Here is a 41,133-nt window from a genome sequence, read left to right on the forward strand (position 1 = left end):
CCTGTCACAATATCGGCGGTTTCTTGACAGCTTTGGCCCCTTCTCCCTCAAACCTGTCTGAATTAGACACCTTTTCCCGATGGTTGGCTCTTTCCGCCGCTATGCCTTTGATTTTCTGTCCCTAACTAAAAAAACAGCTCTCCTCTACCCCCAAGGAAAGCTGCCTCCGTTCGATCACCCTGTATAATAAAGCTTCATCGTTCTATTGGATAATTCCTTATAGGTTGGAATCTTAACGGGGTCGACATTTCCGCCGCTGATGATGCAGCCTACTTTCTTACCGTCAACTGCTACCTTTTTGTATAAAATAGCGGCCAGCCCCGCGGCGCCTGCTCCTTCAACCAGCATTTTCTCTCGTTCAAGCATGAACATGATAGCGTGGGCGATTTCTTCATCGGTGACGGTTACGATTTCATCTACGTACTTTTCGATGATTGGATAGGTTATGACACCTGGCTCCTTTACGAGAATCCCATCCGCTATGGTAAAAGCAGCATGCGGTGACTTGAATTTTTGCCCCGTAAATCTCCGATAAGTGGCAGAAGCCCCGGCAGCCTGAACACCAACTACCCTGACCGACGGGTTGATCGCTTTAATAGCAAGTGCCACTCCTGAAATCAATCCACCCCCGCCAATAGGCACAAAAATAACTTCCAACTCATCATTTTGCTGCAACATTTCCAACCCAACCGTTCCTTGTCCTGCGATCACCATCTCATCATCAAACGCATGAACAAAGGTGCTGCCATTCTGGTTCATTTCTTCAACCGCTTTTTGATACGATTCATTGTACGTTTCGCCGGTCAATACGATGTCGGCACCATATCCCTTTGTAGCAGAAGCCTTGGAAAAAGGAGTATACTTCGGCATGTAAATTTTCGACTTGATACCCCTTAACGAAGCTGCCAGTGCCACCCCCTGGGCATGATTGCCGGCCGAAGCAGCCAGAATGCAATTTTTCACTTCCAGGTCTGATAACGATAAAATTTTGTTCATCGCTCCCCTTAACTTGAACGATCCCGTTTTTTGCAGGTTTTCCAGTTTTAAATAGACGTCAGCATTCGTTAAGGAGTTTAATGTCGTACTTTGCTTCAACGGAGTTTGGTGCACTTTATCCTTCAGCTTCTCCATCGCTTCCTCGATCTGAACGTTCTTTAACAAATTCCCAATATGCTCACCTCAAAATAATTATTTAACTAACTGACAAATGGCATCATTCTTCACAGTTCTTTCCCAACCTCTTCAATCCACACCTTTTGCATAAGCCAATGCCAGCTCCTTCGCCTGGCCAGTCACATCCTGGTGAACCCCAATCAATGCCGGGACCCTGCTCCTTCTTCATACGTTCTTCGGACCAAGTGCCCCGGTCCTTTTGGCGCAACCAAAAACACATCCACATCTCCAGGCGGCACAACTTGTTGAAAATGAACATTGAACCCGTGGGCAAACGCAAGTGCTTTTCCAGCAGTTAAAGCGGGTTTGATTTCTGATTCATAAACTGCTGGCTGCTTCTCATCAGGCAATAGCACCATGACCACATCCGCCGCTTCGCACGCTTCCCTGACAGACAATACCCGGAATCCATCCCCCTCAGCCTGGGCCCATGATTTCCCCGGGCGCAATCCGACGACAACCTGATGCCCGCTGTCCCGTGAATTTTGCGCATGTGCATGGCCCTGTGAGCCATACCCAATGACAGCAACCGACTTCCCTTTTAAAACTTCCTCATTCACATCTGCTTGATAATAAACCTTTACCATTCCAACCCTCACCCTTTTAAAAAAATAGTTCAGACCAGCAACTTCTTCATCACGGCGATTTCTCTCTCAATGACAAGTTCGTCTGTTACATTGTCATCCCAACGATATCTGCTTCTTGAAAGGCATCCGTCCCGATAACCTTTGATGCAACCTGTCCTGTAAAAATAACGAGCGGCAATGAATCCATCATCGCATCGGCGATCCCTGTCACGACATTGGTTGCGCCAGGCCCCGAGGTTGCGATTACGACCCCAGGCTTTCCCGAAACCCGCGCATAGCCTTCCGCCGCGTGAATGGCTCCTTGTTCATGCCTCGCCAGAACGTGATTGATCGGTGACCTGTGCAGTGCATCGTAAATTCCCAAAACCGCCCCGCCTGGATAGCCGAACAATAGCTCAACCCCATCCTGTTTCAGGGCCTGGATGAAGAGATCGGCCCCATTCATGTTCATCTCTTCTGTTTCAACCGTTACCATTGGCTCTTTTGCTTCCATCCAAATCTCCTCCTATTCTTCTAATTGATCAACGCTCTTCATCCAGCAGGGCAAACAAAAAAGCCATTCACCCGCACAAAAATCAAATTTGTGCAGGGGTGAAAGGCTTATAGCATTCCACGGTACCACCCTCGTTTGCTGCATCTCTTGCAAGACACAGCCTTTTAAGGCAGGTCAGGTCACTTTTTTTTTAAAAAAGGATCTGAACTGTCTATTTTTGCTAACGAGTATACCCGTGTATACCCGGCGGTCCCTACTGCGATTTCAGGACAGCACTCAGAGGGGATGAAGAAATTGGCGTATTGCTGGCTTCCAGCGCGACCAGCTCTCTGTGAATACGGAATCCAATCCCTTAACCTCGTCATCGAGTTATTTATTATGTTTTCAAATTTTCCTTAAACCCCGTCATCGAGTTATCTATTAAATTTCAAAATTTCTTATACCTCGCCATCGAGTTATCTATTAAATTTTCAGGATGCCCCCCGTGCTCGCGGAGGTAACCAGCTTCGAATATCGAGCCAAATATCCTTTTTTGATTTTCGGCTCCGGCTGTTTCCATTGAGCTTTCCGATCATTTAATTCTGCTTCAGGAACCTCGAGGCTAATAGTTCTTTCTTCTAAATCAATGAAAATAGTATCTCCATTTTCAACAAACGCGATTGGTCCTCCTTCAGCAGCTTCCGGGGAAATATGGCCGATGGAAATTCCCCTTGAGGCACCTGAGAATCTGCCATCCGTAATCAAGGCAACCTTCTTTTCCAGTCCTCTTCCGGCAATGGCGGCTGTTGGCGCAAGCATTTCCGGCATTCCCGGACCGCCTTTTGGCCCTTCATAGCGGATGACAACCACATGCCCCTCACGTACATCGCCACTTTCGATTCCACCAAAGCCTCATCCTGAGATTCATAGACAATCGCTTCACCTTTAAAAGTCTTGATGGAAGGATCCACTGCTCCGACCTTGATGACGCCTCCATCTGGTGCAATATTCCCAAACAGAATCGATAAACCGCCGACCGGGCTATAAGCCGTTTCCTTGCTGCGGATGACGTCATTATTTAATACCTCCGCATCCTTTACATTCTCGTAAAGGGATTTACCAGTAATGGTGATCCGGTCCGGATGTACTGCCCCTTCCATTTCACAAAGCTGTTTGATAATCGCGCTGACACCGCCAGCATTATGGACATCCTGCATCGAATAATGGGAAGCCGGGCTGATTTTAGACAAATAAGGAATTCGTTTTGCCACTTCATTGATCCGGCTCAAATCATAGTCAATTTCCGCTTCGTTCGCGATCGCCAGCGTGTGGAGCACCGTATTCGTTGACCCGCCCATCGCCATATCAAGTGCAAAGGCATCATCAATCGTTTCCTGGGTGATAATGTCTCTTGGCTTGATATCCTTTTTGACCATTTCAACCAAATGACGAGCTGCATCATAGATTAATTTATGGCGTTCCTTCGATGTCGCAACAAGCGTTCCATTGCCAGGCAGCGCGACTCCGAGCATTTCCATAAGTGAATTCATCGAATTGGCAGTGAACATTCCCGAGCAGGAGCCACAGGTTGGACACGCATTCTTTTCGATATCCAGCAATTCCTCTTCAGACATTCTCCCAGATTGATAGGCACCGACGCCTTCAAAAACGGACACGAGCGATAAAGCTGTCCAGTGCTGGAAACACCCGCCTCCATCGGGCCACCCGAAACAAATACAGAAGGAACATTCGTCCTTACTGCCGCCATCAGCATCCCAGGAGTGATCTTGTCACAGTTCGGAATGTAGAAAACTCCATCGAACCAGTGCGCATTAATCACGGTTTCAGCCGAATCGGCTATCAGCTCCCTGCTTGGCAAGGAGTATCTCATGCCGATATGCCCCATCGCAATCCCATCATCAACCCCGATGGTATTGAACTCAAACGGAATCCCGCCCGCCTCTCTGATTGCGTCCTTGACGACATCCGCGAACTGCCTCAGATGGACATGTCCCGGAATAATATCGATATATGAATTGCAAACGCCAATAAAAGGCTTTTCAAGATCCTCTAATTTCACTCCAGTTGCATAAAGCAAGCTTCGGTGCGGAGCACGGTCGACTCCCTTTTTAATCATGTCACTGCGCATACAAAATCCCCCTAGTTTTCATCTTTATACAATTTGCTTTTCATAGACTTTGACTCCGTCTTCAACGACGGTTTTTCTAAACTCTTTTAAAAGTTGGTTGGTGACGGCACCTGGCTTTCCTTCACCGATCGTTCTGCCATCCACCTTCACAACCGCAATGACCTCCGCCGCCGTTCCCGTTAAAAAGACTTCATCGGCCACATAGACATCATGCCTTGTGAAAACTTCTTCTCTCATCAAGAAGCCAAGATTGTGGGCAATTTCCATGATGGCATTTCTTGTGATCCCCTCCAGTGCTCCTACATACCCAGGAGGCGTGAGGATCTCGCCATTTTTCACGATAAAAACATTGTCCGCAGATCCTTCCGCCACATAGCCCTGGTCATTCAGCATCAGCGCTTCATTGACACCAGATAAACCGGCCTCGATCCGGACCAGGATATTGTTCAAATAGTTCAGTGACTTCACTTTCGGTGAAAGCACATCCGAGCGATTCCGCCTCGTAGCCACCGTGACAATCTCGATCCCCGACTCATAAAGTTCCTTTGGGAATAGTGCAAGCTCTTCCGCGATGACGATGACCTGCGGCCTTGCACAAGAGGATGGATCCAGACCCAGGTTCCCCACCCCTCTCGAGACAACCACGCGAATATAGGCATTCAGCAGGCCATTCACTCTCAATGTCTCGACCACAAGATCACTCAATTCCTGCTTGCTGTAAGGAATGGACAACATGATTGACTTTGCCGAATCATATAGCCGATTAACATGGTCCTGGAGCCTGAAGACATTGCCTTCATACACCCGAATACCCTCGAAGACACCATCTCCGTATAGAAAACCATGATCATACACTGACACAACTGCGTCTTTCTTACTGACGAACTGGCCATTTAAAAAGATCAATTGCTCCTTCATCATCCATTCCTCTTTTCTTGTATGTTTTAGTAAATTTTTAAAAATAAAAAACTCGCCCCTGAAATAGGGACGAGTTTAGCTCGCGATACCACCCTAGTTCCGTTCTTGGATAGAAAAATCCACTTACGGCACTCATAAACGTACAATCATACGTGTTCCTTTTAACGGCGGACCACCCGGCAACACTTACTGAAAAAGTTCAGCATTGCATCTCGGAGATGATTTTCGGATCAGTTCTGAACATCGGCTTGCACCATTGACCGACTCTCTGTAGAACAGGGCACTCATCTTACTCTTCTCGTCATCGACTTTATTTTTAAAAAATTATTAATTATAAAATTATCAGGTGGGAATTGATTTGTCAAACTTTTTTTAAAAATTCAATTAATTCGATCAACATTATTTACATTTTTTCAATTGATGAAAATGCAGAACAGTACCCATTTTCCAGCTTTAACCCGTCTCCTGTTCACTCCTTAATTGTGTATAAATCTGCTGATAAGCTGACGCCTCGTTGACCATGCCTTTGTGCTGATACATTTTGCACAGCTGCCTGACTGGAGCCGGGTCAGCCGGATTGAGTTCCATTTCCCAGAAGAAACATTCGATGGCTTGATCGTATTGATTGAAATCTGCGTAAAATTGGCCCAATTCCATCATTCTGTCGGGATTCTCCAATAGAGCGGCCATTTCATTGATTTTGCGAATAGTGATAGAATGTGGAAAGCTTTTCTGAATAGGCTTCAGTTTTTCACAGACTGCTTTCAAATCATGCCCCTCCATTAACTTTGCAGTCAGCTGCAGAATTCTTTGTTCGGATTGCCTTGGGTCATGTTCCTGAGCAACCTGCTGATGGAACAGCAGAAACTCTTCCAGGTGAGAAGACACAAATTCAGCATCAACCTGCTTCCAAATTTCACTAAGGAGCAGATGAAACTCTTCAGGCAGATCCTCTATAAAGGGGAATAAATTTACTGCCGCCTTCTCATATTGTCCGTCTTTCATCAAACCTTCAATGAAAGTTCGAGCCTCCGGTACCCATTTATATGGATTTGTTTTTACATAGGATAAGACTTGAATCCAATTTTCAAGGGGGAGATAATTCAAAGCCAACTCGGTCTGGCTCTTAACGAAATCAGAAGTAAGATTCCTTTTGTCATCCATCCAAAGCAGCAGCCATTCTGCATACCGTTCTTCGTTTTTTAATATCTTTTCGAGCATTTGAGTATGTTCGGTGTTTTTTCGATTCATAAAGCAATGGAACTCTGCAAATAAGGGGTCCTTTTTTGGATTTCCGATATAGATGAAGTAGCGTAGAATCTGGAATATGAGCTGTATTCCCGGGAATGGAGGAGGTCACTGATTTTTTCCAGGGAGGGAGATAATCCGGATAAAAGATGGATCGATTGATAGGCGTTGGAAAAACTGCCGTTTCTTCTATAGTGGAAGAAGATATTTTCGATTGGTTTGGCGAGCTGTTCTGGCGGAAAAAACGAGTCGAGTGATGCGGCAATACATGGTATTTCAAGAAGGGAATAATTGCGCTGGAGATGATTGAAAAGCTTGTTTTTAGCTGGTATGACTAAAGCAGTCACAGGAATGAATACAGGCAGAAGCGGGTGCTTTTGATCTAAGATGATCCCTTCATTCAGCACTTTATCAATAAATGAACCTTTTTCAACCTTGTCGAGTTGATCACCATAGATAAGGGCATTTTTGTAGAAAATCAAATAGTATTTTTCGGTTAATTCAGTTTGGACCTCTGCGACCATAAATCTGGCGAAGATCGCTGCCCGCATAACATCTCCATTTACCATAACCTTATTAGATTTGAACGATAGTTTTGTCGGCATTGTTAGTTCACTGTTCATGAAAAATTGAGCCTCCTATTGAATCGTATATTGTTTTCTATAGTTTAATTATACGTTACCATTAGTAAAAAAGCGACATCGTCCCTTAGTTATGTGAAAAACCGCTCAATCCCAACTTTTAAAAAGATTAAGCTGCGACAGACGGATGCCGCGACCATCTAAATCAAGCTTTCACCAAAAAATTCAACCTGATAATCACCGAGAAATATTTAATATTGAAGATTACACTATTTTCAATATAGGCATTACCCAATCGACATGGCCAAATAAGCAGCAGGTCATTTTGCTTTCAAGGGTGTTCAGCTCCCTGAGCAATTGTACCGTCAGATGCTGACTGACTTCTGTCACATTAACAAGCAAAAGCTAGATTAAAAACTCAAAAGCTCTCCTAATGACATCTCCCCGGCTGATTATGCCCACCAAAATCCCATCACGTTCAACAGGTAATTTCTTAATTTGTTTTTTTCCTAAAATGTATGCAATCTTCTCCATATCTTCGTCCCAATTCACAGTATAAACTGTTTTCTTAGCAACCTTCATCACATTATAATCAAGAATCTTTCTGGCTCTTTCTTCAAATTCGTCATCATCTCCTTGCAAGACAGTTACATAGTAAAAGGCATTCAAAATATTTTCTTTGTGCTTTCCAATAAAGCGCATAATATCTCCATCACTGATATAACCAACAATTTCATTTCCATCGTTAACCACTGGAACTCCGCTAATTCCATTTTCTATAAATTTTTCAATAACGAAACGTACCGATGCATCCTCTTTTACTTTAATTACTTGTTTTTTCATAATTTGTTCTGCTTTCATTGAAAATCCTCCTCTTAAAAAATAATAGAATAATTGAATTGAACACATACATAGTTAGTATCCTATAAAATTCATTGATGGGCGAGAAGATATTAACGATTCTAGTATATACTCAAAATGTGAATATAGTCTTAAAAAAAAATGAAAAAGGGCCGAGAAAGATAGAAGTATTCTCGTTGCCCTTTATTTTTGTCTTTATTTAAATAGATTTCTTTTGAGGAACTGGCATTTCGGTACCTTTGACAGATTTCAGCTGGAACAATGATTTCAGAATGAGCAAAGCTCCAACAATAAGTAATACAACTGCCATCACTGTATAGGAGTAATTGACACTTCCATCTCCAAATGAAGTACTTACTATACGATGAATGTGCGGAGAACTGAATTGACCTAAATATATGAAACTTTGAACAATCGCCATTGCAATCATCGCTTGTGCACCATTAGCAGCTTTTGAAACACCATCAAAAATGATCGGTACGAGGCTTCCATATCCGAAACCAAGGATTAATACCCCAATCCCCATCAATACTAAAGGCTGTGTAAAGACAACCAATCCAAAACCAATACCCAAAAGCATTACCTGGACTGGAACATAGAAACTTTTAATTTTTCTCTTTAACCCTATTAATGTTAGTCCTCCCAAGAATCCACCAAGAGAACATGCAGCGATGATAACACCCGATATACCTGTATTTGTAACACTATTTTCTCTAAGGAATAGCGCCATATTCGAAGGGATTGAATAAAATACAATGAAAACCAGGAATATTAGAATGGAATATTTTGCAATTTGGGCTTTTGGTAAAAAAGTTTTTTCTGAAGCATTTTTTTGAATGGTTGCCGGAGCCTTTCTTGGAAGGAAAGCAACTACAAAAATCATGACGATAGCAGCAATGCCATAGACATAAAATGCTGCTCTCCAGCCTTGCATTGCTAGAATACCAGATACCATAATCGCGATAATGGCTCCAAGATTGGTAGCAGCACTGACAAGTCCCATCATACTCGTACGTTCTTCTCCATCATAGTAATCAGATACAAGAGTGGTAGATAACGGCATCAGCAGACCAACAGAAACCCCTAAAAGAGCGCGGGTGAATAAAAGAAAAGCCATGTTTGTGGCGAATCCGCCACCGAGGCCAGCCACTAAATAGAGAACCAGACCAAGGATTAAGACTGTCTTTTTTGAGAAATAACGGCATAAATAGCCGGATACAAAGGCAAATGGAATCATAAAGGCTGCGTGCAGACTAGTCAATAAGTTTATCTCAAAGCCAGATGCATCTGGGAACGCAACGGCAATTGAGCCAACGGCAGGCGCAATGATGGCCCCAGCCATAACGGTAATAAGTGAAACGGAAAGAATTGCATATTTTAACAAGAACATCACCTCAGCAAATTATTTTCAAATATCAAAAACAATGCTCAAGTAATGATAAAACCATTGCGGAGTTCCCTCAAGAAATGATTGGATCAGTACGGAGAATTATGAAGTCAACTACCGTAGAAATAGTGAAAAAACGCTAAACCCGGGTTGTTAAGTGTTCTTCTATGACGGTAACAAGACTATTTAATCATGAAATAAAAGAATAGTCAATTATAGAGAGGGATTTTTGTTATAAAAAAAGGCGAGACATAGTATATAAGAATAACAACAAAGAAACTAATAGATAGAAGATTTACAGGTATTATCTACTGATTATTGCTAATATCGCACTAATTAAAGTAAAGGGCTTTAATTACATTTAAATTTCTTCAAAAAAACGTTAAAAGACCATTAGACTCCGCCACTAACAATTTAAATTGTTAACGGGGCATGTCTAATGATTCTTGAAGGATCTGCAGATTTTTTTGTTTAATAGGAAATTATAAAATATTTTCAATGTGGATAACTATCCAGGTTTTCTTAATCCAGCTCCAGCGCTTGTCGGGACGGAACGAGGCGCTTGCGCTTTTTGTTCTTAAATTATCTATTCGTTACACTTTTAAAAACAACTAAGCCTCTTAAACAGCTTATTTATATAAGAATGCCCGAGTTTGCTCTAAATCATTATTTACTCCCTTGGTAAACAATATTTGGTGTAAACCCAGTCCACCGTTTCTAAAAAAGGCTGCACTGGATTGTAAGTACAGTCTCCACATTCTGATGAAAGTTTCATCATACATTTCTCTGACTTCATCGAGATGTTCTTCAAATCGAGACGACCAGTTGTCTAAAGTTTTTGCATAATGCAATCTTAAGTTTTCCACATCAATTAAATGGTAATTATACTCTGGAAGCAAGGAAATTATTTCCCGGACTGAAGGGATATATCCCCCAGGGAAAATATACTTTTGGATCCAAGGATCACCTGGCTCTTCTGTTTGATGGGTGATCGTATGCAGCAGCATGACTCCTTTGTCTTTCAGTAAGGAATTGACCGTTTCCATAAATACTGGGTAATTATCACGCCCCACATGCTCGAACATTCCCACGCTCGCAATCTTATCAAAGCATAAATTTTGTTTTGGCAGCTCTCGATAATCACTTAATGTTACCTGCACTTGTTGTTCAAGTCCCAAGGATTTAATTCTTTCATTTGTCTTTGTGTATTGCTCTTCACTAAGAGTGACACCATGTGCTTGAACGCCATATAATTGAGCAGCTCGTATGATCAGCCAGCCCCAGCCGCTGCCAATGTCCAGAAGTGTTTCTCCTGGCTTAAGCTGCAATTTTTTCAGGACATGGTCTATTTTATTGATTTGAGCTTGGTCCAAGGAGTCATTTTCGTCTTTAAAATATGCACAGGAATAGCTCATTGTTTCATCTAGCCAAATTGAATAAAAATCATTTCCAATATCGTAATGATGTTCAATATTAGACTTTGCCTTTTTAAAAGATAGTTTTGGTAAGTTCGGCAAGTTCTTTGTCCATAGCAGTTGTTTATTCGAATGTGCCAGATTGATCAGGTCCTCAATTTTCCCATCTATTTCAATATCCCCGTTCATATAGGCCTCACCAAAGGTTAAGCTTGGCTCATTCATAAGGCGGGTTAATGGAACCTTCTCTCCGATTTTAATTTTCAACTGGACATCCCCTTGCCCATATTGTTCAGTTTTCCCATCCCAATATTCGACCGCAAACGCAAACTCAGGATTCATCCGTTGAAACAAAGTGTGTAAGATATTTTTCTGCATTGTTGACTTCCTTTCTCGCTGTATGGATTATGTACAATTTATAATATAACCAATTTGAATACCTTTTAAAAACATTTCACCTTGCGCGAGAGGCAGAAGCGGGTTACGCCGTATTAAGAATCTGCATTTCATTACAAAAACCAGAATAAATCTGACCTCTTTTGAAAAAGATAATCTATTCAGCAATATCACGCAGCTGGACAAGCGACTCGAGGGGCTAGGCGCTGGAGCTGGATTAAGAAAACCTGAATAGTTATCCACATTGAAAATATTTTATAATTTCCTATTAAACAAAAAAAAGCACCCCGAAGGATACTTATTCATATATTTTAAGCGGTTCAATGTTGATTTTTAATACTACGGTTGCGGGATCATGAACCATATTTATTTTATCCACCACATATTCTTTCTTGTATATCGTGACAGTATTACTAGCCCTCAAAGCCGCAACATACTGCTCCCAATGCTTTACATTGGCACTTAAGAGACACTTATCTTTCAAATAATAATCCACTCTATTTGGAACACGGTTCAACTCTACACCCCCTTTTTGATAGAGTTTATGTATCATATTATCTATTAATGACAAGCTGTGAACCGTTTCATCAGCTAAAAAGAAAAATCCATCTTTTATACAAGATGGATTTTGGTTTGCCTGGCATAAATTGATTCAAAGAACAAGAGACCTCGCAATTGAAGCTACAACCCACCACAGTTTGGCGAATTGTCTTGGTCTCCCTCCATGTAATCCATCCCTTTTTCAACCGCTTCCAGTCCATAACCTGTTTGGCTGATCTCCAGTAACTCTTCATTTTGGACATTGTTGATCATTTGGCTATCCTTATGCTTTTGTTTTTTGTCTCTCATCGCTTTCCCTCCGAAGTTTTTTCTGTATCTTTCTCCTGGGGGGATGTTCTTATTCGCCATGTGGTTATTTATCGGATGAGACCATTGCCTCCGCTTGAGATAATTCCTATTGGCAAAAACGACCTATTTATTGGCGAAAATCGAATTTTATTCGCGAACTGGAAATTTCGGCTGTTTTTTTCCAGTTAGTGATTTTAAAAAGAGAGACAATTCTGCTGTCTCAAAATACGAGATGCAGGTACCGTCCCTCTTTTTGTACCAATGCACTAAGGCAGGTTAACGCCTCGTGAACTCACATATAATGTATACCATTCGTCACGTGTCAGAGTCACATTGACTGCATCTGCGCTAGCCCTGATCCGGGCAGGATTAACTGTGCCAATGACAGGCTGAATTCCCGCTGGGTGCCTCATCAACCAGGCGAGGACGATGGCTTCTGGTGTGGTTTGTTTCTCTCGTGCCAACTTTTGTACCAAGGCCGCAGTGTTCTTGACCCTTTCGCTTTCATTCTCAATGTTTTTACCAGAATAGAGCCCTTTTGCAAGTGAGCCCCATGATTGGATCTGGATATTCTCCATCTGGCAATACTCCAGAGTTCCTTCTGGGAAGGTGTTTTGGCGTGCCGCTTCCTGATTGACATGGACACCCGTATCTAGCCAGCCAATTTTATGTAAGCTCATTTCCAGTTGGTTGACGATGATTTTTTCGTCCGTATGCTGCTGCAGCAAGCGCATCTGTCCTGCACTCATATTGGAAACACCGAACGAACGCACCTTGCCGGAAGCCTTGAGCTGACGGAATGCCTCTCCTACCTCGCTTGGGTCCATTAAAGGATCGGGACGGTGCAATAGCAGGATATCCAGGTGCTCAATTCCTAGCCTAGAAAGGATTCCATCCACACTATCGAGAATATACGATTTTGAAAAATCGTACCTTGTTGGCAGCCCAGATTCCTTATCCCCGAAACGAATGCCGCACTTCGACTGGATGATGATTTCATCGCGTAGCCCCGGCCTTTCTTTTAAAACCTGTCCAAAAACCTTCTCCGCTTTCCCCAATGTATAAATATCAGCATGATCAAACATATTGATTCCTGAAGCCAGAGCAGCTTCTACCGCTTCATGCGCCTGCTTGACATGTTCCGGCTCAATCGGCTGAGAATCCCAGCTTCCCCCCAGCCCCATGCAGCCAAAAACAAGCTCCGAAGCATTCAATCCATTCTGGTTAATAGGCAGCTTTTTCAATCTTGATTCCTCCTGATGTAAAAGTAAAATCCTTTGCAAGCCATTCTACCATATTACAATGAAGGTTAATAACGAAAGGCCGGGGATTGCAGGGGCTTTCTGCCTTTCTATAAAAGAACCATTGATGAGTATTGAGCCAGGCTACTTCTGACAGCTCTTCCCGGGTTGACACCAATATGTCTGAAGTTGCTCTTACTTCTGACAGCTTTTCTTCATTTGGTACTGAACCTGTCTAAAGTAGAGCTTTCTTTTGACAGCTTTTCTTCATTTGACACCAAACCTGTCGCAAGTTGTGCGCAAACAAACATAAAAGCAAAAAAGAAGCACAGGGTACGTCCCCATGCTCCTGCCATGCTCCTTGAATGATTCCAATTATCCTCTTTTTCTCAAAGAAATAACCAATGCTAACAATCCTGCAATTAAAGCTGCGATAGAAAGGTAAAGCGGTACGTTGCTGGTTGCTGTTTTTGCTTCCATGTCATTTGTGAGGTCTCCACCAGCGCTGTGGTCATTGGAAGAATCAGCTGATGTTCCTCCATGCCCATGCCCAGATCCATCTGCAGGGTTCACTGCTGTAAAAGAAGCTGGCTTGTCTGCATCAGGTGCACCCACCCATTCAACTACACTGCCATCGCTGTAGGTTTGATACGCTTTCCAAATAATCTCTGTCGCTTCATCGCCAACTTTTCCCTGGATGTTAAATTGAACGAATTCGCTCTCTGTTAACCCTTTGCCTTCGGTTGTCCACGTAGCACTCGTAATTTTTCCAGTGTCATCTTTTTGAACCTCGTATGTCCAGCCTGACTTAGCTTCAAAGCGGGTGATATTCACTTCTTCAGGGAATTTCACTTCCACTTTCATTGTTTGGACATCTTGACTTTCAGAAGGAACTCGGACAGTGAACACTTCATTTTTCCCTTGCGAGGTTTCCTGTGGCTGAACGGTTACATGCGCGCTTGCCACACCGACAAAAAGAGTGATCGCACCAATCATTGATATCGTTAATGTTAAAAGTTTTTTCATTTTTAAATCTCCTACATATTCATTTTAATAAACAATAAAATCCTTCTGGAATACCTTCTCATTGTCCTCCGAATCTACTATTCGTAGTTGTAAGGTCCAGTTTCCTTCAATTGCAAGATACGAACCATTGATCTTGAATTGAACATTCTTGGACTGTTGTATTTCGGAAAAAGGAACTTGGATCGGCTCGATTTCAAGGTTGTCTTTATAGATCAAAAATAGCTCAACCCGTTTAATCTCTATGTCTTCTTCAAGCGAATTTGCTGTAACTTTGAAATGGTTGTATCCGGGTGTTCTGGGTGAGATCAAGGTTGTAAATTCAAGGTTTTGTTCCTGGCTTTCCCATTCCAATGGCTCGTTTTCCGGAAGAGGTTCATGTAGGTGATGACACCGACAATCCCTAAAATGATCATCATCAAACTGAAGTCGAATTTCACTAACCTGCTGATAGAGCCTTCTTTTTTCTTTTTCAACTTATACCGTAAAATTGCACCAAACACGAATACAAGCAGGACTAGGGCAACTTTGACCAGAAGCAGTTTTCCCCATAGTGCATGGAGCAGATACTCGAGTTCTGGCACAAAGATTAAAGTGTATGCTGAGCCTGTTAAAAACAGCATAACCATGCTGATTAAGGCAGATTGCGAAAAGAAGGGGAGGAATTGTCTAATATGTTCCTTCTGCTTTTTCCAGTAAGTCAGGATGTACAGCAGGCCACCTGCCCAAACGGCGGCTGAAAGTAAATGGATGAAAGCCAGCTCAAGTGACATCGAGCGGATTTCCGATTCAAATGCTGCAGCATGTCCGTTAAAACTCTTTGCCGTCAGGATCAAAAATACCCACACTAAATCAATCCATTTATAACGAAGTAAGATGAAAAAACCTAATAGAGATAAAAGCACGGAAGCGACCAAAGAGATACCTACTGTTGTACCAGTTAGAATAGATGAAACTTCAGTCAATGTCCTGCGATCAAGTAATTCCAAGAGTTGGAGTGATCCCACTCCCACAGTTGTGATGAACAGCGCAATTTGTAATTGAAAGGCCCTCTGTCTGAAGGTTGGCTTCATCTCTTCTTTTAAAGAGTAGATGGTCCCCCACACAATCCAGCCAGTTGTCAGGACTAGCGCCATAAAAAAAGCATCCTCACCAACGACTTGATAGCAGTTGCACCAGCTGAGCTCTTTTGCGTTTCTAAAACTTGCTTGTTAATATCCCTTTGGAAGACCGTTTCTTCCCCCACAGAAATGACATAGGCACTCCTGATCGGGTGGCCATCCGCTGAAATAACATTATAGGATATAACATAATTTCCGTCAGGCAAGTCAGGCAAAGGCTGCTTTATGGTTGTTTGATCCTGACTCATCTCCGGTTTTGCATTGACGATTCTTTCCCCATTTTCATTAAAAACCTTAACCGAATAGAGTGCGTCTTCAAGTCTTTCATCGAATACGAGAACAATCTCTTTCGGGGATTCTGTCAATTCACTATCGGGGGCAGGATCAGCCTTCTCCAGCGTCGCATGAGCAAAGACTTCTTGCGGAACTAGTAAAATAAAAATAAGAGAAAATAGAACGAGAAGATTACTAATAAAATTTCGCTTGCTAAGTATAAATATCACCTGCCTTTTCTATATTCCACATACCCTCGAGTGTATCACTAAATACTATTCACTATCAATACAAGGTTTATGGTAAAAACATGAGGACCGGGACTTAGGGCCAGTTCTGACGCCCCTACAAATTTACAGATTTCAACTTACTTTGAGGCAGGAAACTTCTCATTGGCCCTCCACTTTTTCTCCCGTGCAAAAAAGCACCTGTTCTTTAATTAACAGGCACTCTATACATCATACTCCCACAACCCAAGCCTTCCTTTAGCCGGAATGATGCTCTCCAGCCTATAATGGTTATCCCAAAAACTCAATCAACTCATCCACTGTTTTACTTTTTATGATTTTCTGGACAACGGATTTGTCTTCAATGATGGAAATTAACTTCTGAAACATAAAATCCAAATCAGCCTGGTTGCTTTCTTTAATATTTAACAAGCAAACAAACTGGACCATTTGTTCATGCCACTGGATGGGCCGTTTTAATGTACAAATTGTCCAAGAAGTCTCTTTTGTTACCGGAACCATAGGGTGAGGAACGGCCACCAGATTCCCATAACTAGTTGGTGCAATATTTTCCCTTTCTAAAACAAGATTTACATAATCCTCCGGCACGAGTTTTTGTTTAACTAACACATCACATAAAAACCGAATCGTGCTTTCTTTATCTTGTAAATCTTGCTGAAGGAAAATTCTTGAAGGATGTAAATAAGCCGACGTTCCATTTTGAGCCATAGACAAATAATTTCTTATAGAGTCAATGTCCTTATCTTCCAAAAAAGTATTAACGACTTGGACTGGTATACCTAAATCTTCTTTAATCGGAATGGTACTAATGATCAAATCAATGATAGATAAATCATATGATGATAAATTGTAATAACTGATGGTATCTAAAATTTCAAGTTCTTGCTCGAACAAATTTTGTAATCGATAGTAAAGCAATCTGGCACTTCCTACGCCAGACGCGCAGACAATCAACACTTTTTTGATTTTCTTCTTTTCCAACTTCATTCGTTCGAGGGCGACACCAATATGAAGGGCGATGTATGCAATTTCGTGCTCAACCACTTCTGTCTGTAAATATTCTTCTATACATTTGCTGGCAATAATAGCTCCTTCAAATGCAGCAGGGTATTTTTTCTTTATATCACTTAATAATGGATTGCGGATATTCATTTTATACCGCAAACGATTCATCGCTGGGCGGATATGCAAAGTTAAAGCTTGAATAAACTCCCGATCGTGGGAGAAATCCCAATTCAATTCAGACTTCAGCCTCTCTAGCATACTATTTATGATGGTCCCCGCTTCATCAAACTCACTATATTCCATTAGCCTTTTCTTGTGTAAAAGCTTGGTTCCTAGTAAATGAACGATAATATACTCAATTTCTGCATCAGGAAAAACCAAACCGGTAAATTCCTCAACCTTTTTCACAATTTCTTCGGCAACAATTTTTTCAAATGGATATTCATTGTCTAAAACATCATCCAACTCTTCGAGGACAAAACCTTCTTCAATTCTTTTACAAGCAATGGCAACATGTGTCGCTAAATTTTCTAAAGAAATATCGGATATTTCAATTTTATATTTATTTACTTTTTCAACGATGACTTCTTTAATCTTTATAAATAATTTTTGATCGATGAGGTGCCGTGAGCCTTCGTTTAGAATGACCTCTTGATCTCGGCTTAATAAACAGTTCGATAAACATAATCGTTTCATATACTCGTCCCCCTCAACTCTTGAGCCATAGTGAGGACGGTTTATTAATTTCAAGTTGTATTTACTGAGTATTTCCTTCACATTCTTTAAATCGTTTTGTACAGTTGACATGGAAACGAACATTTCATCTGAATAGCTTTCAAGCTTAATATAATCCTTCTCAAGTAATAACCGCCTTAAAATATAGAGGACCCTGGCAGCTTGATCAGCGAAGTCTCCTGCTAATTGACTCTCATCATCAGAAATCCGTTTAAGCGTATTTGAAAAAAGCTCAGGGTTTTCTACTTTTAGTACATAACCACTCCCTCTAATCGATTCTATAAAAAACCTTTCGATTCAGTATTCTGTTGCATGAGTTTTATTTCATTCCGGATGGTCCGATCGCTGACGCCTAATTCTTTTTCCATCCACCCTGAGGTCACTGGTTCTTTTGATTTCGATAGAAGCACCAAAATATCCATTTGTCGCTTTGATAGCATAGTCAATATAAATCAGCTTCCCTTTTAATCGTATTTTCGATATCCAGATATATATTATACCTCTATAGTAACAGAATCGGATTTTCCATAAAATAAACACCAAGTCATAAATTCAAGTTACATTCCACAAGGTTAGTTTATTTATTCTATATATACTCCTGACCAATTGACCAGTTAACACAAATAGCCCCCACCTTATAGAATAGGGACTTAAAAAAATTATTTTTGTATAGCTAATTCGTTTCCAGACACATTAAGGTCTTTCATCCTGCATTCCGTTCTTTATAGTTCTTCCCCATTTGTTTCAATGACATGTTAAATGTTTTTTTCTTTGTTCTTTCTAATTTTCCACCAGCTCCCTCCAAGCTGGTGAGCTGCAACCGCGCCTTGCTGGAAAAGGTTTACAGGCAATAGACTTTTTGTCATGAAAAATAGACCCCAATTAAGCAAGAAGACGGTTAATCTTATTGATAACCGTCTTCTTTCAAATATTGGATTTTAAATCCATTCAGTTTTGGATTAAATGATCGCTTCTCCGCCGTTTTCCTGCTCAACTAACTTCTTATCATACAATTTAATAAACGGAAGCCAGATCAAGAATGCAACAACACTACTAATCACTGCGGCCACTACGGCCAACAAATCCCCAGCTGTACCGATAAAAGCGCCTAAACCAATTGGTGATGGCCAAGGTACTTGTGCAATGATCGGATTGATGAATTCAAGTTTAATCGCCCAATATGCGATTGTCCCTGAAGCCATAGGTGCCAAGAAAAACGGAATCGCCAAGTATGGATTATAAACGATCGGCAATCCAAATATGATTGGTTCATTAATGTTAAAAATCCCAGGAGCAAGAGATGCCTTGCCTAAAATTTTCAATTGTTGTGATTTAGCTAGGAATGCGATAAAAATAACCATACCTAAAGTCGCACCTGAACCACCGATAATGACAAATGAGTTCTGGAACTCGCCTGCGAATGGAATGTTTGCTCCATCCATATTGGCTTGCATATTAGATAGGACAATCGGTGTCAGGAAAGCTGAAATAATATTCGCTCCATGGATACCTACAATCCAAAGGGCATGGATCAAGAAATAAATAACCATGATGCCCAGCCAGCTATTGGTCAAATTAACAACAAAGCTAAATGGAATGGCTACTACTTTAAACAAATCTGTGCCTAATGCAACTAAAGTTCCATTGATGACCAAAATGACAAGAGCAACCAAAAATGCTGGGATTAAGGCTGTGAAGGAGCGTGATACACCTTCTGGCACTGCTTCTGGCATTTTGATAACCCAATTTCGTTTCACACACAACCTATATACTTGTACTGCGATAACAGCAATGAGAATGCCGGCGAAAATTCCCGTGGTTCCTAAACGGCCTACACCACTATCAACCATTTCCCATCCACTAATCACTTTCCTGCTATCGTCAATCTGCTGGACCAACGACATCCTCCCCTGGTCTAAAACCAATTCGGGAATCGTTATAAAGAAAGCGAACATGGATAGTAAAGCACCATTCAAAGGATTTAGATTTAAATCCTCTTCTTCAGCAAACATCTTTGTATATTCATAACCAATCACAAGGGTAAAATAGAGTGCTAAAATCCCCATTGTTGCTTTGAAGGCTAACATATACAGATCGCTGATTCTAAAGAAGGTTTCATTGAAAATGCCCTCTAAAAATGTAAAAGTCAGCGGCAATACATTTAGTACCAGGAACATTGACCCTACGATGGTAAATGGAATAGAAGCCATCCCTGCAGCCATAACGGCACGTACAAAACGGTAAGAGGCAATCTTCCCCATCGGGCCCATCAAATACTTTTCAAACAAAGCAAATATCTTGTTCTCAGAAGACATAGAAGTCCCTCTTTTCCATTGTTAATTTATCACTTCTTCATATTTCTTTATTCGTTCGTAATGCTTGTCCTCATTATGTCTAATTTGGTTTAAACGATAAAGAACCAAAAGATTTAGTAATACCCCTAAAAGCAAAACAGACAAAACAACGATTTTCGACTGCTCCTGGGCTACTAAAAAAGGATATAATTGAGCGAAGGACGAAGAGAAGAACGTCATCAATATTAAAATTCCACCTGCCACGAGCATGGCAATAAAACTATATCTCGTATACTTCGTATTACTGACATGATGGCTATAAAGCTTCACCTGTTCTGCCGTACCGAACAATAATATGATGAGTAATGCCAGCGGAATAAAATATAGTGAAGAATCACTCATTAACAATGAAATCAACCAGTATACATTGGTAAAAAAGAATAACGCGGTCACATACCTTACAAGCAAATAACGATTAAAGTACATCGATTTAAGACTCATTTCTTTTCGGTGCTTTTCTACTTGCGCCCTTTCATTGTGGACCATAAGAAACCCTCCCCTCATTTATCCCGCTTCATTATCATTTAAAGATAACCCTATTAATTTGAAACTTTCTCCAAGACCAAGTTGGCTAATTTTTCAATGCCCATTGGAATTGGAACGTATGCTTGCGGCGGAATGTTCTCAACTGGTTTTCCTGCACGATCACCAGCTTCTTTGAATTTTTGATAATGCATCTTTGTTTGCGGGCTGATCAAGAATAAATCAAAATCACCCTTTTCAACTGCCTTGCCAGCTTCATGAGCAGAAATGGCATCGATTTCAATTTCGTGGCCTTTTGTTTTCAAAAATTCCGTTGTCTTTTTCGCCATTAAAGAAGATGACATACCAGCTGCACAAATAATTAACGCTTTTTTCATGTTGAATTCCTCCATTTAATTAAGATATTTAGTTTTTTGATTCCTGATCGTTAAAGACTTTTTCCATTGCTTTCAATCACTTCTTTGTACCAGTAAAAGCTTTTCTTTTTCACACGGCGAAGGTCGTGTTCACCCTCTTCATGCTGGTTGATATAGACGAATCCGTAGCGCTTCTGATATCCATTTAACCAACTGAGCAGATCCGTAAATGACCAGACGCAATAGCCGATCATTTCCACACCATCTGTAATCGCTTCCTGGACTGCTTTTAAATGTGTCTGGATATATTCAATACGGTAATCGTCATTAATCGTACCGTCTTCTTCTACACGGTCGTATTCACCAAGGCCGTTTTCACTTATTAAGATTGGCAAGCCATAGCGATTTGTTATTCTTCGCAGACCAATGCGTAAACCGGTCGGGTCAATACTCCAATCCCAATTTGTCCTCTCAAGGTTTTCATTCGCAACCGTTTTAAAGAGCCCTTGGATCCCTGTATCCTGCATCGTTCCCTTTTTACCAGTAGTGTTGAATGTGCCTTCCATGGTAACCCCATCTAATGGGTTTTTCTCATAGGTAGTGGACTGGTAATAATTCACCCCCATGAAATCAGGCTTTCCTTCTTTTAATAAAGCAAAATCGCCTTCTTCTACTTGTGGAGCAATCCCTTTGCGCTCCAAGTAATTCCATGTCGCTTTTGGATATTCTCCCTTGCATATACATCCATCCACCAATGATTGGTGAATTCCTCTGCATTTTCCGCAGCCAGAAGATCCTCAGGCTTTGATGTTGCCGCATACGCTGGGGAATACGCAAAGCTTGGACCAATTTTTCCATCTGGAACGTATTTACGGAACTCTTTGATCGCGATGGCATTTGCCAAATTGGCATGATGGTTCACTTGGTAAAATAACTTATCATCTTTTACGCCAGGCGGATGCATGGCATTTTGATAGCCGAGTCTTGTGAAAATATTTTGTTCATTTAAAGAAACCCAATACTTCACTCGATCTCCAAACGCTTTGTACAATGTAATATTATAGTTTTTGAAATCCTCGACAATCTGTCTTGATTCCCAGCCACCATACTCATCTTGAAGCGCCTGTGGCAAATCCCAATGATAGATGGTTAAAATCGGCTCAATCTTATGTTTGATCAACTCATCAATCAAGTCACTATAAAACTCAAGCCCTTTTTGATTCACTTCACCTTTTCCATTTGGAAAAATACGCGTCCAAGCTACAGAGAAACGGTACGTCTTCATGCCCATTTCAGCCATCAAAGCAATATCTTCCTTGTAGCGATGGTAATGATCCACTGCTACATCACCATTTGTTCCCTTGAATGTTTTACCTGGAATACGTACAAACTTATCCCAATTGGATAATCCTTTTCCGTCGATGTTCCATGCACCTTCAACTTGATAAGCTGCTGAAGCCGCACCCCATAAAAAGTTTTCTGGAAATGGCTTAAGATTTTCATGTATCATTCAGCAAACCTCTCCTTTTGTATAAATCACGTTGATCTATTGATATGGTTGCCACGGCACTCCATTTTCTCTTGATTTGAAGGAAAAATCGAAGTGTGACAAATTGTTCAGTTATTTTATTTTTTTATGGAGTTCAATTATTTCTTTCGCCATGTCAATAACAGTAATCGCATTCATCAGATGGTCCTGTGCGTGAATCAGCAATAAGCGAATTTCTACAGTTTCCCCGCGAGCTTCGCCTTGAATAAGCTGTGTTTGGAAGCGATGGGCTTTTGTCATGTCTGAATTTGCTTCTTCAATTTTTTGTTCAGCCTGCTCAAACTCTCCCGTTTTAGCCATATTAATTGCTTCCATTGCTAAACTTCGGGCATTCCCACCATTTAAAATAATTTGAAAACTGACTTCTTCTACGTTCATCATAATCATCCTTAGTTTAAATTTATATATTTGAGGAAAGCCCGATTAATTAGGTGTGACGATTGAAACACCCATTAACCTTTACCTCTTCTTTATCTCAACTGCTTAACCATATAATAATACGAAAACGTTTTCTTCTTAACACAGAGTCTTTCCTTAGTGCAACGGAAAACATTGCGTCCAAAAAATAGACACTTAAATTAAGAGACAAAAGGACGGTTATGCCGTCCTGAAATTTCACATATCTCTGCTTATTATAAACCGAGGAATCTTCTCCCTAATCTTCCCCTTTTTTGAACATCTCTGATAAAAAAAGAGGAGCACAGGGTACGTCCCCATGCTCCCCATGCTCTTCTGCTTTTAATCCTCATTCCGCTTCAAGAGATCCTGCTTATACTGAATCACGCTAAGCAACTTTAATCCCCTGAGATTCGGAATCATGCTCTCCAATTCAGCGAGCACCATTTCCTTCTTCCCATCATGGACCATTTCCTCTAATTCCAATAGCCTTCGATAAAAAGGATTCCTCACTTTTTCCTTATAATTTCTATACGATTCACGATTTCCTTGCTCAATCGCAATCCCGGCAAGGGAATACCATTTATACATATTGTCCTTTAACCCTCTCGCCATCTCTTCCGCTTCATCATACTGTTTCCTTTTGCCAAGCAGATTCACATGATTCAGCTTTTGATAAAAAGGAGATTTAATTTTATGCAGCTTGTCCTCCGCCTCATCCAACTGATCATTGAAAAAATAATAATAAAATTGAAATTGCGGCTGCTTCGATTTTTTCATAAAGGACATGATCTTATCCGGATCCTTCTCAAAAAGAACAGGATAGAAACTTTTAAACATAGAAACTAAGAAAATAACTAAATTAACCAAAATAACTAGCCATACTTGCGCTTGCATCAAACCTAATAACAAATTCGCAAAAAATATTCCGATAAAGAACCAAAACATGGATTACTCCCTCTTTTACTATTAATAAAAAACGTTTGTGATTGCATTTTATATCGGCAAATAGGAAACATATTTCAAGTCTTCGGGACGAGGGAACTGTTCCTATGTCTCACTAATAAAAGAATCTTCTTCCTGGCCCCCCTCCTTTTCCCCCACGCAAAAAAGAGCACGAGGTACGTCCCCATGCTCCCATTATTTTATCTTAAAGTAGATTATTTCAGGGTCGCCTTCATCCAAGTTTTCGACTATACCACTCTCGACAAATCCATTCGCTTCAAATACTTTCTGCATGGTCTCGTTAGAACGATTTGTAGACGAGAAAATTTTCTCAGTAGGAGAAGTACGAACCAGATAATTCATCATTTGACTGGCATATCCCTTTCGTCTCTTTGCAGGAGAAACAATAATCAAGGATATAAAAGTACATTCAAAAAATTGAGTATCATAGATCAGAAATCCAGCAACATCCTCGTTTTCATTCACTAGAATACAACGACCTTGCTTAATGGCTTTCTCAATAAAATCTCTTCTGCTCGTATTCCCTATAACTTGACGATCTACTTGTACAATCGCGTCTAAATCCGTTATCTGTGCCTCGACTATCTTCACAATGCTTCCCCTCTTATGAGATCCTTCTTTAAATAGAAATGCTTGAAATCTCTTCCCACATTGTCCAAAGTACCGTAAACGGAATAACCGTTACTTTGATAAAAATCCAGCGCCTGAAAGCTCAGAGTATCCACCTTTATAAAATCACATTCGCTCTCTATGGCGACTTGCTCCATTTCTACTAACAATTTAGTTCCATATCCTAAGCCACGGATATCTTCATCGATCATAAGCGTATGTATTTCCAGCCAGTTCCAACATATCTCTCCCAAAATGCCCCCACGAACATTCTCACCCTCATCTAGTAAAAAGAGATTTACTTCTCGATACCTTCCTCTTAAATCTTCAGGAAAATGTCTTAAATTATATTCATAAAGTTTGTGATTAACATGGCTTTTTTTACTTTCGTTTACTTCATTGCCAATGCGGAATTTCATTTTGCAACTCTCCCTAAAAACTTTGCACCATTAATTTATAAATTGATGCTTTATTCTACAAACCTGCTAGTTTCCTGCATATAAATATTAACATAAATTCCCTTTACGTTTTGTTTGTTTCTAAAAGGTACACCAGGAAGGTTCTCCCGTCTCATGATTCTACATACCTAACTTCCTATCAATCGAAGAATCTTCTCTCTGTTAAAAAAAGAGAAGCACAAGGTACGTCCCCATGCTCCTGCTCCTAGTCGATAATACAAAAAACAAAGGCCGTTCTTGTGTCTTACCAAATCACCTTCCAATTGTGATTCACAGTTGCTTTGACGGTGTTATGTTTGAGAAAGTAGTTTGCGAGGAGTTCGGTCATGGCGGTTTGGATTTCTTTTATGATGGTTTTGTTTTTGAACATTGTATAATCGCCTCCGCCTCCGGCACGGTAATTGTTCATCACTACCTCAAACTCTTCTTCTGGTTTTACATCATGACCTTTATGAGTGAGCTTAACCACTCTTTGTCCAACTGGTTTTCTAATATCGAGGACATAGTCAATACCTTCCCACATATCATAGTTGTAATGCTGTGGCTTGGGCTCAGAGAAGCTTGGATTTACAGCGATTTCACCGTTATCGACGATGAAATAACTGGCCGACCGCTCAAGAGCATCCTTCATATCCTGGCCTGAAATCCTGATTACAGTAAGCGTATTGGGGTATACATAGTTTGAAACAATTTCACGCATTGTTACATGCTTGCTAAAGCCTGGTGCCTCATTATGGAACAGGGCGGTACTTGAAATAGCCGTGCCACTTGCCTCCATCTGAACTTTATTGATGAACTCAATTAGGGGATGTTCATTCGTCCGTAAGTCGATCGGGTCTGTGACTTCCATGTTCCCTACAATTGTTCCAAGTGTCTGATCTAGCCAACTCTGTGTTTCCTGTTCATATTTTTCAACAAGTGTCAGGATGCTTTCATCCGGCTCCTCATTTTCAAGCTCCATGATCTCAGCCATCTTATCGACAATCTTCCATCTCCCGTCATCTTTCACGAATGAAATAGTTGCCTTGCCGATCTGTTTGCCGTTAAATCCTGGCTGCAGGACGGTCACACCATTCAGCTCCCCGGCTATTTTTCTATGCTGATGCCCTGTAAGCAGGAGATCGATTCCTTCAACTTCATGACAAATCCGATACGCCTGGTTCTCCCCTGTTTGGTTCTCCGTTTCCCGGCCTGTTTCAAGATCCCGCTCAAAACCGCCATGGTAAGCAAGGATCAATATATCCGGCTTTTCCTTTTCATGTATGTAATTGACCCATTTTTTCGCGGTCAAAAGTGCATCCTCGAACCTTAATCCCTGAATATGTTTAGGGTTCTCCCAATTCGGGATATAGTGAGTGGTCAGCCCAAGAACCGCTGCTTTCAACCCACTGTCAAACTTTTTCACCATATAGGGAGCCCCGAATTTTGGAGTGCCAGTTGACGAGTAAACAATATTGGCTGACAGCCATGGAAAATCCGACTCGCTCACTGCCCGATTTAGGATATTCATTCCATAATTGAACTCATGATTCCCGATGACGGCCGCATCATATTCTAGCTCATTCAGGACCTTGATCATCGGATTAGGGAGATTGCCTCCATATTTCACAAAATGATAGGCCAGCGGAGTTCCCTGAATCAAATCGCCGTTATCAATCACAAGGAGATTTTCTTCCTGCTTCCTATGCTTCTTAATAACTGTTGCTGCATATGAGAGTCCTTGTGGCACATTCTCGTTCGTCCCATAATGAATGGGAAAAATCGAACCATGAAGATCACTTGTCTCCAATATAACCAGCTTCGTCCCTGCCTTTATCTCCTTCATAAAAACCTCCGGGTAAATAAATCAGTTGATTGAATATATTCAAATTACCACTTTCTCTCCAGCAAACAAAATTAATTTGGCGAATAGATGATTTAACCTTGAGGCACAGACACAGGAACGGTTCTCGTGTCGCAAACAGCCCCATAATTTATATAACACCAGAGATTTCTAGATACCTTTATCGTTAAGAAGCTCGGACTTTTCACTATATAGTTGATTTTCTCACTGTAGAAAACTATTTACTTGAATGAAGATTCAGATCCATGAACAAATTACATATATCTTGATTCACTCATCAACGGAAGAATCTTCTTCATAATCCCCCTTTTCCCACTTCTCTGATAAAAAGAGAAGCATAGGTACTTCCACATGCCCCCAAGGAGGGCGGGGAACCGTTTGGCTGCTTCAAGAAGTGTATATAGAAAAGGGGATTTTATTATAAAGGGGGAAGAAAAATGACAGAGCACAAAGAAATGCCGAAAGAGACAGGATTGGTTGAGAACTTCCGCCTCCTCAGGGAAGGCTATCAATACATAATGAACCGGAGTGATAAGTACGGCACTCCCGTTTTCGAAACAAACCTTTTAGGGGAAACCGGCATTTGTCTGATCGGAAAAGAAGCGGCGGAGATTTTTTATGACAATGACCGTTTCAAACGCGAAAATGCGGCCCCTAAACTCGCGCAGAAAACTTTATTCGGTGAAGGTGGCGTCCAAGGTCTGGATGGCGAGCATCACCTGAACAGAAAATCCATGTTCATGTCCTTGATGTCTAAAGAGTCGCTTAATGAAGTCCAGGCAATTTTTGCAGAAAAGTGGGAGCGTTATAGCAAGAGTTGGGAAGCGGAAGAGGAAATCGTCCTTTATCATGAAGTGAAAAAAATGTTGACGGAAACCGCTTTCGAATGGACGGGAGTTCCGCTTCAAAACGATGAATTGAAGGAGTGGACAGACGATCTGAGCGACATGTTTGAAGGCGCGGCGAGTATTGGCTGGAAACACTGGCAGGCACGTCGGTCCCGCTCAAAAGCAGAAGAATGGCTAGAAGCATTAGTGGAGAAGGTCCGTGCCAAAGAAATTTATCCGAATGAGCAGCGAGCTCTTTATCAGTTTTCTTTTCATAAAGATCTAAATGGAGAATTACTAGATCCATCTATTGTGGCTGTTGAACTATTAAATTTACTGCGGCCAATTGTAGCGATCTCTGTCTATGTAGATTTCACTGCCTTGGCTGTTTATCAATATCCAGAAGAAGCCGCGAAAGTGAAAAATGGAGGCAAGGAAGAACAACAGCGCTTCATCCAGGAAGTGCGTCGTTTTATCCGTTTTTCCCTTTTACGGCTGCTCGAGTAAAAAAGGATTTCGAATGGAAGGGCTATTTGTTTAAAAAAAACACCCTTACTCTCCTGGATTTATACGGTACCAACCATCATCCGGAAGAATGGGAGCAACCAGAGGTATTTGCTCCTGACCGTTTTCTGTCTTGGTCCGGCAGTCCGTTTGATTTTATCCCTCAAGGCGGAGGCGAATATGAGATCGGCCACCGCTGTGCTGGAGAGTGGATGACGGTGGATATTCTTAGAGTGGCAGTTGATTACTTAGTCAATCATTTAAAGTATACAGTCCCGAAGCAGGACCTAAGCTACAGCATGAACGATATTCCAAGCCTTCCTGAGAGTAAAATGAAGCTGGCAGGCGTAAAAAGAAAATAATTTCCTTCGACAATTATTAAAGAAGCTAGTTGACGATAACATAACCCTACCGAAAATTTACAGTTGATTCCCAATACTTTTATAATGAAAAAACGGCTTATAATTGAAAAAGCAATGGAACTAATTTCTCCATTGCTTTTTGTTCATATCTAATTGTGATCGCTAAAGCTCCCCACTGCTTCTTCTTGAGAAGCAGTGAGACGGGCCTTTTGCTTCTAAAAATCAATCACGAAAAGGCAGCAAAAGGTACTTCCCCTTGCTCCCCCTATCGTTTTGAACACTCAACTATTTTTACGCCAACCAAACAAATTATCAATTATTCAATCCTGTCATTTCAAAAAATTCAGGTTCTGCCTTCATCAACTTTAGGCCAATTTCCGACTGAAAATAGAGTTCAATTTCACCTCCATAAAGAACTTTTATGGTCTTCTCTCCAATAACAATGGCACCGGTTTTTTGTACTTTTGGAGATTCCCCTTCCCAATCGATAGCATCATTAATGAATCCTACAATCTTTTGTATTATTTCATGGTCATCCAATACCACGCAGCCTTCATCATTTAAATTATCATAAATACAGAGACTAGCTGGAACTTCATTTATCCACTTAGTAGAATGGTGAATCGGAGTTTGGTCAAACATTACTTGCGTTTGATTTTCATACTGATTATACGAAGCACTAACGCTCAGTTCTCCAACGAACCCCTCTTTGGTCCAGCGTGAATAAAATCCTCCCCAATCATTTTCCGAATCATTATCATCAAGCGCGGAATCACTATATTCCTTCACCCATCCGAGCGAAGGGAGTTCCTTAAAGTAAAAATCATAAATGTCTTGCCAATGATCTCCTTCTATTACGTAATGCGTTCTTGTAGGCTCCAACCTTTATATAAGGGAATATCTTCGTTCTGCTCGGGAATAATGGACATCCCCAAGTAAGTTTCATCTGTCATTTTCTGATGCACCAACCAACTTCCAACAATCAACAAAACGACTAAAACACCAACAAAGATATTTTTTCTCCCCATACACAAACCTCTTTTCTTTTAATTAGAAAAAGGATTCAGAAAATCACTTCTTCAATAATAAAGATAACTTCTTAATCTCAAGTTATAAATTAGTTATTTTTTCCATTATATCAAATTAAAACTTAAATTAAGTAGGTAAGGTGAGACAGAGGGACGGTTCTGCTGTCTCATAAATTTACATATTTTAACTAATAATTAACCCTAATCCCCCCTTATCCCACATATCTGATGAAAAAAGAGGAGCACAAGGTACATCCCCATGCTCTTCTCATCACCCGTTTATGATAAAGAATAATTGCTTTTGATCCTCATTCCGCTTCAAGAGATCCTGTCTATACTGAATACGCTAAGCAGCTTAGTTCCCCTCAAATTCGGAATCATATTCTCCAATTCGCTGAGCACTTTACTAATAATAAATAACCTTCGTATCTGAACTTTATATCGGTAAACAGGAAACATATTTCAAGTTTTCGGGATATGAGAACCATCCTCTGTCCCTCTTGGAACCGTCCCTTTATCACACAGCTATTGAAACGCCAGACACGCGAAGTGTCTCACAACGAGTCTAAGGCAGATTCTTTTTGGAGAGAATTCTAATAAAAAGTCAGTAGAGGTTTATGAACATGTATTTATTATTAGTTATTGTCGTTTATATTGTTTTTGCAAAAAATTCGTTAATTGGAAAAGGTGGAAAGAATACTACCCTACGATCCAGTTCTATATAATATGTAATTTATTGTATAACTTCCTCTTTTATCAACATACTTTATGGAGGTATAAAGCCGTTACAGTAGCTTGGTTAAATCACACGCTAATCGAGATTGCTTTTACATTCTTCATTGTCCCTGTCGTATTGATGCTTTACCTAGAATATTTCCCAAAAGAAAAGGTAAGAGGATTTTTGTACTTGATGATCTGGGTAGCATATTTCTCTGTCATAGAATATCTATTTGAGGCAAAGGGTTTGTTTGTTTATGAAAATGGCTGGAACGGCTGGTGGTCTGTATTGTTTAACATTATTACTTTTACTGTGATTAGAATCCACTACAAAAACGCTCTGGCAGCATTCCTGGTATCTGCACCAATTATTGCGATTCTCCTTTTGTTTTTTCATCCAGCGTTACACGACTTGAAATAGAAGGTGATGCGATGGATTCTCTATCCACCCCATTATTTATTTTTTTACTTTTAAGCATATACATAGGTATGGGCCTGTACTTAAAGAAACTGCGGAAAAGAAAATAAAAAGGGCTGCAGGGACAGTTCCGCTGTCGCACAAAATTGCATATCCACAAGACACTGGAGCCGTCCCCGTGTCTCTTTAAATGATAACCATGCCTGACAGTGATCACTTTACCCGTTCAGGCTGTTTTTATTATTTTTTGTATAACTCATGTTCCTTCTTCTAATAATATTTTTATCATAGGTGTCTTTTTTTGAAAGGGGTGTATTCTATGAAAGACCGGACATTATTAAACCTGTTTACTTTAGCTGGCGTTGGCGGAAGTTTATTTTTTTATTACGAAGAAAAGGTGACACAAAGGACTGGTTTCTCATTTTTTTCATTAAAACTTTAGTATCCACGATCATCGATGGACCTATAATAAAAAGAAAATATGTGAAATATCCGCATCGTTATTTCCCTAAGCTTTTTGACTCCAATATAGTGTTTCTATACATACTGTTTCCTTTATCATGTGTTATGTACAATCAATTTACTTATAAAATGCAGACAGTAAAAACGGTCTTAAGCGTTTTTCTCTTCAGTGCGCCAATGACATTGATGGAGAGCTGGCTAGAAAAGAATACGAGTTTAGTCGAGTATCACAAAGGCTGGAACAGCTATATCACATTTGCAGTCCTTTCGTTTACTTTTATCCTAGTCAATAGAACCATTAAGCTTATTCGTTTCTTAGATAAAAAAATTAGCCCAACTGCAGACACGAAAAGTGAGTATGACTTTTTTGAAGAATAATTTATTGGCGTTTTTTTATTAATCATGGGGACATGGGGCGGTTCTTGTGTCCCGAAAATCCCTGTTTCCTGGTTAATAAATTACAGAACAAATCCCACCTGTATGTCTCTAATCAAATTTAAAGGGAAGCATTATTTAGCTCCCCTTAGGTTATCTAAGCACCATTCAGCTTTTATTTCGACTCCCGAATGGGACAAGAGAACCGTCCCTAAGTCTCCCTGAGTCTCCGATTGGTAAGAGAGTTTCCAATGCAACAATCCTCATTGCTGAATCCTTATATAGAATCCACATTGCTTCTTGCACACATGGGCTGCAAAACTATCTAGAGTCATCGAGCCATCTTCATGAAAATTGACTGTCTCCCAAGCATCATCAATCAATATAGATCCGCAATTTTCACAATAACTACCTTTTGTTCCAAGTCCCACATCTCCAATACAGCTCTATACCACTGGCGCTTTATCTGTCATAATATTATCAATTTCCCCGATAACCTTAGCTATTTCATTATTGATCCTAAATTTCAAATCATTTAAAGAAATATTATTCACTTCCTGCATTTGAGCAACTTGAAGATAGTAGTTTGTTAGTTTCCAGTGTATTTGTTGATTCTGTTTCAAACGATTTTGAATGGTTTGCTTTGCCTCTGTATAGATGCTAAGTTCATCGACTGTAAGTTTTTTCAAGGGTTTGTACGGTCTTGGGGCAGTTTTGATGACAAGCGAAAAATTATAGGTGTCCCAAATAAAATAGATGCTTACCGAGATGTTCTTGTCTTCGTCCATCCAGTTTTTCTTGAAGATTTCAAAATGCCAATCGACATGCCCTTTTCCTTGCACACTAAAAGTTTTCGTTTGAACATCCGTTATGTCCTGAAACAAAGTGTCTGTTATTTTTTGAAAAATAATTCTTTCGGGGTATGCTGTTTTCCGACTCAGTTCAGCAATCTCTTTAAGCGTTAGAGCAGGATTCAACGTATAGGCCTGTGCATATGCAATAGGTGTATAGTATTTCTCATTAAAATTCACCCACCAATCATTCAACAGCAGATCTTCCTTGACCTCTTCCCCATAGGCTGAAAAAATATTATGTATATCGTTATATCCGAGAAAAACCACTTCCCTGTTTTTGAATCGTGCTTGTTCTTCTATTGTGGAATAACCCGTTTTAAATAGAACAGGAATAATGGTCGAATTACCTGCGCTCTTTTTCAATTGATCACGGTAAAATTCTGGTTGCTTTTCCTTGCTTTCGCCGCTGAGGATTTTATCTTCAATGATGATATATGTAATTTTCGATCCGGCTATCAAGGTTAATAGGATGTCAATATTATTAATTTGCCTGTCGACCTTAATTTCATAATGTTGAAATGCGATAAGATCAAACTTTGGACTGAAGATCTGATACTGAGTCAGGATATGGCTGATAAAGTCCCTTCCCACTTTTTCAACAATATCATTTGTTTTCATCTGAACGTGGGCAAACATCCAGCAAAGAAATGCATCCTGTGACAGTTCAGAGGTTGAGTAAAAAAATAAATTAGGCTTCAATTGATTCCCTCCAATAAAAACTAGTCCCCTGACCGATGTACAGACCTTCAGCCAGGGAACCAAAAGTTTTAATCATCTTACATATCTATATCCATGTAATCTAATGCCGGATCATTAAAAGGATGCATTTTTCTTTTATAGTACTTTACACTTTTCCCGTTCACGGCTTCTTCGTAAAGCGTGAGGAACCTGGTGACCGGGGTTTCTGGCATATCCAATTCCGGTTCGGTTGTATAGCTGAGGAGGTCCTCCTTTTTCGACTCCGCAAAATCATGGATTAGGTCGCTTTTAAAGCCGTACTTCTCATACATCCTGATGATTTCCATCAGCTGCTTGACCCTAGTTTCAGCCGGCAGTCCGAGGTGGTATTCCATTCCTTCACCCCCATCTGGATACAAGACTTTGCTAGTGTCAATCAGCTCCCAGCCTTCTTCAAGCAGCCGGTTTACACGATTGATTTCCGTATGCACAAAAATCTTCAAATATTGCTTCATACGAGGCACCTCCGTTATTATTTGAAATACGATTGCAAAGTGTTTTCCATCGCAGCTTTATTTTCAGCAAACTGGCGATGGCGATGACCATTCCCTCCCGAAGGGTGCGGAAAACCACTTAGGATGCTTTCAGGTGCAAGGCGATTGCTGGCAGCCAGAAATTCAAGCACCTTTTCAACGTTGACTCCCAATGGAATGATCAATGGATTCTTCAGACTTTCCATTTCCCTTGCGAATCCTTGAAGGATATAGCCCCTCAGCAATTCGGTCTTCAGGATGTTCGGAATTGAGCCGCTGTAATTCTTACCTTTGTGAAAAACAGGATAGGTGATGACAGATGTCGTATGTACCTGGCTGCTTGCCTCTCCAAACAATTCGCTGGATGATGACAGTCCAAGATGTTTATGTAAATTCAGTTCATCGAGCATCGTAATCAGATTATTCCTCATCGGACCCTCAAAGCTCGAGTTTTTCTTCACTTCATGCAGAATCGTTTCGTTGTCAGTTTCCTGGCCTTTAAAATCCAGCACTGTTGAATAGGATTTTTTCATTTGATGCAAGCCAGGAGTGATCCCCGCAATCACCACCTGAGCATGCTCATTCACATGTTCAAAGGGTGCATAATAGATTTCCAGTTGCTTCTTCTCATCCTTGTCCAGCAAAAATGGCTCACTGATGAGAGCCTCATCCTCCATTGGGAGTGATAAGGATTGAATTTTCTCTTTAAAATTATCAAATTTTGAAAAAGCTGCGATTGCCAAAACTGTTTACCCCCAAGTTTTTAAGTTGTAATCAATTATACATGATAGATAGGCCCAAAAACTCCCATTCGACCATGTACATCCTAAAAAGAGAAAGCACCTGCCAAGTTTCAAGACAAAGACAAGTGCATCTCCCCGCTAAATTTACTCATTCTCTTCCATATCATCAGGGAACACAATCTGATCAAAGTCCTCGCCGGTTGCTTGGTCCTTAACATTAATCGTGACCTTATAATCATCCTCTTTAGCTCCATTGAACAGCTGATAATAGACTCCCGATATACCAAGGCCGAAGACAGCAAAGCCATCCATGCTATTTTCATAGGTTGCTTTATCTACTTCCAGTGTGAATTCAGAGTAGTTTTTATTGTGAGTCACATCTTTGATTGAAGCAAAGTCACCACTCGTCTTCATTTCTTCTAGTGATTCCTGGATGCCTGTTTCAAGCTCCTTCATCATTTTTTTATGTTCAGACTTGGACATCTTGTAGGTGATGGATCCATCATCATTTTTGATGACTTCCTTGACACCTTCCGCTTTCGCTTCTTCGATGGCACTGTCAATGTCTTCTCCTTCAAACATTGACGCAGGCAGGGTCACTTCCACGTTAAAAAGTCCTTTATCCACTTCGACTGAGCCTTCATCTTCTGATTTTGCTTTCTCCTCTTTGCCATTCTGTTCCTTTTTAGTTCCTTGCTCACTTACTTCTCCTTCTGATGAACAAGCAGCAAGCAAAGCGCTAAGAGTTAAAAGTAAAACAATTATTAGTTTTTTCATGTAAATCTCCTCCTAATGTTAAATTTTCTACTTTAATTTAATTTCGAATTCATATTCCTTTGTCTCAGCTTCAAAATTGTCATCGGCACCCTGATGTCCAGTAAAACTCATCTTTATCCATTCAATAGCTTCGGCATTGCCTCGTTCCAGGTACCAAATAATGTTCCCTTCCTTAATAACACCTTTGTCGATTTCTCCTCCAATAGAATCAGACACCCACATATCAGGCATGTCGATCTGTTCACCTGTACTCGTAACTAATACAGCCTGGTCTGGATAAAAAGTGAACTTTCCATCCGTCGTGTTTTCCATCCTGAACTTTACTCCGACGGCAGAAGCGTTTGCATTCTCATCTTCCATAGTTGGAGCTTTATCACTTACAACAACCTTTTGAACTTCAAGTTTTAACCCATTATAATCGTCCGACCATTTTGCATTATCGTAATACGTCCAAATATCCTCTGCCTTTTCTTCTTCCTCAGGTTCCTGGTCCTCCTCAGCTTTTGCTGCCTGGTCCCCTGTCTTAGCTTCAGCTTTGTTCGTATCTTTCTTTTCCAGTTCATCCGTTGCCTTATCCGCTCCACATGCAGCCAGCATTACCATTAGAAAAACAGCTCCCAAAACCATCAACATTTTTCTCATTTCAAATTCCTCCTCCTTGTTTTAAAGCTTTATTGTTTTATGAGCTCATTGTACATCGATATTTTCGGTCACCCTTTCCAAAAACGGGAAGGGTACCAAGCAAAAAAGAAAAACACCTGCGAAAATGCAGGTGTTACTGGTAAACTTTATAAAACTTTTCAACCTCTTCTTTAATTCTACCCACGAGTGTCGGTGGAGTCAGGACCTTGGCATCGCTGCCCCAGGTCATCAGCCACCTGACGAGGCCATCGCTGATAATGGCCTGTGTGGAGATCCGGAATTTATCTTCCCCGACCGGACGAACATTCACTCCGCGCCCGAAACGGTCAATCACGACATTGATTAAAGCCGCGTTAAACTCGATCTCGACCAGCGCTTCTTCCCCGGAATACATATGAAACAATTTTTTGGAGTACTTCGAGACATCAAATCCTGGATCCGGAACAAAGGTGTCCTCCTGGGCTACAACCTCCCTCATCCGGTCAACCCGGTAGTGGCGAATTTCTGCTGTAGGCAAATATTCACCAATCAAATAATAAAAGTTATTATGCCACACCAATGCATACGGCTTCAGCTGATAAAAATTACCGTTATTGCTCAGTTTGAACTTCTTTTGCAGATTGTATCGTCCATATTTAAACTGAATATAGCGGTTTTCTAGAATTGCCGTATGAAGCATATGAATCGAATACTTGATCTTTGTGTTCTCATTCTTGGAATTCTCGGATAGAACAATCCGATTCCCCAGCTGCTTAGCCTGATGAATACTTGTCAGCTGCTTAATCTTGTCCACAAGATCCTCGGTTTCCTTCGTAGATATAAATTTTGCAGACGAAACCGCATCGATCAACAGGCGTAATTCATGAATTTCAAACAAACGCTGCTGGTGGCTATAAAACTTCTCAACGCCATCTTTCTCCTGGTTCACCGTCACATCAAATAAATCGGACTCTTCCAACTCCTTCAAATCATCACGAACCGCTTTCTTCCCGACATCTAATTTGTATTCTTCGTAAAAGAGATCCAGAATCTGGTCCAGATGAAGCTGATTTTCCTCATCTGTGTATTTTCTTAGTAATTCTTGTAATTTGATAAATCGCTGTTTCGAGGATAATTTAGACTTAATCGCATCTTCCTGATTTATAGCCACCGAAGTATCACTCCCTTATGTTTTCTATGACGTTGCTCTCCCTTTCATTTAGCTAATATAAACCTATGAGACAGTGGAGCCGTCCACATGTCTCTCTGACTGAACCGAATGATACATTGGTAATGGAACAATCATAAAAAATCACTAAAAATAATCCTACGATTAAGTGTGAAAAACGGATATGAGAAAGTGGAAACCCGGTCTTTTATTCAAATATAGCCAAATTAGTATTAAGTTCCATGACTATTGGCATGTGATCACTTAGCTTAATCCATTCTTCGTATGACCCAATTTCCAACTTACTTGTCTGTTTAAGAATAGATTCGGAAGCGAATATAAAATCAATATGAAATGGGCTAGCTTTGTCCTTCCTAAAATAATGCGTTGGTATTGTTTCTATACCGTGTTCCTCATTAAGCAAATGATGATAGGCACTCCTAACGTTTACTTTGTCCAGAAGGTCAACTACCTCTGAGTGAGTACCAACCCGTTTTATATGATCAAAAAGTTTATTACTGTTCCAATCACCCGCAATTATACATGGCTCATTCAGTAATGATTCATAATAATTCAAAGCCAGAAAAATTTGTCCTATGTAACTATCAAATTTACTTTTTGAAAGTTGAGACCAAACTGCAATCAGAATGAAACTTTGCTTACCAGTAACGATTAAAGGAATAATATAACGAAATTCTTTATTATAGGATGGATGTAATTCGATATGAAGGTTATCATTAAGATTTAATATTCCGATTCCCTTGTTCAGGTTGTCACCGAACCAGAGGAATTTATTAATCTCTTGAAGGCGGTTACTAGCTCTCCATTTCTCTGGAGCCTCGCATTCTGGAATGACTAAAATATCTGCATTGAATGGGAGTATACTTTCAATTTTATCCCTAAATCTCATTGAAGCATTCCATGTAATTAACTTCATATTACAACTCCTTCAACACTTATTCCCAAAATTTATTTATGACTAATTCCTCTAAAATATTTTATTCCAATTGGAATGCCTTTTTAGTTAACTGTCTAGATAGACTCTCGATAAAAATGTCTCTTCTTTTTTCTATTTACTCTTAAAAGCATATCCATACTTACTCAATACAGGTAAAAGTTCAAATGGCTTAGTGCCGCCACTTAAATATTTGCCTATCATAAAATTCTTCTTCTCGGTTTCTCCGTCATGTAACTTCAGCTCAAAATCAAACTGAATGGTAAAGTCAAACGCACCTTCATCATCTTCTTCCACTTTGACAGCACTATAAGGCTGCACTTTCCCTAAAGACTTTTCATGTATGGATGTCTGAACGACTTCATCATCAAATGTGGCAAACCCTCCTGTTGCATAGGAGAGATTCTCTATTTCTTGTTCTGTATTGTTAACAAAATAGACTGTATAGAAAAATCCATCCGGGTCATTTGGCCGATCCTTACAAACTGCTAAAAACTGAGAAAGATTCATATCATATCCCCACTTTCAACTTTTCGCCCATCATCATAAACCCTTATCGCATTCTCTCCAGTCTTCTTCCGCATCAGCAACCAACCCGTTAAAGAATGAAATGTATTCTTCATAGTGCCGCCATGAATAGGGCTTAGTATGTTTTAGTACGACTTCTCCCTTATTCCATTTATAAGTACGCCAAACTTTTACATCTAGAATCGGGTAATCAGCTGGCTGCCAAATATGAGTATAGAAAGTAGGCAATACAATGGAGGTTCCTGTAATTGAATCCACTTCATTCTTAAACTGCTCATATGAAATTTTTTGATCACGAAACTCCAAACCATACTGCAACAATTCATCTTTCAATGATTTCTCAATAGCTAACCTATTTTGAGGTGTAGTGCCTGAAACAAAATACGTATTTCCTTCAATAACTACGACTTCACTTGTTGGTTTCTGTTTCGATGATACCTTTCCCAATTTCCAGTACATCAGATACCTAACCGCATCCCGAAGTTCTGGGGTTACTTCCTTAGCACTTCCAGCGACCTCCAAGAAATGCCGGTAAAACTCATGAGAATATTTCTTTTCATTAAAAAATGATGCTGCTTTAGTCAGTTCATCCTTCGTAAAGCGATATTCCCATCTATAATTCGCATTCATTCCATTATGCGACAGTACTGTCCAGGTCATTTCACCATCAATATAGTGCCCAGATAACTCTGTTAATCGGTCTTTTGCCCATACTTGTTGCTCAAGAGTCAGCCACGAGTCATCTTCAATGTATTCGTATTCCGCCTCATGGATAAAAGCTAGATAGTATTGAGTAGTTGCCAATGGTGTAGCATCTATATAGTTCTTTATTTTTTGCACATCATCTTCGAAAAACTTCATAGTACCGCATGATTTATACTTCAATTCAATAATTGCCAGAACATTTTCGATGTCATCTTTTAAATGATCATTGTTACCTGGATCCTCATTCAATTTTACAATGGCTAGATCCGCTTTAAATCCACCATGATGAAATTCCGTATAAATCCTTAAATTATGCTGATCTAATAAACTAGCCAATTCAGTGCGCAAATGGTAATAGAGAGCATTCTTCAAAGTATCTTCTTTTAATAGATAAAACGACTTATGGTCCTTTGAAATCTTGTCTACCCAAATATTTTTGATTGCGCGGTCAATTGTTTTTTGTATATGCCTCAAATCCATTCAAATCATCCCTCAACAATAAAATATGTTCCTAAACTTAAGCCGAAAATTAGTTATTTTTTCCATTATATCAAATAAAAGCTTAAAGAAAGAGGGTACTAGAACGAAAGTATAAGAGAGGATACTTAACAGCAAGGAGAGAGGATCATGTTATTATTTCTGAGTTTCTTGAAGAAACAGAAGACAGAGGCACCTCCTGTAAAAGCGAATACTTCCGCCCCAAAACAGGTTGCCGTAAGAAAAGGAGAAATTGGAGAATACAAGATTGATATACAGCTAGACCAGCTGCCAAAGGACTGCCGCTACTTGAGTGACCTTCTAATAAAGAACCCAAAAGCAAAGTCAGGATATTCACAGATCGACCATGTGGTGCTGACACCATACGGCATATTTGTGATTGAAACGAAAAACTATCAAGGAACGATTTACGGCGGGAAAGACAGGAAAACATGGTCAGTCAATGGAAAGTACAAAATGATGAATCCCTTTGTTCAAAACTATGGGCATATAAAAGCACTAGCGCCCTTGATTGATCGAAAGTACGTGGAGTCCTTTATATCAATGGTCTCTTTTACTAAGCGCTCTACATTCAAAATCGACCTGGATTTCCGGAAAATCGCTTCAAACGAACTCATCGTCTATGATATCGAGCTGTCAGAATTCATTCACCGGAAAGTATCAGTATTAAAGATACAACACAAAGAACCTCTCTTTAGTGGGAGGGAGATTTCAATGATTTACGATGTCTTTTCAAATGCAGATATTAAAGACCCTGCAATTAGACGGACACATGAACAGGCATTGAAGGTTGATACTAAAGACACAACCACTCAAGCAGTTTGTTCAATCTGTAATAAACCTGTGTCAGATAAGGTTAGTACTTATTGCTTAACAAATGAAAAGTTCCAGGGGAAGGTTTTTTGTTATGAACATCAAAAGACTATTCAATAATTTCTTTTCTTTTGTTACAACATTTAAAGTAAATTCTCATAATGATCCTTCAATAAATTTCTTGTTGCTTTCTTTTTCTATTACCAATGAACAGAGGGCCTATTCTAGAGATGATGGAACCGTTCCCAATAGTTTATCTTTAAAGATAGATAACCAGGTCCATTTACAACCTAAATTTTTATTGTTTAAAAAGAATGATATATCAATAATGCTATAATCGTAGTGACACTTTTTCGGAGAGGAGAAAAATAGTGAGTGGCGCATCTTTAGCTGAAAAAATTCCCGAATCTTTAGCAGCACATTTCAAAACCCTTGATGTCGAAATAAATCTATTTCCTGAAAAACGCACTAAAAAATTCAGATCCCTTAATGCATTTTATGATTTTATTTTAAAGGAATATGGGTATTGGATTAATTGCACTCAAGCAGGAAGGGTAGTGGATATACGGAATCACTTTATCAACATGAAAAGCTATATTGATCAGGCATTTACTGCCCCAAATGAGTCGCAAGCCAATAATCATTTGAAGCAAGCCATAAACTTAGCAAAATTAAACAAGTTTCCATCTATCTATTCAACGACTGAAATTGCTAAAGTCATCAAGAAGTTATATGATATTTCCCCCGTCAGAGCTGACGGGTTTACAAGTTACTTTTACAAAAAAGGGAATGAACAACAAATCAACAGTTCTAGCTTATCTGTTCCTGAATATTTCGCTGGTCTTGTTTACGCATTTTCTTTTAGCAATCC

The 41,133-nt window shown here is 40.1% G+C and carries 41 protein-coding genes, 5 pseudogenes and 1 other annotated feature; of the genes and pseudogenes, 6 read left to right on the forward strand and 40 right to left on the reverse strand.

Translation table 11 applies throughout. From position 1 onward, the window contains the following. Nucleotides 1–174: 174 nt before the first annotated feature. From ilvA to JCM21738_RS10180, 29 genes and pseudogenes are all read right to left on the reverse strand, one after another. Nucleotides 175–1,161, reverse strand: a complete 987-nt coding sequence (gene ilvA, locus JCM21738_RS10050; protein ID WP_023625984.1) for a threonine ammonia-lyase — start codon at nt 1,159–1,161, stop codon at nt 175–177. Between the two features lie 93 nt (nt 1,162–1,254). Continuing rightward, nucleotides 1,255–1,760, reverse strand: a pseudogene (gene ilvC, locus JCM21738_RS10055) (ketol-acid reductoisomerase); the annotation flags it as partial. 91 nt (nt 1,761–1,851) lie between these two features. After that, nucleotides 1,852–2,253 (reverse strand): annotated as a pseudogene (locus JCM21738_RS10060) (thiamine pyrophosphate-binding protein); the annotation flags it as partial. A gap of 462 nt (nt 2,254–2,715) precedes the next feature. Next, nucleotides 2,716–4,381: pseudogene (gene ilvD / locus JCM21738_RS10065) on the reverse strand (dihydroxy-acid dehydratase). A 24-nt stretch (nt 4,382–4,405) separates the two neighbouring features. After that, the gene (gene ilvE, locus JCM21738_RS10070; RefSeq protein WP_023625988.1) at nt 4,406–5,299 is read right to left on the reverse strand and encodes a branched-chain-amino-acid transaminase; all 894 of its coding nucleotides are present in this window, start codon (nt 5,297–5,299) and stop codon (nt 4,406–4,408) included. Between the two features lie 62 nt (nt 5,300–5,361). Beyond that, nucleotides 5,362–5,613 (reverse strand) — a binding site (T-box leader). Between the two features lie 139 nt (nt 5,614–5,752). After that, nucleotides 5,753–6,550 (reverse strand): hypothetical protein, encoded by a 798-nt coding sequence (locus tag JCM21738_RS10075; RefSeq protein ID WP_035209302.1) that lies wholly within the window; start codon nt 6,548–6,550, stop codon nt 5,753–5,755. Then, nucleotides 6,547–7,170: a hypothetical protein gene (locus tag JCM21738_RS10080; RefSeq protein ID WP_035209304.1), complete on the reverse strand. Its 624-nt coding sequence runs from the start codon at nt 7,168–7,170 to the stop codon at nt 6,547–6,549. Before JCM21738_RS10080 ends, JCM21738_RS10075 begins: the two co-directional genes overlap by 4 nt. Nucleotides 7,171–7,533: 363 nt before the next feature. Continuing rightward, entirely contained in the window at nt 7,534–7,989 is a 456-nt protein-coding gene (locus tag JCM21738_RS10085) for a CBS domain-containing protein (RefSeq protein ID WP_023625990.1), read from the reverse strand. A 199-nt stretch (nt 7,990–8,188) separates the two neighbouring features. After that, on the reverse strand, nt 8,189–9,373 hold the full coding sequence (locus tag JCM21738_RS10090; protein WP_023625991.1) for an MFS transporter: 1,185 nt from the start codon (nt 9,371–9,373) through the stop codon (nt 8,189–8,191). Nucleotides 9,374–10,005: 632 nt separating this feature from the next. Further along, on the reverse strand, nt 10,006–11,169 hold the full coding sequence (locus tag JCM21738_RS10095; protein WP_023625992.1) for an SAM-dependent methyltransferase: 1,164 nt from the start codon (nt 11,167–11,169) through the stop codon (nt 10,006–10,008). Nucleotides 11,170–11,485: 316 nt separating this feature from the next. Continuing rightward, a complete protein-coding gene (locus tag JCM21738_RS10100) occupies nt 11,486–11,704 on the reverse strand; it encodes a hypothetical protein (RefSeq protein WP_023625993.1) in 219 nt (72 codons plus the stop codon). Nucleotides 11,705–11,868: 164 nt separating this feature from the next. Further along, nucleotides 11,869–12,036: a hypothetical protein gene (locus JCM21738_RS24755; RefSeq protein WP_173401225.1), complete on the reverse strand. Its 168-nt coding sequence runs from the start codon at nt 12,034–12,036 to the stop codon at nt 11,869–11,871. A gap of 266 nt (nt 12,037–12,302) precedes the next feature. Next, nucleotides 12,303–13,280 (reverse strand): aldo/keto reductase, encoded by a 978-nt coding sequence (locus JCM21738_RS10110; RefSeq protein WP_023625995.1) that lies wholly within the window; start codon nt 13,278–13,280, stop codon nt 12,303–12,305. Between the two features lie 372 nt (nt 13,281–13,652). After that, nucleotides 13,653–14,303 carry a YcnI family copper-binding membrane protein gene (locus JCM21738_RS10115; RefSeq protein WP_023625996.1) on the reverse strand — a complete coding sequence of 217 codons (651 nt, stop codon included), beginning with the start codon at nt 14,301–14,303 and terminating at the stop codon, nt 13,653–13,655. 24 nt (nt 14,304–14,327) lie between these two features. After that, nucleotides 14,328–14,654, reverse strand: coding sequence for a hypothetical protein (locus JCM21738_RS10120; RefSeq protein ID WP_035209307.1), 327 nt, complete (start codon nt 14,652–14,654; stop codon nt 14,328–14,330). Further along, complete coding sequence (locus JCM21738_RS10125; RefSeq protein ID WP_035209309.1) at nt 14,609–15,436, reverse strand: CopD family protein; 828 nt, start codon at nt 15,434–15,436, stop codon at nt 14,609–14,611. The genes JCM21738_RS10120 and JCM21738_RS10125 overlap by 46 nt, the downstream gene beginning before the upstream one ends. Beyond that, a complete protein-coding gene (locus tag JCM21738_RS10130; protein WP_081742102.1) occupies nt 15,427–15,924 on the reverse strand; it encodes a copper resistance CopC family protein in 498 nt (165 codons plus the stop codon). The genes JCM21738_RS10125 and JCM21738_RS10130 overlap by 10 nt, the downstream gene beginning before the upstream one ends. Before the next feature lie 288 nt (nt 15,925–16,212). Then, nucleotides 16,213–17,643 (reverse strand): BglG family transcription antiterminator, encoded by a 1,431-nt coding sequence (locus JCM21738_RS10135; protein WP_243462977.1) that lies wholly within the window; start codon nt 17,641–17,643, stop codon nt 16,213–16,215. Nucleotides 17,644–17,685: 42 nt separating this feature from the next. Next, nucleotides 17,686–17,979: pseudogene (locus tag JCM21738_RS27310) on the reverse strand (helix-turn-helix domain-containing protein); the annotation flags it as partial. After that, nucleotides 17,961–18,122: an HTH domain-containing protein gene (locus tag JCM21738_RS25715; RefSeq protein WP_369385707.1), complete on the reverse strand. Its 162-nt coding sequence runs from the start codon at nt 18,120–18,122 to the stop codon at nt 17,961–17,963. The pseudogene JCM21738_RS27310 and the gene JCM21738_RS25715, both read right to left, overlap by 19 nt. 519 nt (nt 18,123–18,641) lie before the next feature. After that, nucleotides 18,642–19,997: a PTS cellobiose transporter subunit IIC gene (gene celB / locus JCM21738_RS10140; protein WP_023626000.1), complete on the reverse strand. Its 1,356-nt coding sequence runs from the start codon at nt 19,995–19,997 to the stop codon at nt 18,642–18,644. A gap of 21 nt (nt 19,998–20,018) precedes the next feature. Continuing rightward, nucleotides 20,019–20,522: a hypothetical protein gene (locus tag JCM21738_RS10145; protein ID WP_023626001.1), complete on the reverse strand. Its 504-nt coding sequence runs from the start codon at nt 20,520–20,522 to the stop codon at nt 20,019–20,021. A 53-nt stretch (nt 20,523–20,575) separates the two neighbouring features. Further along, nucleotides 20,576–20,896: a PTS cellobiose transporter subunit IIB gene (locus JCM21738_RS10150; RefSeq protein WP_023626002.1), complete on the reverse strand. Its 321-nt coding sequence runs from the start codon at nt 20,894–20,896 to the stop codon at nt 20,576–20,578. 50 nt (nt 20,897–20,946) lie between these two features. Beyond that, nucleotides 20,947–22,385: pseudogene (locus JCM21738_RS10155) on the reverse strand (glycoside hydrolase family 1 protein). Between the two features lie 111 nt (nt 22,386–22,496). Continuing rightward, nucleotides 22,497–22,802 (reverse strand): PTS lactose/cellobiose transporter subunit IIA, encoded by a 306-nt coding sequence (locus tag JCM21738_RS10160; RefSeq protein ID WP_023626004.1) that lies wholly within the window; start codon nt 22,800–22,802, stop codon nt 22,497–22,499. A gap of 360 nt (nt 22,803–23,162) precedes the next feature. Further along, entirely contained in the window at nt 23,163–23,768 is a 606-nt protein-coding gene (locus tag JCM21738_RS10165; protein ID WP_023626005.1) for a hypothetical protein, read from the reverse strand. Between the two features lie 192 nt (nt 23,769–23,960). After that, nucleotides 23,961–24,380 (reverse strand): GNAT family N-acetyltransferase, encoded by a 420-nt coding sequence (locus tag JCM21738_RS10170; RefSeq protein WP_148296090.1) that lies wholly within the window; start codon nt 24,378–24,380, stop codon nt 23,961–23,963. Continuing rightward, nucleotides 24,374–24,814 carry a GNAT family N-acetyltransferase gene (locus JCM21738_RS10175; RefSeq protein WP_023626007.1) on the reverse strand — a complete coding sequence of 147 codons (441 nt, stop codon included), beginning with the start codon at nt 24,812–24,814 and terminating at the stop codon, nt 24,374–24,376. Before JCM21738_RS10175 ends, JCM21738_RS10170 begins: the two co-directional genes overlap by 7 nt. A 283-nt stretch (nt 24,815–25,097) precedes the next feature. Continuing rightward, nucleotides 25,098–26,678, reverse strand: coding sequence for a bifunctional metallophosphatase/5'-nucleotidase (locus JCM21738_RS10180; protein WP_023626008.1), 1,581 nt, complete (start codon nt 26,676–26,678; stop codon nt 25,098–25,100). 455 nt (nt 26,679–27,133) lie between these two features. Here JCM21738_RS10180 and JCM21738_RS10185 point away from each other — a divergent pair, with 455 nt between their 5' ends. After that, nucleotides 27,134–28,030, forward strand: a complete 897-nt coding sequence (locus JCM21738_RS10185; RefSeq protein WP_369385706.1) for a cytochrome P450 family protein — start codon at nt 27,134–27,136, stop codon at nt 28,028–28,030. Further along, nucleotides 27,919–28,389 carry a cytochrome P450 gene (locus JCM21738_RS27315; protein ID WP_369385708.1) on the forward strand — a complete coding sequence of 157 codons (471 nt, stop codon included), beginning with the start codon at nt 27,919–27,921 and terminating at the stop codon, nt 28,387–28,389. The genes JCM21738_RS10185 and JCM21738_RS27315 overlap by 112 nt, the downstream gene beginning before the upstream one ends. 312 nt (nt 28,390–28,701) lie before the next feature. Here the strand turns inward: JCM21738_RS27315 and JCM21738_RS10190 are convergent, their stop codons facing one another. Then, nucleotides 28,702–29,178: a hypothetical protein gene (locus JCM21738_RS10190; RefSeq protein WP_148296091.1), complete on the reverse strand. Its 477-nt coding sequence runs from the start codon at nt 29,176–29,178 to the stop codon at nt 28,702–28,704. Nucleotides 29,179–29,243: 65 nt separating this feature from the next. Beyond that, a complete protein-coding gene (locus tag JCM21738_RS24345) occupies nt 29,244–29,417 on the reverse strand; it encodes a hypothetical protein (RefSeq protein WP_156315514.1) in 174 nt (57 codons plus the stop codon). Between the two features lie 736 nt (nt 29,418–30,153). Here JCM21738_RS24345 and JCM21738_RS26930 point away from each other — a divergent pair. Continuing rightward, on the forward strand, nt 30,154–30,555 hold the full coding sequence (locus JCM21738_RS26930; RefSeq protein ID WP_305066795.1) for a CBO0543 family protein: 402 nt from the start codon (nt 30,154–30,156) through the stop codon (nt 30,553–30,555). 288 nt (nt 30,556–30,843) lie between these two features. Next, nucleotides 30,844–31,392 (forward strand): CBO0543 family protein, encoded by a 549-nt coding sequence (locus JCM21738_RS26935; protein ID WP_305066796.1) that lies wholly within the window; start codon nt 30,844–30,846, stop codon nt 31,390–31,392. A 443-nt stretch (nt 31,393–31,835) separates the two neighbouring features. Here the strand turns inward: JCM21738_RS26935 and JCM21738_RS10205 are convergent, their stop codons facing one another. From JCM21738_RS10205 to JCM21738_RS10245, 9 genes are all read right to left on the reverse strand, one after another. Then, entirely contained in the window at nt 31,836–32,942 is a 1,107-nt protein-coding gene (locus JCM21738_RS10205) for a PD-(D/E)XK nuclease family protein (protein ID WP_023626014.1), read from the reverse strand. 77 nt (nt 32,943–33,019) lie between these two features. After that, nucleotides 33,020–33,436 (reverse strand): hypothetical protein, encoded by a 417-nt coding sequence (locus JCM21738_RS10210; protein ID WP_023626015.1) that lies wholly within the window; start codon nt 33,434–33,436, stop codon nt 33,020–33,022. Nucleotides 33,437–33,453: 17 nt separating this feature from the next. Then, on the reverse strand, nt 33,454–34,197 hold the full coding sequence (locus tag JCM21738_RS10215; protein ID WP_023626016.1) for a hypothetical protein: 744 nt from the start codon (nt 34,195–34,197) through the stop codon (nt 33,454–33,456). A 144-nt stretch (nt 34,198–34,341) separates the two neighbouring features. Continuing rightward, nucleotides 34,342–34,974, reverse strand: a complete 633-nt coding sequence (locus tag JCM21738_RS10220) for a hypothetical protein (RefSeq protein WP_023626017.1) — start codon at nt 34,972–34,974, stop codon at nt 34,342–34,344. Nucleotides 34,975–35,001: 27 nt separating this feature from the next. Next, nucleotides 35,002–35,616 carry a hypothetical protein gene (locus JCM21738_RS22415; RefSeq protein ID WP_023626018.1) on the reverse strand — a complete coding sequence of 205 codons (615 nt, stop codon included), beginning with the start codon at nt 35,614–35,616 and terminating at the stop codon, nt 35,002–35,004. A 133-nt stretch (nt 35,617–35,749) separates the two neighbouring features. Continuing rightward, nucleotides 35,750–36,766 carry a helix-turn-helix transcriptional regulator gene (locus JCM21738_RS10230; protein ID WP_023626019.1) on the reverse strand — a complete coding sequence of 339 codons (1,017 nt, stop codon included), beginning with the start codon at nt 36,764–36,766 and terminating at the stop codon, nt 35,750–35,752. 205 nt (nt 36,767–36,971) lie between these two features. Beyond that, nucleotides 36,972–37,700: an endonuclease/exonuclease/phosphatase family protein gene (locus tag JCM21738_RS10235; RefSeq protein WP_023626020.1), complete on the reverse strand. Its 729-nt coding sequence runs from the start codon at nt 37,698–37,700 to the stop codon at nt 36,972–36,974. A 132-nt stretch (nt 37,701–37,832) separates the two neighbouring features. After that, entirely contained in the window at nt 37,833–38,228 is a 396-nt protein-coding gene (locus JCM21738_RS10240) for a hypothetical protein (protein ID WP_023626021.1), read from the reverse strand. A gap of 33 nt (nt 38,229–38,261) precedes the next feature. Beyond that, nucleotides 38,262–39,431, reverse strand: coding sequence for a hypothetical protein (locus JCM21738_RS10245; RefSeq protein WP_035209320.1), 1,170 nt, complete (start codon nt 39,429–39,431; stop codon nt 38,262–38,264). A 147-nt stretch (nt 39,432–39,578) separates the two neighbouring features. Between JCM21738_RS10245 and JCM21738_RS10250 the strand changes: the two genes are divergently transcribed. Then, nucleotides 39,579–40,382 carry a nuclease-related domain-containing protein gene (locus JCM21738_RS10250; RefSeq protein WP_023626023.1) on the forward strand — a complete coding sequence of 268 codons (804 nt, stop codon included), beginning with the start codon at nt 39,579–39,581 and terminating at the stop codon, nt 40,380–40,382. 251 nt (nt 40,383–40,633) lie between these two features. Next, the coding region (locus JCM21738_RS10260) for a hypothetical protein (RefSeq protein WP_031308099.1) at nt 40,634–41,133 on the forward strand (500 nt) is incomplete at its 3' end.

The organism is Mesobacillus boroniphilus JCM 21738 (genome assembly GCF_000517385.1).
In the GTDB taxonomy this organism is placed as follows: Bacteria; Bacillota; Bacilli; order Bacillales; family Cytobacillaceae; genus Mesobacillus; species Mesobacillus boroniphilus.

Coding starts and splice junctions, on each gene's coding strand:
- JCM21738_RS10115 (WP_023625996.1), bottom strand. CDS start 14,303: ATGAAAAAACTTTTAACATTAACGATATCAATGATTGGTGCGATCACT.
- JCM21738_RS10125 (WP_035209309.1), bottom strand. CDS start 15,436: ATGGCGCTAGTCCTGACAACTGGCTGGATTGTGTGGGGGACCATCTAC.
- JCM21738_RS10095 (WP_023625992.1), bottom strand. CDS start 11,169: ATGCAGAAAAATATCTTACACACTTTGTTTCAACGGATGAATCCTGAG.
- JCM21738_RS10210 (WP_023626015.1), bottom strand. CDS start 33,436: ATGAAGCAATATTTGAAGATTTTTGTGCATACGGAAATCAATCGTGTA.
- JCM21738_RS10250 (WP_023626023.1), top strand. CDS start 39,579: ATGTTATTATTTCTGAGTTTCTTGAAGAAACAGAAGACAGAGGCACCT.
- JCM21738_RS10240 (WP_023626021.1), bottom strand. CDS start 38,228: ATGAATCTTTCTCAGTTTTTAGCAGTTTGTAAGGATCGGCCAAATGAC.
- JCM21738_RS10235 (WP_023626020.1), bottom strand. CDS start 37,700: ATGAAGTTAATTACATGGAATGCTTCAATGAGATTTAGGGATAAAATT.
- JCM21738_RS10135 (WP_243462977.1), bottom strand. CDS start 17,643: ATGAAACGATTATGTTTATCGAACTGTTTATTAAGCCGAGATCAAGAG.
- JCM21738_RS10080 (WP_035209304.1), bottom strand. CDS start 7,170: ATGAACAGTGAACTAACAATGCCGACAAAACTATCGTTCAAATCTAAT.
- JCM21738_RS22415 (WP_023626018.1), bottom strand. CDS start 35,616: ATGAGAAAAATGTTGATGGTTTTGGGAGCTGTTTTTCTAATGGTAATG.
- JCM21738_RS10175 (WP_023626007.1), bottom strand. CDS start 24,814: ATGAAATTCCGCATTGGCAATGAAGTAAACGAAAGTAAAAAAAGCCAT.
- JCM21738_RS10085 (WP_023625990.1), bottom strand. CDS start 7,989: ATGAAAGCAGAACAAATTATGAAAAAACAAGTAATTAAAGTAAAAGAG.
- JCM21738_RS10180 (WP_023626008.1), bottom strand. CDS start 26,678: ATGAAGGAGATAAAGGCAGGGACGAAGCTGGTTATATTGGAGACAAGT.
- JCM21738_RS10145 (WP_023626001.1), bottom strand. CDS start 20,522: ATGGTCCACAATGAAAGGGCGCAAGTAGAAAAGCACCGAAAAGAAATG.
- JCM21738_RS10165 (WP_023626005.1), bottom strand. CDS start 23,768: ATGTTTTGGTTCTTTATCGGAATATTTTTTGCGAATTTGTTATTAGGT.
- JCM21738_RS10245 (WP_035209320.1), bottom strand. CDS start 39,431: ATGGATTTGAGGCATATACAAAAAACAATTGACCGCGCAATCAAAAAT.
- ilvE (WP_023625988.1), bottom strand. CDS start 5,299: ATGAAGGAGCAATTGATCTTTTTAAATGGCCAGTTCGTCAGTAAGAAA.
- JCM21738_RS10220 (WP_023626017.1), bottom strand. CDS start 34,974: ATGAAAAAACTAATAATTGTTTTACTTTTAACTCTTAGCGCTTTGCTT.
- JCM21738_RS10075 (WP_035209302.1), bottom strand. CDS start 6,550: ATGAATCGAAAAAACACCGAACATACTCAAATGCTCGAAAAGATATTA.
- JCM21738_RS24755 (WP_173401225.1), bottom strand. CDS start 12,036: ATGAGAGACAAAAAACAAAAGCATAAGGATAGCCAAATGATCAACAAT.
- JCM21738_RS25715 (WP_369385707.1), bottom strand. CDS start 18,122: ATGCTATCAAAGCGACAAATGGATATTTTGGTGCTTCTATCGAAATCA.
- JCM21738_RS24345 (WP_156315514.1), bottom strand. CDS start 29,417: ATGGGGAGAAAAAATATCTTTGTTGGTGTTTTAGTCGTTTTGTTGATT.
- JCM21738_RS10185 (WP_369385706.1), top strand. CDS start 27,134: ATGACAGAGCACAAAGAAATGCCGAAAGAGACAGGATTGGTTGAGAAC.
- celB (WP_023626000.1), bottom strand. CDS start 19,997: ATGTCTTCTGAGAACAAGATATTTGCTTTGTTTGAAAAGTATTTGATG.
- JCM21738_RS10160 (WP_023626004.1), bottom strand. CDS start 22,802: ATGAACGTAGAAGAAGTCAGTTTTCAAATTATTTTAAATGGTGGGAAT.
- JCM21738_RS10150 (WP_023626002.1), bottom strand. CDS start 20,896: ATGAAAAAAGCGTTAATTATTTGTGCAGCTGGTATGTCATCTTCTTTA.